42 protein-coding genes (1 of these 42 running past the window's edge) are annotated in these 57671 nt (G+C 45.0%); 20 read left to right on the top strand and 22 right to left on the bottom strand.

From position 1 onward, the window contains the following. Positions 1 to 482, top strand: the 3' portion of a protein-coding gene (locus tag GJS45_RS21330) for an alpha/beta hydrolase (RefSeq protein WP_202928151.1). The gene continues 391 nt to the left of window position 1, outside the view; the window shows 482 of its 873 coding nt (coding positions 392-873); its start codon lies beyond the left edge, outside the window; it ends in the stop codon at positions 480 to 482. Positions 483 to 494: 12 nt separating this feature from the next. Then, the gene (locus GJS45_RS21325) at positions 495 to 1373 is read left to right on the top strand and encodes a mechanosensitive ion channel family protein (RefSeq protein WP_162343911.1); all 879 of its coding nucleotides are present in this window, start codon (positions 495 to 497) and stop codon (positions 1371 to 1373) included. Between the two features lie 200 nt (positions 1374 to 1573). Here the strand turns inward: GJS45_RS21325 and GJS45_RS21320 are convergent, their stop codons facing one another. The 6 genes from GJS45_RS21320 to GJS45_RS21295 form a co-directional block, all read right to left on the bottom strand. Beyond that, positions 1574 to 2215: a hypothetical protein gene (locus GJS45_RS21320; protein ID WP_162343910.1), complete on the bottom strand. Its 642-nt coding sequence runs from the start codon at positions 2213 to 2215 to the stop codon at positions 1574 to 1576. After that, positions 2199 to 2693 carry an RNA polymerase sigma factor gene (locus tag GJS45_RS21315; RefSeq protein ID WP_162343909.1) on the bottom strand — a complete coding sequence of 165 codons (495 nt, stop codon included), beginning with the start codon at positions 2691 to 2693 and terminating at the stop codon, positions 2199 to 2201. The genes GJS45_RS21320 and GJS45_RS21315 overlap by 17 nt, the downstream gene beginning before the upstream one ends. 497 nt (positions 2694 to 3190) lie before the next feature. Further along, entirely contained in the window at positions 3191 to 3613 is a 423-nt protein-coding gene (locus GJS45_RS21310; RefSeq protein ID WP_162343908.1) for a DUF1330 domain-containing protein, read from the bottom strand. A gap of 216 nt (positions 3614 to 3829) precedes the next feature. After that, positions 3830 to 4531, bottom strand: coding sequence for a cyclase family protein (locus tag GJS45_RS21305; protein ID WP_162343907.1), 702 nt, complete (start codon positions 4529 to 4531; stop codon positions 3830 to 3832). 292 nt (positions 4532 to 4823) lie between these two features. Next, complete coding sequence (locus tag GJS45_RS21300) at positions 4824 to 5255, bottom strand: hypothetical protein (protein ID WP_162343906.1); 432 nt, start codon at positions 5253 to 5255, stop codon at positions 4824 to 4826. Between the two features lie 1907 nt (positions 5256 to 7162). Then, positions 7163 to 8173, bottom strand: a complete 1011-nt coding sequence (locus tag GJS45_RS21295; RefSeq protein ID WP_162343905.1) for a cation diffusion facilitator family transporter — start codon at positions 8171 to 8173, stop codon at positions 7163 to 7165. Between the two features lie 162 nt (positions 8174 to 8335). Between GJS45_RS21295 and GJS45_RS21290 the strand changes: the two genes are divergently transcribed. The 4 genes from GJS45_RS21290 (at position 8336) to GJS45_RS21275 (ending at position 13399) form a co-directional block, all read left to right on the top strand. Next, positions 8336 to 9634 carry a serine hydrolase domain-containing protein gene (locus GJS45_RS21290; RefSeq protein WP_162343904.1) on the top strand — a complete coding sequence of 433 codons (1299 nt, stop codon included), beginning with the start codon at positions 8336 to 8338 and terminating at the stop codon, positions 9632 to 9634. A gap of 172 nt (positions 9635 to 9806) precedes the next feature. Further along, positions 9807 to 10709, top strand: a complete 903-nt coding sequence (locus GJS45_RS21285) for a hypothetical protein (protein ID WP_162343903.1) — start codon at positions 9807 to 9809, stop codon at positions 10707 to 10709. Between the two features lie 96 nt (positions 10710 to 10805). Continuing rightward, entirely contained in the window at positions 10806 to 12866 is a 2061-nt protein-coding gene (gene metG, locus GJS45_RS21280) for a methionine--tRNA ligase (protein ID WP_162343902.1), read from the top strand. Between the two features lie 101 nt (positions 12867 to 12967). Next, positions 12968 to 13399, top strand: coding sequence for a DUF4174 domain-containing protein (locus tag GJS45_RS21275; RefSeq protein ID WP_162343901.1), 432 nt, complete (start codon positions 12968 to 12970; stop codon positions 13397 to 13399). Between the two features lie 13 nt (positions 13400 to 13412). Here GJS45_RS21275 and GJS45_RS21270 read toward each other — a convergent pair whose 3' ends face one another. Further along, the gene (locus tag GJS45_RS21270; RefSeq protein WP_162343900.1) at positions 13413 to 14045 is read right to left on the bottom strand and encodes a 2OG-Fe(II) oxygenase; all 633 of its coding nucleotides are present in this window, start codon (positions 14043 to 14045) and stop codon (positions 13413 to 13415) included. A 151-nt stretch (positions 14046 to 14196) separates the two neighbouring features. On the opposite strand from GJS45_RS21270, the gene GJS45_RS21265 reads away from it, so the two are divergent. Then, positions 14197 to 14964, top strand: a complete 768-nt coding sequence (locus GJS45_RS21265) for a hypothetical protein (protein ID WP_162343899.1) — start codon at positions 14197 to 14199, stop codon at positions 14962 to 14964. Positions 14965 to 14980: 16 nt separating this feature from the next. Here GJS45_RS21265 and GJS45_RS21260 read toward each other — a convergent pair whose 3' ends face one another. Then, positions 14981 to 15751 carry a LexA family transcriptional regulator gene (locus GJS45_RS21260; protein WP_162343898.1) on the bottom strand — a complete coding sequence of 257 codons (771 nt, stop codon included), beginning with the start codon at positions 15749 to 15751 and terminating at the stop codon, positions 14981 to 14983. Next, the gene (locus GJS45_RS21255) at positions 15748 to 16005 is read right to left on the bottom strand and encodes a hypothetical protein (protein WP_162343897.1); all 258 of its coding nucleotides are present in this window, start codon (positions 16003 to 16005) and stop codon (positions 15748 to 15750) included. The genes GJS45_RS21260 and GJS45_RS21255 overlap by 4 nt, the downstream gene beginning before the upstream one ends. Positions 16006 to 16389: 384 nt before the next feature. On the opposite strand from GJS45_RS21255, the gene GJS45_RS21250 reads away from it, so the two are divergent. Together GJS45_RS21250 and GJS45_RS21245 are read left to right on the top strand one after the other, a co-directional pair. Further along, the gene (locus tag GJS45_RS21250; protein ID WP_162343896.1) at positions 16390 to 17556 is read left to right on the top strand and encodes a pyridoxal phosphate-dependent aminotransferase; all 1167 of its coding nucleotides are present in this window, start codon (positions 16390 to 16392) and stop codon (positions 17554 to 17556) included. A 71-nt stretch (positions 17557 to 17627) separates the two neighbouring features. Then, entirely contained in the window at positions 17628 to 18746 is a 1119-nt protein-coding gene (locus tag GJS45_RS21245) for an AEC family transporter (RefSeq protein ID WP_162343895.1), read from the top strand. A gap of 186 nt (positions 18747 to 18932) precedes the next feature. Here the strand turns inward: GJS45_RS21245 and GJS45_RS21240 are convergent, their stop codons facing one another. From GJS45_RS21240 to GJS45_RS21220, 5 genes are all read right to left on the bottom strand, one after another. Further along, on the bottom strand, positions 18933 to 20075 hold the full coding sequence (locus tag GJS45_RS21240; RefSeq protein ID WP_162343894.1) for a pyridoxal phosphate-dependent aminotransferase: 1143 nt from the start codon (positions 20073 to 20075) through the stop codon (positions 18933 to 18935). Positions 20076 to 20254: 179 nt separating this feature from the next. Beyond that, positions 20255 to 20689 carry a hypothetical protein gene (locus tag GJS45_RS21235; RefSeq protein WP_162343893.1) on the bottom strand — a complete coding sequence of 145 codons (435 nt, stop codon included), beginning with the start codon at positions 20687 to 20689 and terminating at the stop codon, positions 20255 to 20257. Positions 20690 to 20757: 68 nt separating this feature from the next. After that, positions 20758 to 22218 carry a SusD/RagB family nutrient-binding outer membrane lipoprotein gene (locus GJS45_RS21230; RefSeq protein ID WP_162343892.1) on the bottom strand — a complete coding sequence of 487 codons (1461 nt, stop codon included), beginning with the start codon at positions 22216 to 22218 and terminating at the stop codon, positions 20758 to 20760. Between the two features lie 30 nt (positions 22219 to 22248). Continuing rightward, positions 22249 to 25416: a SusC/RagA family TonB-linked outer membrane protein gene (locus GJS45_RS21225; protein WP_202928150.1), complete on the bottom strand. Its 3168-nt coding sequence runs from the start codon at positions 25414 to 25416 to the stop codon at positions 22249 to 22251. An 833-nt stretch (positions 25417 to 26249) separates the two neighbouring features. Continuing rightward, on the bottom strand, positions 26250 to 28511 hold the full coding sequence (locus tag GJS45_RS21220) for a Tex family protein (RefSeq protein ID WP_162343891.1): 2262 nt from the start codon (positions 28509 to 28511) through the stop codon (positions 26250 to 26252). 146 nt (positions 28512 to 28657) lie between these two features. On the opposite strand from GJS45_RS21220, the gene GJS45_RS21215 reads away from it, so the two are divergent. Continuing rightward, positions 28658 to 29023: an Hpt domain-containing protein gene (locus GJS45_RS21215; RefSeq protein ID WP_162343890.1), complete on the top strand. Its 366-nt coding sequence runs from the start codon at positions 28658 to 28660 to the stop codon at positions 29021 to 29023. Here the strand turns inward: GJS45_RS21215 and GJS45_RS21210 are convergent. Together GJS45_RS21210 and GJS45_RS21205 are read right to left on the bottom strand one after the other, a co-directional pair. Then, positions 29020 to 30045, bottom strand: a complete 1026-nt coding sequence (locus GJS45_RS21210) for an N-acetylmuramoyl-L-alanine amidase (protein ID WP_162343889.1) — start codon at positions 30043 to 30045, stop codon at positions 29020 to 29022. The two genes, GJS45_RS21215 and GJS45_RS21210, sit on opposite strands and share 4 nt — an antisense overlap. A gap of 227 nt (positions 30046 to 30272) precedes the next feature. Further along, on the bottom strand, positions 30273 to 32498 hold the full coding sequence (locus GJS45_RS21205; protein WP_162343888.1) for a sodium-translocating pyrophosphatase: 2226 nt from the start codon (positions 32496 to 32498) through the stop codon (positions 30273 to 30275). A gap of 305 nt (positions 32499 to 32803) precedes the next feature. Between GJS45_RS21205 and GJS45_RS21200 the strand changes: the two genes are divergently transcribed. The 6 genes from GJS45_RS21200 to GJS45_RS21175 all read left to right on the top strand — a co-directional run bounded on the left by GJS45_RS21200 (position 32804) and on the right by GJS45_RS21175 (position 41390). Then, complete coding sequence (locus tag GJS45_RS21200) at positions 32804 to 35173, top strand: alpha/beta hydrolase (RefSeq protein ID WP_162343887.1); 2370 nt, start codon at positions 32804 to 32806, stop codon at positions 35171 to 35173. Further along, a complete protein-coding gene (locus tag GJS45_RS21195; protein WP_235954911.1) occupies positions 35166 to 37598 on the top strand; it encodes an alpha/beta hydrolase family protein in 2433 nt (810 codons plus the stop codon). The genes GJS45_RS21200 and GJS45_RS21195 overlap by 8 nt, the downstream gene beginning before the upstream one ends. A gap of 126 nt (positions 37599 to 37724) precedes the next feature. Continuing rightward, positions 37725 to 39794: a PVC-type heme-binding CxxCH protein gene (locus tag GJS45_RS21190; protein ID WP_162343886.1), complete on the top strand. Its 2070-nt coding sequence runs from the start codon at positions 37725 to 37727 to the stop codon at positions 39792 to 39794. Between the two features lie 61 nt (positions 39795 to 39855). Further along, positions 39856 to 40185, top strand: a complete 330-nt coding sequence (locus GJS45_RS21185; protein ID WP_162343885.1) for a high-potential iron-sulfur protein — start codon at positions 39856 to 39858, stop codon at positions 40183 to 40185. Between the two features lie 80 nt (positions 40186 to 40265). Then, a complete protein-coding gene (locus GJS45_RS21180) occupies positions 40266 to 40472 on the top strand; it encodes a hypothetical protein (protein WP_162343884.1) in 207 nt (68 codons plus the stop codon). A gap of 96 nt (positions 40473 to 40568) precedes the next feature. Beyond that, positions 40569 to 41390 carry a universal stress protein gene (locus tag GJS45_RS21175; RefSeq protein WP_162343883.1) on the top strand — a complete coding sequence of 274 codons (822 nt, stop codon included), beginning with the start codon at positions 40569 to 40571 and terminating at the stop codon, positions 41388 to 41390. A gap of 63 nt (positions 41391 to 41453) precedes the next feature. On the opposite strand, the gene araA is transcribed toward GJS45_RS21175, so the two are convergent. Continuing rightward, on the bottom strand, positions 41454 to 42935 hold the full coding sequence (gene araA, locus GJS45_RS21170) for an L-arabinose isomerase (RefSeq protein WP_162343882.1): 1482 nt from the start codon (positions 42933 to 42935) through the stop codon (positions 41454 to 41456). Positions 42936 to 43172: 237 nt separating this feature from the next. Here araA and GJS45_RS21165 point away from each other — a divergent pair, with 237 nt between their 5' ends. The 3 genes from GJS45_RS21165 to GJS45_RS21155 all read left to right on the top strand — a co-directional run bounded on the left by GJS45_RS21165 (position 43173) and on the right by GJS45_RS21155 (position 45533). After that, entirely contained in the window at positions 43173 to 43754 is a 582-nt protein-coding gene (locus tag GJS45_RS21165) for a peptidylprolyl isomerase (RefSeq protein ID WP_162343881.1), read from the top strand. A gap of 4 nt (positions 43755 to 43758) precedes the next feature. Next, on the top strand, positions 43759 to 44760 hold the full coding sequence (locus GJS45_RS21160) for an arabinan endo-1,5-alpha-L-arabinosidase (RefSeq protein ID WP_235954910.1): 1002 nt from the start codon (positions 43759 to 43761) through the stop codon (positions 44758 to 44760). Positions 44761 to 44822: 62 nt separating this feature from the next. Then, a complete protein-coding gene (locus GJS45_RS21155) occupies positions 44823 to 45533 on the top strand; it encodes an L-ribulose-5-phosphate 4-epimerase (RefSeq protein ID WP_162343880.1) in 711 nt (236 codons plus the stop codon). Between the two features lie 81 nt (positions 45534 to 45614). Here the strand turns inward: GJS45_RS21155 and GJS45_RS21150 are convergent, their stop codons facing one another. The 4 genes from GJS45_RS21150 to GJS45_RS21135 are packed head-to-tail and all read right to left on the bottom strand — an operon-like array spanning position 45615 to position 52136. After that, on the bottom strand, positions 45615 to 49022 hold the full coding sequence (locus tag GJS45_RS21150; RefSeq protein ID WP_162343879.1) for an efflux RND transporter permease subunit: 3408 nt from the start codon (positions 49020 to 49022) through the stop codon (positions 45615 to 45617). Positions 49023 to 49029: 7 nt separating this feature from the next. Beyond that, a complete protein-coding gene (locus GJS45_RS21145; RefSeq protein WP_162343878.1) occupies positions 49030 to 50160 on the bottom strand; it encodes an efflux RND transporter periplasmic adaptor subunit in 1131 nt (376 codons plus the stop codon). A 19-nt stretch (positions 50161 to 50179) separates the two neighbouring features. Next, the gene (locus GJS45_RS21140) at positions 50180 to 51523 is read right to left on the bottom strand and encodes a TolC family protein (RefSeq protein ID WP_162343877.1); all 1344 of its coding nucleotides are present in this window, start codon (positions 51521 to 51523) and stop codon (positions 50180 to 50182) included. A 4-nt stretch (positions 51524 to 51527) separates the two neighbouring features. Continuing rightward, positions 51528 to 52136, bottom strand: a complete 609-nt coding sequence (locus GJS45_RS21135; RefSeq protein ID WP_262887955.1) for a TetR/AcrR family transcriptional regulator — start codon at positions 52134 to 52136, stop codon at positions 51528 to 51530. 364 nt (positions 52137 to 52500) lie between these two features. On the opposite strand from GJS45_RS21135, the gene purL reads away from it, so the two are divergent. Next, positions 52501 to 56193, top strand: coding sequence for a phosphoribosylformylglycinamidine synthase (gene purL, locus GJS45_RS21130; protein WP_162343876.1), 3693 nt, complete (start codon positions 52501 to 52503; stop codon positions 56191 to 56193). A 32-nt stretch (positions 56194 to 56225) separates the two neighbouring features. Here purL and GJS45_RS21125 read toward each other — a convergent pair whose 3' ends face one another. Next, on the bottom strand, positions 56226 to 57356 hold the full coding sequence (locus tag GJS45_RS21125; protein ID WP_235954908.1) for a DUF4185 domain-containing protein: 1131 nt from the start codon (positions 57354 to 57356) through the stop codon (positions 56226 to 56228). Positions 57357 to 57671 lie beyond the last annotated feature (315 nt).

Raw genomic sequence — 57671 nt, 5'->3', positions numbered from 1 at the left:
GACTGGTACGTAGTAGGGCCGGCGATTGGAAGCTGGACCCCGAACGATTGGGGGTGATTGGCTTTTCGGCTGGCGGCAGCCTGGCAGCCCGGGCCAGTACGCGTTTTGGAGAAAGGACCTATAGACCCGTCGATGCCCTGGACAGCCTTTCGGCCCGTCCGGATTTTGCCCTGCTGATTTATCCGGCCTACCTGGACGAAGGAAAAGATCGCAGCCTCAGCCCAGAACTAAGCTTAAGTGAGAATACCCCTCCCCAGTTTCTTTTCGGTACAGCGGATGACCGCTATGGCAACAGCGCTCTGGTGATGGCAGGAGCCCTTCGGGACAAGAACCTTCCCGTTACCTTACATTTACTTTCGGAAGGCGGTCACGGCTACGGCATGCGGAAAGGAAACAATGCCGCAGAAACCTGGCCTGGTCTCGCCGAAAAATGGCTTCGCCAACTCGTTTTGGACAATAGCCAGCCGCTGATGCCACGATAACAATCGAGCTCCATGAACTTTAACGAATCGCTGGAAAAACTAACTACTCTCCTGACGGGCGACCTGGCGGATCTGCGGCAATTGCTTGTAGCACTGCTGATCGGTTTGGTGATTTTTGTGTTTTTTATTTACCTGTCCCGATGGATAAAAAGACTTGTGCTTAGCCGGCTGAATAAAAGGACGGAGGACAGCCTATTGACAAGTTTTATCGCCGGAAGCATCCGACTGCTAATCATGCTTTTCGGCATTACCCTGGTATTGCGATTTCTGGGCCTTACGGGTGTTGTCAGCGGAATACTAGCGGGAGCGGGTATCACTGCCTTTATCATAGGCTTCGCACTGAAGGATATTGGGGAAAACTTTCTGGCAGGCATCCTGCTGGCCTTCAAAAGGCCCTTTAAGATTGGAGATCTGGTCGAGATTCAGGGACTGAGTGGCAAGGTCCGCGCCCTGAACCTCCGAGACACACAGATCAAAACCCTGGACGGTAAGGATGTCTTTCTCCCCAATGCTTCTATTATTAAAAGCCCCTTAATCAATTACACCATTGACGGATATTTGAGTTATGGTTTTAAATTGGGATTGGGCTACGGCTCTGATTACCGGAAGGCCTTGGCCCTTATCCTCACTACCCTAAAAGCGGTGCCAGGGGTGTTGGCAGGTAAAAAGGGACCTGCCGTATTTGTAACCGATATGGGGGATAGCAATTTGCAAGTGCAGGTCAGTTATTGGGTAAACACCTATAATAAAAAACATTCCGACGTTCAGGTGCGCTCACAGGCCATTCTGTCCGTGCTGGAGGCCCTGGAAGGGGCGGGTTACCCCTTGCCAGGGACGATTATCGAACTGAAGGGCCCTTTTCCCCCGGGAGAAGGCAACCTTGGGGGATAGAACAGAGGAGATGTATGGGTAGCTAAAATACGGCTACCGGTTTTATAGCTACCCAAAAAATTCTTCATCCACTCTGAATTCTTATGTCATCCCCCGGCAGGCTGCACTTTTGGGGATGAACCAACCTTAAAGCAAAGTGTGCTCAGCAATTTCGATTATCCTGTTTGGATAAGGTCTTTGTTTAATAACTCCTGATACGGTTATCTCAACTGTTCCATCTCCGCGATGGTTTCTTCCAGCTTTTTAAAAACACGCCCATATACCAACCGAACGTCCCACTGGTAGATTTTGTCCGAAAAATATACCATCAATAGCGTTAACAGTCCCATCAGGACCAAACCGATCAAGGGAAAACTTCCAACAAAGGTCAAGCCCGGAAACTGTTGCTGTACTTTTAGGGCAAGTTCGGGTTCCCGGGTCCAGGCGGATGCGATGGTACTGCAGGCGATAAGAAAATATACCGGATAGGTATAGCGTACTACTTTCTGATTTCTAGCCAGGGAATTTTTTAGCCATTGATCAAAGGACTTGAGGTAATCAAAGCTAGTTTCCCCCTGATTCAGGCCTTTGATTCCCTGCATTTGACGTTTACTGTACCATGCCGTCAGCAAAAGCAGCATGGATACAGCCAATCCCAACCAAAGGACATCCAGAAAATAATATACCAGTGGGATCAGTAGTGCCATGATGACAATAGCCATTACGTTTGCCCTGAACAATCGTTTCATTCGGTCAATCAAATGAATCGACTTTTGATTGTACAAATCATTTATCTTGGGAGCGACCAGGCTTTTCTCATGTAGAAAACCCTCTTTCCATACTGCTTCAATTGAATTTTTCATTGTATATTCTTTTTAATCTTTCTTTAATTCGGTTTATTCTTACGCCAATACTGTTGGGATTAGTCCCTAATATTTCCGAAATCTCCTGGTAGGTCTTTTCTTCCAGGTACAGGAGGATCACCGCCCGGTCTACTTCTGACAGGTGTTTGATCGCTGCATACAATTGATTTAGGGATTCGTTTTCGAAGGCCCTGCTTTCAATCATAACGGTATCAGGCAATGCCTCTGACGCAAAGAAGGTTTTCCCCGCTTTCTTCCTTTTTTTGAGAAGGGTCAAACAAACGTTCAAGGCTATCCGATACACCCAGGTAGACCATTCGCATTGGCCCTTGAAATTACCCCTGCTCCTCCAAAGTTGGAGGCATACTTCCTGGTAGTAGTCTTCATAATCCTCCTGGGAATTGGTATACGCCCTGCAAAGCTTAATGATGATGGCGGTAAAGGGCAGTATGGATGCCTGGTAGAAGTCCTTACTCATCTGGATAATTTTAGCATCCTATCCATTCCTTCTTCCATCCCGAATGGCCCCATGGTGGGCACAATGGTTGGACATAGCCAGAAATTGACTGAAAATTTGCCAGCAGAAACGCATGTTTTTTACCTTTTAAAGGGCGTTTCACCTTGTAATCTGACCTGAAAGCCAGAAAGGAAATCAAATAATTCTCTGAGGGTGTTTTCTTCATGATTTGGATCTTTTCTTTAGTTAGTGGCCAAAGTCAAAAAAAATTACACCCTGCCGGATTCTTTTTTAAAAAATAGTATGATCTTTATCTTTTTGTTTATTCCGGGTGATTTGAAGACCGTATACCATAAATTAACAAATATCCTATCATCCAGAATTCATCAACAGTAGCCGGATCGGTTAAATTGGCAAGTGACTATTGACGAAAATGCCATTTGCAAGCGTCTTGGAGTCTTTTTTTCACCTTAACTGCTTCAGTTTTTGTTCTTTATCTGCCAATTCCACCATTTCTACTATTCGTTTATTTCAGCGGTAGGCAATAACCTGGAATCTTCCAATGCTGCGGTCCTATGCCCTGCGTTCTCCAAAAACGCCTTGCTTTGGGCAAATTCCATAAACTTATCTACCGACAGGTATTCTACTAAGACGACCGCATCCCACTTTTCCGCTTCCGGTCCAATCAGGAAATCGTTACCTTTTCCGTAGTACTGGATGCGGCTTCCCGCTTTTTCTAATTCCGGGAGGATGCATTTTATATACCGTTGGAAAGCTTCCTCTCCACTGATTTCCGTTTCGGGTTTCAAGGGATCCAGACCGGAATAGTCCGCTACCGGGCGAAACCGTAACAGGTTCAGCATTACTACCTTACCTTTGCCGTGAAAGTTCTGATAAAACCTCTTTGCCGCTTCAGGCATGGCATCCAAGTAATTCTCCATTTTGTCTAAATTTACGAATGTTTATACGTATAGAGATGGGTGTATGGTGCAACAGGTGATCCATCATTCACAAGCTGAATCAGGCGCATAAACCCCTCACAATTGCTCCTATTTCGTTTATCCGATTTCAGGGATCATAAGACATATCATGTATTCCAAATAAGTACCCTTCTCAAAAACGACTTGCCTATCCGCCTGCCCGGAACGGTTTTTCCATTAGCCATTACCTTCAAATACAGCAACTGCTCTAACCGGCGAGCCGGTCCCTCCTCTGATTTTGAGGGGTAGTGCAATAAAACGAAAACGTCCTCTATCAACCAATTGGTAAAGATTAACCATGTTTTCGTAATGGGTAAATCCCAACTCCCCACAGATATGATGGACTTCTTTGTTGGAAACGTTGGGAACTCCAGGCGACATGGTCTCTACGCCAAATGCAGCAATTTCCGTTTCTCCCAACAAACGCGCTGTCGCTGTAGAAATGCCGGGACCATTCTTCCAATTCGCTGTGCCATAGTGCTTCCTATGATGGTCTGTGTACAACAAAACGGTATCTCCTTTTCTAATTTCAATATTTGCTTTCTCACAAGCCTCTTCTATTTCGGCAGGTTCAATGAGCGCTTTCAGGTTTTTATGTGAAAAGTCCAAGCAAATACCCTCTGTATAAAACATGGATAGCGGCATGGTATCAATGGATTGCCCCACAAACGGTCTTCCCATATGGTTTAACGCATCTACGTGCGTCCCGGTATGCTCGCCCAATTCCAACTTGTAAACACTTGGTGTAGTCGTTGTCGGATAGGGAATTTTGTCCCACTGCTCATGTGTCGCATGGATGCTAATCTGAACTTCCGGTAATCCATTAAACACCGGCATTCCGGAATATATTTCTTGACTCAGGTCAATTATTTCTGTCATTTGGTCATTTTCTTCTATTAACGAAAATTATTTTAGGCAAGGGTTTCACGCCAAGACCGCCACGAAGTGCGGCGAACGCAGCGGGATGCAAACCCGTAGTTTAGGTCATCGAAATGTATCATTTCATTTTTGGTCGTGCCTTCATAGGCTGAGGCATAACGGTTAAGTGCACGTTTGCGGCCCGGATACGTACTTTGATTTTTCATTTAAACACAAAATACCTAGCGTTATGAAATACACGAATTTAACGCCATAACCGGGCTAAAACTCGCACAATGTTAGCGGTTCGTTTTTATTGTTTTATTAGTCGATATTCATAAAATCCAATTCCTTTATTTGCTGAAATTGTGATAGCTGATTTTCTTTCTTGAATTTCATAATCTCCATCGAGAATTAAGTTTCCGTCGAAATCACCATACCATCCCTTCTCATCATTAAAGTTAATTTTATTACCGTCTATTTGAAATTTTCCACTACCTCCTGCCGGAATATGGTTTTCTCCACTTGAACACGTAAAATCTCCATTTTCAAATTCGATGGTTACTTCATTCGAAAGCTCCATTTGGTCATAGAAAATGGGGTCTTCGGAGTATTCGACCGTAAAAGTTCCAGTATAAACACCTTTTAATTCAGATAAAGGAAGTTCTTCATCCTTGTCACAACTCATAAAACTCAGAATTATTAGTGCGAAGATGAAATTCTTTATTTTTAAACTATGTCTCATTTTTATTTGATTAGTAATTTGTTGCTATCTATAAAAACACTTTTGTCAAAGTAGATAAATGCTCTGATCTATGGTTGTTTCGTACAGTTTTTGTTAACTCTGTCAAAAACTAATATCATCAAGATGCAAAAATTAATCATATGGTTACTTAAAATTTGTGATTACTTAATAATTTAGGTTTTTAAAACTGACCGCTAGCGGTTTGCCAATATCGGTAGGCATGGTTTTCGAAGCTCATCCCTATCCGCCGAGGAAAACGCTGAAACGAAGGACGGGATGCTCAATGCAACCACTATTCCCCACGCTTACCTATATTGGCTATTATGGGTTGGTTCTGAATCATTTTTTAATTCTCTTTTTAATGTGTCGGTTAATTTTGATGGACTTACTTGTGTCAGTTTCAAAGATTCACAACCGTTAAAAGTTGCGAACTGTCTTAATAATTCTGCAAAAGATTTTGCCCATATTTCAACGTCTATATTTTGATTTTCAATGTGCAGATGTATTATCTCAAATTGTTTTTCTTTTCGATGAGCTTTGCAGTCCATTCTGCCTATAAATGTATCGTCAAATAAGATGGGTAAACAAAAATAGCCATTCCGAATGGCGATGTTTGAAGTATTCCCTGACTTTCTAATGTAACGCGTTGTAATTGTTGTAATGTCAATTTCTCTCTGTGTTTGTTATTATTCAGAAATAGAAATATAGGTTTCTACTTCTGCATTGTCTCCGTCAAAGTATTTTTTTTGTGAACAGTTACATCTGCACGGTAAGCTCTTATAAGTTCAGTATCTTGCCATATTTCTGTCCACGTTTTTATTATTGCTTGGGGCATTTTTCCTTGTGAGATATATTTTTTCGCTTTCCCAACGGAAATTTCCTATCCTACAAAACCATCAAGAATATTGTCCAATGTCGTTACAGAAAACCCAATGATTAAGGAATATTTCCCTGTATAATCACTTTCATAGGTACTATATGCAATATCCCTCCTCCTGCTTTCAGTGATCAAATTAAGGATTTCGGATAAGGAATCTAGGGTGAACGGGTATTTTTTTTTGATATCAGACTGCCCCTATTGCTATTTGGTAACGATACCTATTGGTTATTTTGGTAGTGAAAATCGATTCCCTGGATTTGGTTTATTTAAGGAAAAGTATTTTAGGCAAGGGTTTCACACCAAGACCGCAGCGAAGGCGCAGCGAACGCAGCGGGATGCGATACGTGATTACACAGCATCGTGATATTTTGACTCCGGAGGGGAAAGGTATTTGGAGGAAAGGGTTTCACGCCAAGAGCTCAGCGAGCGCACCGGGAGGCGATAGTAGCCTAATTGGCATCTTGAATTTTCCTTTTCGTTGGGATTATTTTTAGAGCATATTGAGCACATATTGCAGCCACTGCAAATCCTTGGCGGCTGCGAGAAAAAGTAGTCTCATCCGGTTAATTCTCTAAAAGCACCGCTCCTTCCGGCCACCCACGCAAAAAAGGGACTCGACAGGAGCCCCTTTTGAAAACGCACATCAGGGATTTCTGATGTAGGTTGTAAGATGAAATAAAAATAGGTAGGAAAAAAGACAGGTATTTTTGTTAAATGATGATAAATCCGATTATCAACAACCATATTATAGCGGACACCATTATAAGTACGGTAAATTGTTTATCTTTCATAGCTCTGATCTTTAAATAAAACAACGAAATTAAGTTACAAATTTAGGCCTACAAAACAAAATTTTATATGTACAAATTTATTTTTTCCTTAACAATCACCAGGAAATAACTTGTGAAAATAACAAGTGATTCACACAAAAGGTCGTACAAACGACAATTATTGTTATTTATTTTGAAAAACCCCTAATTTTTCTGCCTTTTTTTGCTATTTAAATTTTTTTAAAATTTATGGCCAACTAATTCTTGATAGGAGAAAGGTGACTCAATTCGTGATAGTGTTTTTGATTTTTTGACATGTTCTCTGCGGTCCATTTAATCTTTTTGCTATTGGGATATTTCCTTACCGCACAGTTTTTTACCTGGCAATAATGGCAACAAGACGCTGGTAAACAGGGGTCTGCGTGGACAAATACCTCAATGTAGCCCGGAAGGCTGTTTTCCAAAACTTCTTCTACTTCATGGACCTCATCGTGAACCCGGACCAAATCAAAATAATAAGGCAGGGTCAGGTGCAGATCGATATGGCTGTCCCCGCCATACTGCTGCACCCGCATGTTGTGAATATCGATCCAATTGGCTTTTCGGTGTCGGTTGAGCACCTGAACGGTCTTGCTAATGGCTTGGGGGTTGGATTCATCCATCAGCCCTGCCACTGAACGGCGGACTAGGAAATAGCCGTTGTAAATAATGTAGAAGGCAAAAGCCAGGGAAAGCAAACTATCCAATACGGTCCAACCGGTAAAGAAAATCAAGCCAATGCCAAAAATCAATACAAAACTGGATATCGCATCGGTGGAAAGGTGTTTTCCATCTGCCTCCAGCGTGATGCTATTCAATGCCTTTCCTTTTTTCTGCAAGAGGTACCCCAGGATGCCATTTACAAGTCCTGAGAACCCCACCAAAGCCATTCCCAAAGGCAAATCCAGTAGTTGCTGCGGGAAGATCAATGCCCATACCGACTGGTACACGATAAAAATACCCGCCAGAATTATTAAGGTCCCTTCAATCCCCGCACTAAAAAACTCGATTTTCCCATGTCCGTAAGGATGGTTACTGTCCTTTGGCAAGGCACTGAGGTAGATGCTATATAGTGCAAAACAGGAGGCGACCACATTGACGATACTCTCCATCGCATCCGTCAGGATGGCGTTAGAGCCAGTCTGGAAGTATGCATAAAATTTAATGATCATCAATACCAGGCTGATGACCACCGACCAGATAATGAGATGCTTTTTTTCCTTTTCCACTTTTTGATTCCCTGATGCGTTTCAAAAATAAGGTTATTTAGGGGGCTGGAAAAATAAACCTTGAAATATATAGCCGGAAATGATATTCGAAAACACGGATTTTTTACCAGAATTGGTTACTTTCAATTAAATTTAATTGTATCCCATTTCAACCCTTACCCCATGTCAAAAATAATTCTTCCGTTTTTTCTGTTTTTTCTTTGCCTGACGGTGGTAGAGAGCCCTTGCCAAACCACTTCGCTACAGCAATCGTCCCCCCTCACGCCGGGTTCACCCTCAAGCCAGGGAATATCTCCAGAACGATTGGCTAGAATAGACGAGATGTTTAACCAAGCCCTGGAAGAAAACACCATCCCGGGGGCGGTGGCATTGATTGCCCGGAATGGAAAAATAGTCTTCCACGAAGCCTATGGCCAAGCCAATGAATCCGGAAAACCCCTTGAAAAAGATGCCATTTTTAGAATAGCATCGCAAACCAAAGCCATTACCTCTACGGCGGTCATGATGTTGTGGGAAGAGGGGAAATTCCAACTGGACGATCCCATTTCCAAATACATTCCGGAGTTTAAAGACCCGCAGGTTTTAGTCAACTTCAGGTATGCCGACACCAGTCATACTTCTCGCCCTGCAGACAAAGAGATAACCATCCGCCACCTGCTTACCCATACCTCCGGCTTGGGCTATGGGGTCATTGATGGAGATGAGCGGATGAAAATGCTGTATCAAAAGGCCGGTACTACGGATCTTTTTACCACCGAGAACGTAACCATTAAAGACGTAGTGATGAAATTGGCCGAATTACCCTTGCACCATGATCCGGGGACCAAATACACCTATAGTATGGGATTAGACGTATTGGGCTATTTCATAGAAATCATGTCCGGAATGAGCTTCGAGGCATTTTTGGAGCAGCGCCTGTTCAAGCCGCTGGGGATGGAGGATACCGGGTTTTACCTTCCCTCGTCCAAATCTGACCGGCTGGTAGCCATACAGCGTAAAGTAAACGGAGAATGGGAAGACTACCCCAATACTTTTTATGAGGTAGATTACCCCATAAAAGGAGCCAGAAGCTTTTTTTCAGGAGGAGCCGGCTTATCGAGTACGGCCACAGATTATGCTACTTTTCTACAGATGTATTTGAACGGAGGAGAATTGAATGGAAAACGATTTCTTAGCAGGACCACCATTGCCAGCATGATGGCAGACCAAACCCTGGATTTATATGGGGGTGCAGATCAGCATTATGGACTGGCTTTCGGTGTATTGACCGAACGAGGTCAGGCCAAAGGCGGCCTGGGAAGCCCTGGCACCTTTGTATGGGGGGGATATTTCAACACCCAATATTTTGCTGATCCTCAAGAAAACATCATCGGGATCGTTATGAAACAGACCCAGGGACCCACCGGCGACCAGACGGCCTGGAAATTCAAACAAATGGTTGGGGCAGCCGTGGATGATTGAATGACCCGAATAAACCCTTGCCGCCGTTCAGCCATAGGGAATGCTTTTCGCTGCTTCTTAATTTGGAAGATGACGGATGCAATTTGATCGGAAAAATCCGTATATTAATCAAGAAAAGTTACTTTGTGATTCCCTGCACGCTATCCTGAATAGGGATACTTTATGACAGATTATGAAAATGGAGCAAGGTCTATTGAAATTCGGGTTGATTGTATTTCTAACCCTGGTGTTTTCTCACCCGCCGGTTATTGCCCAGGAGGAGCAAGCCGAACAGGTAAAAGAATTTGTTCTGATTCAAACAAGGGATGGAAACGAATATTCAGGTAGCATACAGTCCGAAGATGCGTTCCGCATAGTCCTGGAAACCGAACAGCTCGGAACCATCACCTTACAACGATCTGATATTCTTCAGATACGCCGATTGGATAGGCTTAGTCAGGTAAAGGGTCAATTCTGGTTTGCTAATCCCCAGGCTACGCGATACTATTGGATTCCCAATGGATATGGACTAAAAAAGGGGGAATCCTACTATCAAAATGTGTGGATCTTTTTCAATCAGGTAGCCACCGGCATTACGGATAATTTTTCGATAGGAGGTGGCGTGGTGCCACTTTTCCTATTTGCCGGAGCACAGACCCCGGTATGGATTACTCCTAAAGTTTCTTTTCCCGTTGTAAAAGATAAAATCAATCTGGGAGCAGGAGCTCTGGCAGGAACGGTTATCGGCCTGGATGATGGAGGTTTTGGCATGCTCTATGGCCTTTCCACATTCGGGTCCAGAGACAAGAACCTTACGGTGGGACTGGGTTGGGCCTTTGCAGGAGGCTCCATAGCCAATGCCCCTACCCTGTCGGTAGCAGGAATGATCCGCACCGGTCCACGCGGCTACTTTTTGACCGAAAACTACTTTATAGCAGCAGGAGGCGAAACGATAGGAATAATATCGGCAGGAGGAAGAAGAATCATCAAACGAATCGGGCTGGATTACGGATTATTTTTACCCCTTGCTCCGGGTTTGGATACCATCATCGCTGTTCCCTGGCTGGGACTCACCGTACCCTTTGGTAAAAACTAAGGAACCCGATTGCCGTAACCTTAGTCCGGATTTGCGGACCGGATTATTGTGCCGGCATGTTTCACTCAAAACCTAATTTCCCTATCTTTGTGCGCTATGAGCGAGAAAAACTTTAAGAGATATACCATTACATCTGCCCTACCCTACGCCAATGGCCCCTTGCACATCGGTCATTTAGCTGGCTGCTACATTCCTTCCGACATCTACGTTCGCTACCTCCGATTACAAAACAAAGACGTAGCCTACGTCTGCGGTTCTGATGAACATGGAGTAGCCATCACCATTAAGGCTAAAAATGAAGGAATCAGTCCTCAGGAAGTGGTAGACCGCTACCATGGTATTATGAAGGAAAGTTTTAAAAAATTTGGAATCAGCTTCGACCATTATGCCAGAACCTCGTCTCCTGTTCACCACGAAACGGCCGGGCAACTTTTTAAAGACCTGTATGACAAAGGAGAATTTGTAGTACAGGAAACCGAGCAATATTACGATGAAGAAGCCGGGCAGTTTCTGGCCGATCGCTACATAGAGGGCACCTGTCCGCAATGCGGGTACAGCGAAGCTTATGGAGACCAGTGCGAGAAATGCGGGTCTTCTCTAAGCCCTACCGAACTGATTCAGCCTAAATCCAAACTTAGCGGCAATACTCCTGTACTAAGAATGACCAAACATTGGTTTTTGGATTTGGGTAAGTATACTCCCTTCTTAAAGAAATGGATACTGGAGGATCATGCCAAGGATTGGAAAAACAATGTTTTGGGCCAATGTAGAAGTTGGCTGGAAGCAGGGGAAGGACTGCAGGCCCGGTCCATGACCCGGGACATGGATTGGGGTATTCCGGTACCTTTACCGGAAGCGGAGGGCAAGGTGTTGTATGTTTGGTTTGATGCTCCCATTGGATACATTTCATCCACCAAGGAATGGGCTAAGGAAAAAGGGGTGGACTGGGAACCCTACTGGAAAGATGCGGATACCAAATTGGTACATTTTATCGGTAAAGATAATATCGTATTCCATTGCATAACGTTTCCTGCCATTCTTAAGACCCACGGGGATTTCATTCTGCCGGATAATGTCCCTGCCAATGAATTTTTGAATCTGGAAGGGCAAAAAATTTCCACCTCCAGAAATTGGGCGGTGTGGCTGCATGAGTACCTGGAAGGATTTCCTGGACAAGAGGACGTACTTCGCTATGTCCTGACAGCCAATGCCCCGGAAACCAAGGACAATGACTTTACCTGGAAGGATTTTCAGGCGAGGAATAATAATGAACTGGTAGCCATTTATGGTAATTTTATAAATCGGGCAGTGGTGCTCACCCACAAATATTTTGACGGCAACGTACCTGCTCTCCATGATTTACAACCAATAGATCAGGAGGTGTTAGTTGCATTGAAGGAATATCCGGATAAAATTTCGAATTCACTGGAAAAATACCGGTTTAGGGAAGCGCTCGCCTATATGATGGATTTTGCGCGAACCGGGAACAAGTACCTGGCTGACACCGAACCCTGGAAAACCATTAAAGTGGATGCCGATCGGACCGGTACCATCCTATCGGTTGCATTAAATATAGCCGCCAATTTATCGATTATTTCGGCACCTTTTTTACCTTTTACGGCCGAAAAAATCAAAAAAATGCTGGGGCTGAAGGCCTTGAATTGGTCTGATGCAGGACACATGGATCTTTTGAAAGCGGGCGATCCCATTCAAAAGCCGGAGTTACTCTTTCAGAAAATCGAAGACCACACGGTGGCAGCCCAGATCAAAAAACTGGAAGATAGCAAGAAGCAAAACGAAGCAACTCCCTATCAGGCAGATCCCGTAAAGCCAATCATTCCTTTCGAGGATTTTGCAAAGTTGGATTTACGAGTGGTTACCATTTTGGAAGCTCAGAAAGTGAAAAAATCTAAAAAACTACTGCAGTTATCGGTTGATACCGGTTTGGGTAAGAAGACGGTATTGAGTGGAGTGGCAGAACAATTTACACCGGAAGAGTTGGTCGGAAAACAGGTGACGATGTTACTTAATCTCGCCCCTAAAAAAATGGCCGGAATTGATTCCGAAGGCATGATCCTGATGGCCGCCGACGATAAAGGTAATTACAGGCTTTTACGTCCCGATGAGCCGACCCCTCCCGGAGCCGCTATCAGTTAATTCCGAGAGTTCAAGGACCTTTTTTTTTCTTCTAATCGAAACAGGGTCAAACCATTATCCGGCTGTAGGTGTTGTATCAAGAGATTCTATAAAAATTGTTCATGAAAACATCCCTTATCCCAATCCTTCTTCTGGCGTTTATGAGTACGATTGATCAGATTACCTTAGAGGATTTGCGTTGGAAAAACCGCGTTTTATTGGTATTTCCCGTTGGGGCCAATTCCGAAAACCAATTCATACCTGAGAGCGACACCTTGCAAGGCGAAATGGAGGAAAGGGATATGGTTTATTTTGTCTTTGGAGATTCGCTAAAAACCAACAGTGAATTCTCCTTTGCCACTGAATACATCAAACAATTGAGAGCAAAACATACCTTGGGCAGCAAAAAGGACTGCTATGTTCTCATCGGAAAAGACGGAGGAACCAAACTCCGAAGAGAACAGTCCAAAATCGATTGGGAGGAGCTTTTTGGCACCATCGATGCGATGCCCATGCGTATGCGGGAAATTAACGAAAAGGATAATTCCCGTTAGTTCACAGGTACTTTTAACTGTCCTTGAACCAACCCGTAATACTGATCCGCTCCTTCTTAGTAGGCAACACTTCATGAGGTATTTCCCCGCTTAGGAAAGTAACCAGCCTTCCCCCCACAGGTAAAACATCCCGATACGTTTCCACCCCATTTTCTGCTGTAAAATACATTCGAAGGGCCCCTTCATCCGATGCCTCCCACCGTTCATTCAAGTATAGAATCACGGTAACCTTCCGGTAGCTTACCGATTGGAATCGATCGAGGTGCCTGAGGTAAAAGGAACCGGGAGGATACATGGCAAAATGAGCTTCAAAGGATCGAAGCCCGAGATAACAGCGCTGGTTAATGGCAAGTCGCAAATTTTCCAAGCTATTCCAGAAAGTTTGCTGTAGGGGGGTCAATTGCAATTCATCCATCCACATCACTTTATCACTTCTGATTTCAGGTTGAATGGAAAATGATTCACCCTTCCCCACACCGGCGTGCCGAAATTGTCCATGGTACATCAAATCCTGCTGCTCCTCCAGTAATTCTTTTCTGAATTTTTCTGAAATGTATTGATCCGTTATGGACCAGCCATTTTGATACAGTTCCTGGGCGATCTGCTCATTAGAACGGGTATCGGAAAGCGGGTTGTGCTGCGTCATACCTGCGAAATTCGAAAATATTCCTGACATTTCAGGGAAAAAAAGGCTCGGTGCCAAACTATTTCAGGTTTTCCAGATTGAAATTGCTATTTTAAACCTTGCAAATAATGAATAAGCATTAATTTTGTGGCTTGTTTTTAAAAAAACCACCATGCATTTAAAATCCGACGACATCACCCGGCTGGAAGTTGATTACCAAACCGGTGAAGTTCCTCCGCCATTCAGTCATGTATTCAAGTTAAAGCTATCCTTCGGTAAGAATTTCGTCAATACCCAATTTGATATTCAATATACGGGCAGAGAGGATATGACTCCGGAAGAAATTACCGATGAGGGATTTACCCTTGAGGACGATTACCGGTTTACGGGTGAGATTCCCAATTTGTGGGAGCAAGTATTCAAAAAATTATATGCCTCCTCCAAGTGGTCTAACCAAAAATCCCTGGGTGAAAAAGGCGGTATCAAATTACTCGCCAAGGACATCCATGGCAAAATCACCCGCGACATTCCGCTTAATCAGGAAGAATGGTACCTCTGCTGCCAGGATTACATACAGGCCATTTATGAGGTTAGCAAAAAAGAGGCTCCCCTATGCCTGCGGTTTAAAGAAATTGGCCCGGAAAAGGGGGTATTCGTAGAATTATTATTCAAATTTTCGATCAGAAAGGTGGAGGCTAACATAAACCAGCAAACCGGAACACTGGACTGGGAAGAAGGAAGAAAGCTAGCCTCTTTGATTTTTATACCGGACTACGATTACGATACTGCTAGAGAAGAGGAACCCAAAAATGAAGGAACCTACCTTGACTGTGGAGATGGTTACTGGCACAATTTTGATAGCGGCATCATCAATATTGATCCTGAATTTGATGCAAAAGCCCAAATCCGCGAAGAATTCAGGTCACTAGTAAAGGATTAATCGATGAGCCACCGAATCACTTCCCTGAAATTTTCCGAATATCTTCCTGTACCTCCCGGATCATTTTACCAAGATCTTCGATCGTAAGTGGTCCGGAAGAAGGATCTGGAAAATCGGCACTTACAAAGGCTTTGGCTTCCCATATTTCAAGCACCTCCTCGATGGGGATGTTGTAGGGTTTATACCGATCATTATCCGATACTGCGAATAGTTTGCCTTGTTCGGTGATGTAATTAAATACCCGCTTATAGACTATTCCTTCATTTTTGGTAACCAACACATAGGTCTTCCCATTTTTTACTTCCATCCCATGCTCCAGGTAGGATCCGATGATTAGGGTTCCTGGTGTCAAAGGAAGCATGCTGTCCCCACTTATTTCAAACGCGCGGTAGGTTTTATCTTTGGAGAGGTTTGGTAGTCTGAAATTTGGAAGGTTTTCCATGTATTCGGGATCGGCATAACCGTTTAAATACCCGGCAGAGGCTTTCGCTCCGACCATGCTGATCCATTCTTCTTCCTGTTCGTCCAGGGTCACGGTCAGGATTTTAAGTTGTTGCTGTTGTAAATACTTTCTGCCCTTGCTTTCGATATCCCAAAAAAGAAGTTCGTCGATGACAATATCAAAAATGGTAGCCATTACTTCTAGTGCCGCCAGTTTGGGATCGGATCGTCCATCTTCATAAGCTGAAATCATGCTCCGTTGTACGCCGATTTTCTCCGCCAGCTGCCCTTGCGTCATGCCTGCTTTCTTTCGTAAAAACCGTAAATTTCGAGGTAAACAATTCATGCAGAATAGAGGTAAAATTGGTGGTCATCTTTCCACTGATTTTTAAAGGTAAATCGCAGCAGGTCCATTCTTGAATCCTCCCGGCGAGCCAGACGAGCCTTTATTTCCCTGCGGATCTCTTCCTCGGAGCAACCTTCCTCAATTAATAAATACCCGTAACTGGGCTTATTAGCATGTCGAATGTAAAATTTTACCTGAAGATTCCCAGAGGTTAACTTTTTAGCTGTAAACTGAATGTTTTCTGATTCTCTCATTATATTGTTTATTAAATCACCCTTTGTAAAAGTAAAAATGTTATTTTTATAAACCAATAAAAATTTCTTTTTTATCATTTCTGCTCTTTTTGGATGGGGTGGAAGAATAGCCAAGCCATTCACACTTGCTTTCAGACAGGGGAGAAAAACAGCCAGGTAATAAACAAAGGAAGTCAAAAAAGCTGGTGGCATCGGCTTCTCGCTTGACTAAACTACTTATATTTTATTCATAGGGTATTTTTTTGACCTATTTGATTTTTTTTCGTACACATAATATTAACTGTGGCTATTTTTTACACCTATTTTTATCGATTATATTTTTTTTCATTCATTTTTGGGTTAAATTTATACCAAAATAATTAACCACTTTACAAGAGAGAACTTATGAAAAATTTTAACAGAAGGGACTGGCTTAAGACCAGCGTATTAGGTTTAGGATCCCTGCCATTGATTACCGGAAACTTACATGCTAAGACAAATGCAGTATCCGGGAAAAACTGGAGCAGCGAAAGCATGTTATGGGAAATGAACCCCATTTACAAAGACGTAAAGATGAAGGCCAGGCTTTTGGCCAATGAAAATCCTTTTGGCCCTTCACCAAGTGTACAGAAAGCCATCGCTGAATCCATCAGTCTCGGAAATAGATACGGTCATTCCGATGCAGCCTATCTAATAGATATGTTGGCGGAAAAAGAGGGTGTCAAACCTGAAAACATCATGCTTGGTCCCGGATCCACTGATATGTTGGAAAAAACGGCCATTGTTTTATGTAAAGATGGTGGAAATGTCGTTTCAGCTGATCCTTCTTACATGTCCCTCGTCAATACCGCAAAGGCCATGGGAGGTGAATGGAAAGCCGTTCCGCTGAAAATGGATTATTCACATGACCTGGACGGCATGGAAGCAGCCATCGATTCCGAAACCAAGCTTTTGTATGTATGTAATCCCAATAATCCAATGGGTGCCATCACCGACCCGGAAGATTTAAAAGCATTTTGCAAAAGTGCCGCTAAAAAGCGTCCCATATTTGTGGATGAAGCGTATTTGGAATTTATGGACAAGCCTGAGGATCACACCATGGTGAACCTGGTTTCTCAGGGACATGATGTCATGGTAGCCAGAACCTTTTCCAAAATTCACGGAATGGCAGGTTTGCGGGTAGGATACCTGGTAGCTACCGAAGAGCGTATTAAATCCATCACCAGCATGGTAAGAGGTACAATGGGGCTATGTGTAACTTCCCTGAAAGGTGCCATCGCCAGCATCAAAGATGAGAAATTTCTCGCATCCTGCAGACAATGGAATGCAGAATCGAAAGCTTTTACCTTAGAGCAGGTCAAATCTATGGGATTCGATCCGATTCCTTCTCACACCAGCTTTATGATTTTCCCTATCCAGCAGGAAGGCAAAGCATTTGCCGGAAAAATGATGGATCAAGGTGTCGGAATCCGTGTATACTCCATCGCCGACCAGCCCTGGTGTAGGGTAAGTATGGGTACCATGGATGAGATGAAGCTGTTTAGCAATGCGCTGAAAACGGTGACAACCTAATCCCGCGATTAGCAATAAGCCCCAAATAACCACCCACTTTACCTTCACTAACAAACTGATTATTTATTCATATGAACTTAGCTGTCCAAAAGACGCTTTCTCTGCTATTGCTATTGGTTATCGGGTTTTTACTGAGAAAAAAGCTGAAAGATCCTGCCCAGCAGAAAGGGCTTAAAACGTTAATCCTAACAGTGGCTTTACCGGCAATTATATTTGTAGCATTGCTCAAAGCCGAGGTACAATGGGATTTATTGGCCCTTCCAATATTGGCCATTTCATTTAACTTCCTATTATACTTCATCCTTAAATATACCCTGCCTCTTTTTGGCATCGAAAAGGATTCGTCTCCGTATCGAACCTATTTATTACTCTTTCCATCGCTCGCGCCCGGGCTTTCCTGCTTTCCATTCCTTATCGAATACCTGGGAGACGATGCACTCGCCTGGGGAGCACTAGCTGACATCGGAAACAAAGTGTTTGTCCTGGTGATTGCCTATATGATCGCAATGAGTTGGTATTTTAAAATCAATAAGGATATAAAAACCGGAAATAAGGATAAAATCAAGTCGCTGTTATTGAGTCTGGTGAATGAACCCATTAATTTGGTTATTATTCTTGCGCTCATTTTGATTAGTGTGGGAATTCATCTTGAAAACCTCCCCGTATTCATCGCTACTGCCATCGGTACCCTGAGTAACCTGATGACTCCATTGGTGTTAATTTTCATCGGAATAGCAGTGGTATTCAATTGGAAGCAAATTAGGAAAATTGCCGGTTTACTAATGATCCGTTCCGGGCTTACCTTCTTGCTGAGCGGTATTGTTTTGATCTTTGCACCACAATTATCCTATGCTGCCATTTTGGTCCTGGTCGTATTCCCACAGAGTGCCATCAGCTTCTGGCCCTTTGCTCACATGGCCTCCGTTACGGCCCTGGAGCAGGAAAGTGAAAAGAAAAGGAATAAGACCTTCGATATGGAATTAGCAGTGAATATCCTGGCTTGCTCACTACCCTTCACTACCGTGATCATGCTGGCGGTATTTTCCTTCGGAGAAATATTCACTTCCCCTACGACGCTGTTTTCAGTAGGTTTCGTCTTATTGGGATTAGGGATTATCAAGCCACTTTTAAAGTGGTTCAAACTGATAGAATACGAGCCTGCATTGGAGAAGGAAACCCATTCCTCATAAAAATATAAACCACTAACAATTAATTTACTAATGTGATCAGATTAACCTCTGCTAACTACCGAAAGCAGCTTTTCAGGTGAAAAGCTGCTTTTTTTTGCTTTAGGACAAAACACAAAAAAAACCGGCCTGAAACAAGCCGGTTTTTATCATTGTAATAATCTGATTACAAATCTATTGCACGTTATACTAAGATTGATTTATTTTTGTCGAAGTGACCTGCTTAAATGCGTCGGCAAACATTTCCAGGTCATCCATTTTACCCATACTTACCCGGCAATAATTCTGTCCTGCTACATTCATACTTTTTATCCCAACTCCTTTAGCAAGCATCTTCTTTTTGAAGTCGTCGCTATCCATGGCAATAGGAAAAAGAATGAAATTGGTGTGAGAAGGAAAATAATCGTGTCCGGTCTTTTCCAGCACATCATACACGAATTTTTTTCCTTCATTATTCATTTTTACAGAATACTTAATAAACTCCTGATCTACCAGACTAGCGGTGGCCGCGCTCATGGAAGGGCCACTCAGGCTGTTTCTAGGTCCTTCTTTAGCTATTTCTTTGATTACTTCCGGCTGGGCGATACAATAGCCGACCCGTAGTCCCGCAAATGCATGCACTTTTGAAAATGTCCTGGCAACAATCACATTTTTACCATTCTTAATGCAAGCCGTAGTGGTGGACCCTTTCGGGTTTTCCATGTAATCCCAATAAGCCTCATCTACAAATACGGGGACCTTATCCGATACAGTATTACAAAAACCAATAATCTCTTCTCCAGTCATGATCTTTCCGGTAGGGTTGTTCGGGTTGACCAGATAGACCAGCGAGACATCCGGTTTTACCTTATATTCCATGGTAGACAGGTCGTGATCAAAGTTTTTGTCAAGGGGAACTTTGATCCACTCGGAGCCCATGTATTCGGCAGACCTAACCAGGGAAGTGTAGGTAGGGTTGGCGGATACCACTTTGCCATTGGCACCTCCGTACACTCTGGCGGTGGCGTGTAGCAGTTCACTTGAACCTGCTCCCAGTAAGATATGGTCTTCTGTTACACCCTCCTCCTGAGCTATCAGGCTTACCAATTTCTGCCTGTATTCTCTGGGATATAAAAAGGCATCATCTATAGCTTCTTTCAGTGCCTTTTTAGCAGAAGCGGATGGTCCAAAGGGATTTTCGTTGGAAGTCAATCTCGCATATCGCTCTTTTTTTGGAAGAAAGGAAGAAATGGCTTCCTCTTCCGTACCGGCACCTGCATAGCCCATGGTCATGAGTCCAGCTGTCATCGTAAGGCTGGATTTCAGCCAATTTCTTCTGTTTAAATTCGTCATCTTTTTTTGATTTGGTTGTTAGTGGTAATCGTTTTTTATAGAAATAAAAAGGGATGTTTTGTCATAGAACTAATCTTCTACTTCTACCCGGAGTTTAGCAGCAGAGAAAATTATTCCAAACAAAACATCCCTTACCCAAGGAATCTTGTCCCTTTCTGATTTCGCTTATCTTATTACTACTACCTTACACGTACATTGTGAAACTTCCGGAAGGCGATATCATTGTGAGTGCCCGCAAATTCGAGACGAATTTGTGATCCGGAACTTGGCTCAGATAAACCAAGCGAGGTCCAGGGATTCTCAAATAGTATTTTACCCTGGCTATCAGTGGTGAGCGTACCAATTTCATTGGTTTGGTCCATAAAAACTGTTACTTCAAGACCTGAGACAGGAATGGAATCAATACCTATATTCCGATCGAGAATACCGCTTTTGTCCAATTCGTAAAACGAACCGGCAACTGCCACGCCTGTGGCGGCATCAAATTCGTTCCCCTCCAACACCACCAAGACCGGTGCGGCGACGTTTGGAGTAGCCAAATCCTCTGCCTCTACGCAAGAGAAAACAGCGATCACTACCCCTAGTATAGCTAACTTATTAATTAATTTTTTCATGGTATAATTTCAATTGAATTTGAAAATGTCTGTTTGCAAAAATTGCTTCATTAAGAGAGCGGATTTCCTTATTCCTTCCACCATAATTCACTACGCATATTATCTTCTCCGCCCAGCATTTGGATACCGCCCTGTAGATTATCCATGTTCAGCGAATATTCAGATGGCGGGTACTCAATACGTGTAGGCAAAACACCTTCATTTACAAATATGGCATTTGGATCAGGTGTAGGCATCTGAGGAAGACCGGTTCTCCTGTATTCGGTCCAGGCTTCAATTCCCTGCCCAAAGAGCGCAATCCACTTTTGTGTCATGATGGTTTCTTTATCAACCGAACCCAATCTACCCACATAGTCGGCAGGCATTTCCAATCCATGTTGAGCAAACGAACCACTCACTCCTTTTTCGAAATATTCCATGTAATCACCAGTAATATCTCCATCTATAGCCGCCTCCGCAAGGATAAACATCAACTCTGAATAGGTCATCAAAATACTGGGAGCTTCCGGATCCAGGAATTTCTGTCCGATAGTAGATGCGGAAATAGTAGATGCTGCCGCATCTGTCAATCCATTGGGTAAGCCTTTGTACGATCCATCGCTCAAGGGCAAGGCATACACCGAAATACGATCATCATCCAGTTCCAATAACTTATCCACCAATGTGGTACTGATATTCCAATCTGAACGGGTGGAAAATACATCAAACATCTTATTTCTGCTCCCGATAACGTTTGCATGGATCAATTCTGCATAATCATCATTTCCTGTAAAAATAGGATAGGTTTCGGGAGAAGAAAGAATCTCCTGCATGATAGCCCTGGATTCAGCTGGCTTTTTAACAGCCTGACGGTTCGCCAGTTTAATTCGCAATGAATTGGCAAACTTTTTCCATCTCAGAATATCCCCGTCAAACATAATGTCTCCATTTACCAGCGGGCCATTGACCGACAGCTTTTCGTTGGCGAGCTGAAGGTCGGCCAATACACCTGCATACACCTCTTCCATCGAGTCGTATTTCGGAGAGTTAACTGGCTCCTCTGCGGCTCCTTTAAGTGCCTCTGAGTAAGGAATGGGACCAAATGCATCGGTCAGGTAAGAAAAGGTAAATGCCTTCATTACCATGGCAATCCCTTCGTAATTTCGATTCTCAAATTCTCCTCCTTCTCCAGAAAGTTCAATGACTTGCTCCAGATTTACAAGGGAACTGTTATAGAGATTATCCCATGTTCCGGAAGAAACCGTAATCGGAATTTCATAAGTATCTCCCTCGGCGTTAATGTAGATATTTCGAGCCAAATGCTGAATCCAGCACATGGCTGCATCGATGTTTAACCTTTGAAATCGGGTGCTGTGACCCCAATACCGATCCACCGATACCTGAATGGCATTGGGTAATAAAAGGGCCGGTGATATGGTCACCGGGTTGTTGGGATCGGTATTGATTTCTTCGAATTCCTCTGTACAAGAGCCCGCCATAAGGAAGAGCCCGAGTAATAAGGTATAGGGTAGTATTTTAAATTTTTTCATGTTTTTAATCTTTAGCAAGTTGGAATCTACTTAAAAGCTAACATTCAGGTTAAATCCGATATTTCGGGTGGAAGGCATCTCACCGTAACCAAATCCCTGGGCATTGCCGCCTTTACCGTCGAATTCAGGGTCCAGATGAGGATGGTTTCTAAATAGTATGGCCAAATTTCTGCCCACCACGGATAGTCTTACACTCTCCAGAAAAGTATTGGCAAGCAAGGTCTGCGGAAGGCTGTAGCCTAGGGACAATTCCCTCAACTTTACAAATGATCCATCAAAAATGCCTGCTTCGTGGTATGTTCGGGGGTTTTGGGCGTTCCAGAAAGGCTGCGCTCCAACGATAACGTCATTGGGCACGTAAGCAGGGCTTTCTTCTGTACCTACATTCATTACACCTTGTCCGATCACACCCTCTTCTCTTCCGATAGCCGTCTCTACGTATTGGCCTGTCTTTCTAGCCAGTCCGGTACCCACATCAAACAGGTCTCCACCCATGCGAACATCGATCAACGAACCGAAGGAGAAACCCCGGTAAGTAAATGTATTGGATAGCCCACCAATCCAGTCAGGCTGAATATTTCCCAATTGGAACGTTCCAGCTTCTAATTGAGGTAATCCGTTGCTATAGACAATTTCTCCCTCCGGTGACCGCTGGTATCTCCTACCGTACAATGTGCCATAGGGCTGACCAATTCTGGCCTCAGAGGTTAAGCTATTCTGACTTCCAAGCGTGTAATTTTCAAGGCCCTCAGCCAGTTCTACTACCAGGTTTCTGTTTCGGGCAAAATTCATCGACACATCCCAGTTAAGCCCCCCGGTATTTTGAAGAATTCCGGCTGTAAGCATTAATTCTACCCCTTGGTTGGTAATTTCTCCGGCATTAAGAATCTGACTTTCATAACCGGAAGCACGGGAAATGGCTACTGCCAAAATCTGATTGGTAGTGGACTGATGGTAATAGGTAAAGTCAAGCCCTATTCGTCCATTCAGAAAGCGTAAATCAAGTCCTACTTCCTGACCTGTCGTAATTTCAGGTTTCAAATTTCGGTTAGCGATTTCATCTGAAGCGGCATACATAGGCGTGGTCCCTGCCCATAAGCCCTGAGAAGCAAATACCTGATTCAAAAGGTAAGGATCGGCATCGTTACCTACTTGCGCCAAACTAGCTCTGACCTTGGCAAATGAAAGGACATTGCTCTGCACGTTAAACAGATCGGTCAAAACCGCACTCAGGGCCACTGAAGGGTAGAAGAAAGAATTACCGCCAGTAGGCAAGGTACTGGACCAGTCATTTCTTCCGGTCACGTCCAAAAAGATGGAATTGGCATAACCAAACTGCGCAGAACCAAACACGCTATTTACTACCTGCTTCCTGATTTCACTGGAAGGAACAACCGGGCTGGCATAGTTGCCCAGGTTGTACAACCCATCGATCGTAAGTTCCCGGACATTTACAGCAGTCGTTTGATAATTGTTGGTTCTGTTGATGGCCCCGCCTTGGAAATTCAAGGAAAAGCCGTTGTCCAACGTTTTGTTGTAGGTCAGGATGATATCACTGTTGGTTTCCTGACTGGTCATCTGGGTATCCGTATAGGCTCCCAGAATCCGGACAAAGTTTTTCGTTCTTTCTACACTAGTTACATTTGTCCGGCTATCGGACCAGAAATCGGTTCCGGAACGGAGCATGATGCTAAGCTCATCGGAAAATTTATAATTGGCCGCAATATTTCCCACGAGCCGGTCTTTTTCATTTGCATTCGTGTACCGGTCCTGTAGAAAATAAGGATTGGTAAAATATTCGTGCTGCCAGTTAGCATACGGATAGTCATCGCCAGGCCGGAAGGTCTCTCGCTGAATATCGTAGTACTGCTCCCAATTTTTCAGCTTGTCGAAATCAGTATGCCGATGCGACCAAATAAAATCTGAACTTGCTGTATACCGTCGGTTGTCGGATCCGGACTTTACATACTCCGCACTAACCGTAAAACTTAACTTATCTGTAAAATTATAACCAGCGTTAAGTTTGAAATTATTTCGGTAGTAATTGTTGTTGTACATGATACTGGTTTGATCCAGCCTTCCCATGGACAGCCTGAAATTACCGGATTCATTTGCACCGGATACCGCTACGTTATTTGTCATGCTTCTGCCGGTCTCCCAAAACTGCTGAAAATTATCGGGTTGGGGTAAAAGCGGCTCTCTGCCGGGAGCACTGTACCATAGCGGAACCAGTGATCCGTCCATCGGCTGACCCCAGCTTTCATCTACACCGGCAGTTCCCCGGATTCCATCGGCATCAAAACCGTTTCTTCCGTCCACGTACCAGGTTCTGTACCCGATACCTCCGCCGTAAATGTTTTGTAAACCAGGTTCTACCAAAGGCCTGTCAAAAGTCATGTTGGTGTTCAACTCCACACCAATTCCCTTACTACCAGACCCGTCCTTGGTGGTCACCATGATCACGCCATTCGCCGCTCTGGAACCATATAACGCCGCAGCGGTAGCACCTTTCAATACGTTTATTTCTTTAATGTTGTCCGGATTGATTTCAGACAAACCTCCCCCATATCTTCTACTGGCAGTCTGGTCTAAGGGTACTCCATCCAGCACTACCAGCGGCTGGTTGTTCCCAGCCACGGAAGAAGAACCCCGGATAACGATGTGAGAACCGCTACCAGGCATGGAATTACTATTGATCTGAACGCCGGCAATACGACCGGACAAGTTGTTGGCAATATTCGGCTGGCGGGCATCAGCTATCTGGCTACCCTCAACCGCCTGCGTAGTGTAGCCTAGCGCCTTCTTTTCGCGTTCCATTCCAAAGGCAGTAACTACCACCTCAGATAAAGCCGTTTCGTCTGGCGATAGGGAAATAGTCAATTCGCTCTGATTCCCTACCTTAATCTCCTTTTTATCGTAACCGATAAAGGAAACTTCCAGTACATCCTCCGAACCCGACAATGAAAGGGAAAACTCTCCATTGATATCCGTGGCTGCTCCTTTGGTGGTTCCTTTAACCAGCACACTAGCCCCTGGAATAGGCTGCTCATTTTCGTCAATTACCGTTCCAGATACCGACCGCTCCTGTGCAACGAGCGGATTAAATAGCACTGACCCCGTAAGGATCATCAATCCGAGGAAAAGACGGGTAAAAATACCGATACTCCTTTCCTTTGCGTGAGTAAATTTTTTAATCATGTTGTTAATGGTTATAAGTGAAGATTAAAACCGGTTTTTGGTCCGGTTGTCCCAAGTGGTTGATTTTTGGGTGTATCAGAAGGGCTATTTCGGGATTTTGAATAAAAAAATGAATTATATGGTTAATTTAAACCCTTCATTTTTAAATTCGTTGTCAATATAAAACAGGAATTCGAATAAGAAAAATTTACCGAATTAATTTTCAAAAATCCAGGTTAAACGAAATAATTAAAAATTATTTATTAATTATATTTTATTATTTGTTTTATTATATAAAACATACTATTGTTATTATTTTTTATAATTTATTTGTTTATTTTTTATTTTTACAGTGGATTTAAATTTACAAACTAAAATCACTTATTCTCATATTTTAGGATATTTTTAAATCCTATTATTTGCCATTATTTCATATAATCAAAATAATGGGTTTATTATAAACCCTATTTTTGTAATTTTTATGATTAAAAATAAATATGTTGTTATTTTTTAACTCAATCAATTTTTTGAGATACCTGTTAGATTTAAATTTTGAAATTATAAAATTTAACAAAATTAAGTTCCATAATTACGCTGAAAAAATACCCTGATTAACAGCAAAGCGAAAATCGGCCAATACTCAGATTAAAAGTTAGCTGGAAATAAAAATACCCATGATCCGATTATTCCGATCATGGGTACAAACTTCAAGTAAAATTAGCGCAGATATAAGCACTAATTTGGCTGGTTTTGTAACGGTACGTCCAATTCTTTGACTGATTTGATTGTTACCTGTTTAATTCATTGGTTTTCCCAAAAAGTCCGTTTATACGAGTGTTTGGACCCATAAAAAACTATTTACCAAATTTCTGTTTCAATAAGGCAAGTTTATCCTCCATACTTTCTTTCGCCTGGGGCTTGTTAGCCCGTTTTTTACCAGAAGGCTTATCTCGCTTTCCCTGCTGGGGTGATTTTCCAAACGGGTCTGCTTTCATACTAAGCCCAATTCGCTTGCGGGCTATATCCACCTCCATTACCGTTACCTTCACTTTTTGATTCACAGACACCACTTCATTGGGGTCCTTGATAAAGCGGTCCGCAAGTTGACTTAGATGTACCAATCCATCCTGATGCACGCCTACATCCACAAAGGCACCAAACTGAGTAATGTTGGTGACAATCCCCGGCAGTTCCATCCCTACCTTCAGATCCTTGATTTCATTAATGCCTTCCTCAAACCGAAAGACCTCAAACTTGCTTCTCGGGTCACGGCCGGGCTTTCCCAGTTCCTCCAAAATATCCTTTAGTGTAGGCAAACCTACTTCATCTCCCACGTATTTTTCCAGAGGTATTTTTTGGACAAGTTGATCGTCTTTTAGTAGCGTGCTGACAGAAACACCCATGTCATCTGCCATCAGCTTGATCAGTCCGTACCGTTCGGGATGGACGGCACTGCCATCGAGTGGATTCAGGCCATTCCGTATCCGCAGAAAACCGGCTGCCTGTTCAAACGCCTTTTCTCCCAATCGGGGTACTTTTTTAATTTCTTCCCTGCTTTTAAACGGACCGTTCTCATTGCGGTATGCTACGATATGCTGTGCCAAAGAGGGGCCCAGTCCGGACACATAGGTTAGCAATTGCTTTGAAGCCGTATTTACCTCCACTCCAACGCCATTCACACAGCTCATAACCGTATCATCCAGCGAATTTTTCAAGGCGTTTTGATCCACATCGTGCTGGTATTGACCTACTCCTATGGATTTGGCATCAATTTTCACCAACTCGGCCAGGGGATCCATCAATCTCCTTCCGATAGAGACCGCCCCGCGAACTGTAAGGTCAAAATCAGGAAACTCTTCCCGCGCTACCTCGGAGGCTGAGTAGATAGAAGCACCACTCTCATTGACCATTACCACGAGTACCTCTTTGGGCAAGCCCAGACGGTTGATAAAGGCTTCTGTTTCCCTGCTTGCCGTACCATTTCCAATGGCTATTGCCTCAATGTTATGCTTTTCTACCATGTATTTTACCAGGGCACCGGACTCCATGGTTTTCTTCTGGGGCTCATTGGGATAAATGGTTTCGTTCTGAAGGAATTGCCCCTGTCGTCCCAGGCAAACCACTTTACAACCGGTTCGAAAGCCCGGATCAATGGCCAGTACGGCCTTTTCCCCCAAAGGAGAGGCGAGCAACAGTTGTCTTAGGTTCTCTGCAAAAACCCTAATGGCCGCTTCATCCGCCTTCTTTTTGGAAAATACCCTGACTTCCGTTTCCATAGAAGGCTTCAGCAGCCGTTTGTATCCATCTTTCACAGCCATTTTTACCTGCTCAGTACTGGAATTGTTTCCCTTCAACACCTTTTTTTCAATCAAAAGCAAGGCTTGGTTTTCTTCAGGACCGGTATCCAGCATCAAAAACAACTCTTTCTCCCCACGGCGCATGGCCAATATCCTGTGGGATGGAGCCGTTTTAATGGGCTCTTCCCAATCGAAATAATCGGTATATTTGACCGCTTCCTGTTCCTTACCAGGTATAACTTTCGAGACAAATTTCCCTTCTTCGATAAACAAGTGGCGCAATTGCTTTCTTACCTCCGCATCCTCATTGATCCATTCAGCTATAATATCCCGGGCACCCTGTAGTGCCTCCTCAGTAGAATTAACTCCCTTTTCATCGTCCACATAGGGTTTGGCTGCCGCTTCCGGAGATGAATTTTCCTGCGAATAAATGAGTTGCGCCAAGGGTTCCAGACCTTTTTCCTTTGCTACCGTCCCTTTGGTTCTTCGTTTGGGTTTGTAGGGTAGGTAAATATCTTCCAGCAAAGACATGGTTTCCGCTGCGGCGATTTTTTTGGTCAGCTCCGCTGTCAATTTACCTTGTTCCTCAATGGACTTGATGATGGCTTCCTTTCTTTTTTCCAAATCCCTCAGTTGTTGCAATCTGTCCCGGACAGCCGCAACCTGTACTTCGTCCAGGGTTCCGGTAACTTCCTTCCGATACCTGGAAATAAAAGGCACCGTGGCACCCTCATCCAGCAAAGCTGCCGTACTGCTGACCTGTTTTTCCCGAATACCTAACTCACTGGCAATCTTTGAATAGTGATTCAAATCTGACATGAACAAAAATTATAGCGTGCACATTTTTTTTAACGCCCGCAATTTAAGCCAAAATTTCTTTCCTAACCTCGAAAAAGATGAAATTCCGACATTCGGTAAAACCAATACAAATGGTATATTTGTGGCAACATTCGACCTAACTGATAATGGAAAACAACCAGGGAAAACTCTACGATTTGATTAATTTGGAGGAGATTAGCGGAGGTAGTGACGATTTTATCGTCGAAATGATTAAACTTTTCATCGAACAAGCAAAACTCACCATATCCGGCCTGAATACGGCTTTTGATCAAAAAGACTTTGACGAAATCAAAAACCTGGCCCACCAGATTAAACCTAGTATCGACAATCTCAAAATTGAAATCCTCCGTCCCATTATTCGGGAAATAGAGGAGCTGGCTGAAAATCAGGCGCAGCCTGAAAAACTGTCTCCCTTAATCATGGAGACCAACACCGTCCTGGAGACAGTGCTGATTCAACTGGAGGAAGAACTAAAAAATAGAACTGCCTAATTCGTAGGGTAATAAGCCTGCACTCTTTTTAATTCCGTGGCAGCTTCACCCAGTTTGCCCTGCTCTTCCAGAATAATGGCGCGAAGTAAGTGGCAATCCCGTGCCAGGTAGGAATCGGGAAACGATTTTACACTGAGATCCAGTAAGCTTAGAGCATGCTCCTTATTTTCGGGACTACCTGTCTCGTACAGGCGTTTGGCCTCCTGAAAGTTTTCCTTCCATTGCAGGGCTTCCGGGCGCATTCTTTCTGCTTCCTGAAACACTTCAAAAGAAGGAATTTCTAAAGGCTGTTGTTTTTCCAAAATGGGGAAGGGGATTTCCGAGAAAAACGCCGAAATCGCTTCAAAATAGGCAAGGGCTTCCTTGCGGTTGTACGATTCCCGCTTTAACCTTCGCTCTTCCTTCGGGTGGGTGAAAAATGTAGCCTCGCCAATTACCGCCGGAATCTCGTAAGTGCCCCGTAAAACGCTGGCACCCGATTTGGAAAAAATGGTGTAGTCAGATACCAGGCTATAGGGACCTTTCCCTTTAAACAAATGCTTACGCAGTGAAATGGCTATTTTTTTTCCCAAATGTGTGCTGCCCATGTTTTCGGTAGCCGAGCCATGAAAGTAGACAATGGGGAAATTCACCGAAGGATCTGCGGTGGCATTGTGATGAATGGAAATAAAGAGGTCTGCTTCCTTTTTTCTGGCCAGTTGGCTTCGCTCCTCCAGCGGCACAAAAACATCTTCGGTCCGGGTAAGCAAAACCGCTGCTCCCGCTTCTTCCAGCATATCCTTAAGGTACAAAGCAACCCGCAAATTCACCCATTCTTCCCGCTCACCGGTAGGCCCCACGCGGTAAGAATCCGTAGCGGCCGTGCCGCCATGACCGGGATCCAGGATAATGACCTTGCCCCTAATCGAATCTGTATTTTGCCTTTCATCCGGTTGCCCTATCGGGGAAAATGCAAAAACACGGCCTGCAAACAATAGAAAGATTGCCAAGGCGATCAATGGGAAACAAGAGGGGTGCTTCATGGGAATGAGTTAGAATCGAAAATGGCCTGTGTGATTCAAGTACCAATCAAACAGGCAATTACCATTAAATAGAATACCATTTCAAAACCAAAGATAATTTTTTTTACCAAAATTATCCCGGAAAAAAGAAATATAGCCTGAATTTGGAAATTACTTTCCTAAAAAATAAAAACCGCCCCGGAATTTGAGGCGGCTTTATTGAAATGCTTAAAAAAATGCGTAAGGATTTAATTCACCTCCAAAGCTTCAACCGATGCGGGCGGTTCTTGCTGCTGCACCTGTACCACTTTTGGCAAGGCTTCCACGTCAGCATTATCCGAAATACCCAAGGGACTGTCCAGGGGGATATAGGGGGCAATCACGATGGAAACAATGGAGGTAAGTTTAATCAGGATATTCATGGAAGGACCAGAGGTATCTTTAAAGGGATCTCCTACCGTATCTCCGGTAACAGAAGCTTTGTGGGGTTCAGAACCCTTGTAATACATCTCACCATTAATTTCCACGCCTTTTTCAAATGACTTTTTGGCGTTATCCCAGGCCCCACCGGCATTGTTTTGGAATATCCCCATCAGCACCCCGGAAACGGTCACTCCTGCCAGCATCCCTCCCAATACTTCGTGGCCAAAAAGGAACCCCACGATAATCGGAGAAACCAACGCAATGGCTCCGGGAGCCACCATCTCCCGAATGGATGCTTTGGTGGAGATTTCCACACATTTCTCATAATCCGGCTTGGTTTTGAATTCCATGATTCCGGGCATTTCCTTGAACTGTCTCCTCACTTCATTAACCATGTCCATGGCTGCTCTTCCTACAGCCGCTATGGCCAGAGAAGAAAAAATGAATGGAATCATGGCTCCCACAAACAATCCGGACAACACGTCTGCCTTGTAAATATCAATGGTGGAAATACCTGAGATCCCTACATAAGCGGCAAACAACGCCAACGCCGTTAGCGCTGCTGAGGCGATGGCAAATCCCTTACCTGTGGCTGCAGTAGTATTGCCGACGGCATCCAGGATATCGGTTCTTTCTCGTACCTCTTTTGGCAATCCGGACATCTCGGCTATTCCACCAGCATTGTCGGCAATGGGGCCAAACGCATCAATTGCCAGTTGCATGGCCGTGGTGGCCATCATTCCGGCAGCTGCAATCGCCACTCCGTACAATCCTGCCGCCATATAAGAAGTAAAAATCCCCCCTGCCAATACCAAAATTGGTAAAACAGTGGATTGCATTCCCACGGCCAGACCGCCGATAATATTCGTGGCATGACCCGTGGAAGATTGTCGGATGATGGAATTCACCGGGCCTTTGCCCATTGCTGTGTAGTGTTCCGTAATAATACTCATCAGCGCCCCGACGATCAATCCGATAAAGACTGCCCCAAATACGCCCATTTTGGTAAAGGCGACAGAATTCAGCCGGGACATGACCAGATCACCCTCCGGCAGCATGTAATCGATCACAAAGAAAGAGGCCGCTACCGTCAATAGGATTGAAATCCAATTTCCCCGGTTCAGGGCTGCCTGCACGTTTCCTGTTTCGGACTTTATATTCACAAAAAACGTTCCCACAATGGAGAAAACCAAGCCCAAACCAGCTATTACCAGAGGCAATAATATAGGGGCAATCCCTCCAAAATTATCGTTACTTACAATCTCTCTTCCCAAGACCATGGAAGCCAGAATGGTGGCCACATAAGACCCGAAAAGGTCCGCCCCCATGCCAGCCACATCGCCCACATTGTCTCCCACATTATCGGCAATGGTAGCCGGATTTCGCACATCATCCTCCGGGATTCCGGCTTCCACCTTTCCTACCAAATCAGCACCCACATCGGCGGCCTTGGTATAAATCCCCCCTCCTACTCTGGCAAAAAGGGCGATCGACTCGGCTCCCAGTGAAAACCCTGCCAGCACCTCCAGTGCCGTTTCCATTTCATGTCCATTTACACCCCCTCCTGCAGAAAGTACAAACATATGGTAAAAGACGATAAACAAGCCTCCCATTCCCAGAACCGCCAATCCGGCCACTCCAAGCCCCATTACCGTGCCTCCCGTAAAAGACACATTCAAGGCCTTGGCAAGACTTGTTTTCGCTGCTTCTGTCGTCCTTACATTGGACTTGGTAGCTATCTTCATTCCCAGGTAGCCAGCGAAAGCAGATAGTACCGCTCCTATTACAAACGAGATGGCGATCACCGGACTGGAATTATCCAGCAAGGTTCCCGACCATCCCAAAATAATGGCAGCGATCACAACAAAGTAAATCATTACTTTCCATTCAGCCCTCAGAAATGACATGGCTCCTTTGGCAATGTAACCGGCCAATTCAACCATGTTCTTATCACCGGTAGGTTGCCTCGTCACCCAGGCAGATTTTACGGCCATCACCACTAGCCCAACAACACCCAAAAAAGGGACCAAATAGAGAAATAATTGTTCCATATCAGCTATTAAAGAAATATATGTATTTTAAATTTCGACAAAGATATTATTATTCCCATTCCTTTCAAGAAAGAAATGGTAAAAGATGGTTATAACCAGTTCTTACATGGGAAAGCTGCCGAAAATTCAGCATTATCTTAAATAATACCATTCACAATGCCATTTTTCTTAGATTTTAGGAATGGAATCGCCGAACGTTTTCGATTTTACCTGATCAGGAAGTATTTCTACCGCTGAATGAATTAAGATTTGGTATTTTCAACTAAATAATGACAAATTTGAAGGTATATCCGTACCTTATAGCTATGAAAAACTTCCGCCATTTCGTCTTCTTCCCATCGGTATTCCTGCTATTGCCAGCATTTTTGCTGCTTAATCCACCTGCCGCTCAGACTCAAACGGAGGACAGCTTACAACGAAAGGCCTATCTGGAAAACCTGCGGAAAAACAACCGCCCACATCCCCTACCGAACGAAAGGACACGAAACGTTTTTTCCTCCTTTGAGCGCCTCAGTTTCAAAGACAGCACCTGGGATGCCTGGCAAAAACGAACCGCTGAGCTTCCACCCAACTTTGCGCTGATGCCGGATATTCCCTTTCTTCCCGAACTACTGGTCATGAATGAAGGAAAGAACCCCACTCCCATAACGACGCTTGCTCAGTGGGAATCCAAAAGAGAGGTAATCAGCCAACAGGTCCAACACCTGCTATCGGGCACCTTTCCCGACCCGCCGGAAAATCTCAGTTGGGAAATCACCGAAGAACGAATGGAGGGCAAAATCAAGGTTCAAACGGTGGTCCTCCAATTTGGCGAACACCCCAAAGCCCGGCTGACCCTGGAAGTATTCCTTCCTCCCGGACCCGGACCCCACCCCGTCTTTATGAGTCAATGGAACCATCGGGGTTGGGTTCAAATAGCCGTAAGAAGGGGTTATTTGGGAGTGATTTATGCCGGGGCAGATGTTTTCGACGAAACCATCCATTACCAGGAAGTGTATCCCGAATACGATTGGTCCGCCTTGATGACCCGTGCCTGGGGAGCACATCGGGCCGTGGATTACCTGTATTCCCTTCCCCAGGTAGATAAAGAAAAAATTGCCCTGACGGGTCATTCGCGAAATGCCAAATTATCCTTGTTTGCGGCGGCTTTTGATCCCCGGATTACGGCAGTGATCAGCAGCAGTGGCGGAACAGGTGGGGAAATCCCATACCGCTACACCGATGAAAGACATGCCAACGAATCCATCGATTACCTCAATTCCATCCGGCCTCAGTGGTTTCACCCAAGGTTACGTTTTTATAATGGACGGGAACATAAATTGCCCATTGATCAAAACTCCCTCATGGCGTTGATTGCCCCAAATGCCTTATTATTAAGTTCCTCCATTCGGGAAGCAGGGGGTGGCGACCCCTGGGCGATTGAGCAAAATTACAAGTCCCTCGAGGAAATATATACTTTTCTCGGCGTTCCCGAAAAGGTAAGCCTGCGCTTTCGGGATGGCAAACATGCCCTTGCCGCCCGGGATATCGAATCCTACGTTGACTGGCTGGACATTCAATTTGGCAGATCGCAGGATACCTGGGAAAATAAGCGATACTATGCCTATGATTTTGATACCTGGAAACAGAACAAAAATCCAACAGATACCCTCAAAACGAAACCGCTAAGCCTGGAGGCATACCTAAATGATGTCCACACCGGAGAGGTACCTGAGGTAAATGACTGGCAGGAGGATATCCGAAAATGGACTCAATGGACGCTGGGTGAACAGCCCGAAGGAATTGCCGCTTCTCCCATCACTTCGCTCAGTTCCAAAACCGACTACATGGACCTGTTATTAAACCGTCCGGCCGTTTCCAATGGCCGGAGGCAAAACATTGCTCCCTACAATGCGCTGGGAGATTACCAGCACGGAGCTTTATACCTCCCCCTGGATAAACCATTGACCAACGAAAGTAAAATTCCGGTCGTCGTGTACCTGCACAAATACATCAACACCGGATTCGATGCCGAAATGAATCCCTTCATACGGGAATGCCTGGATAAGGGGATGGCCGTGTTCACCATGGATCTGCTGGGATATGGCAGCCGAATTGAGGAAGGGGCATCCTTTTACGAAAGGTATCCCCATTGGTCCAAAATGGGCAAAATGGTCAAAGATACGAGGGATGCTATTCGAGCCCTAAGTCAGGTTGAAGGCTTGGATTCCAACCGGATTTTTCTGGCAGGATATGCACTTGGCGGGACCGTAGGGTTATTTACCGCCGCTCTGGACGATCAAGTGGCCGGACTGGCAATCGCGTCGGCCTTTACGCCATTACGCAGCGCCGATGCATCCATGGAAGGGATCAAAGCCTATTCGCATCTGTATGGGTTGGTACCCAATTGGGGATTTTACTCCGAGCGTCCGTCGGATATACCGGTGGATTTTCCGGAAATGCTGGCGGCCATTCTTCCCAGGCCCCTGCTGGTAATCAGCCCGGAACAGGATCGACACGCCGACTTAAAAAACATTAGCAGCAGCCTGAAGCAACTGGAAAAAATTTCCGGTCAAATGGGGACCAAACACAAGCCTGATCAGTATATACCAAAAGGTTTCAACCGTTTTGGATGGGCATCCCAACAAGAAATGATTTCCTGGATTTACCAGCAAACCCAACTAACCGATGAATAACAGAAAGTTATCTTTTTTATTTACTGCTTCCCACCTGATCCCAGGCCTGCTGCTGTTGCTGTTTTCTACCCTTCCTGGAATGGGCAGGCAAATAGAGGACAGTAGCGAAAGCGGCTTGTCCCTGGCCGTTTTTGATGTAGATGCCACACCCCCTGTTGGAAGCCTGCTGGCTTATGATCCCATGGAAAAAAAGGACGACCTGGGGCTTCGTGCCCGGGGAATCGTCATCATAGGCAGTGGATTGCCCATCGTCCTTTGCGCAGTAGACTGGATTGGTATTGCTAATGAAAGTCAGGATGCCTTTAAATCCAGGCTGGCCAAAGCAGCCTCCACCCTCCCCTCTCGGGTAGCCGTACATACGGTGCATCAGCACGATGCGCCGATTAGTGATTGGGGGGCGGAAAAACTTCTGAAGGATGCCGGCTTGGATCCAAAAGCTTTTGACAGTTCCTTTGACAGGGTGCTATTGGATAGACTGGACCATGCTATTCAACAGGCCATGCAGTCTCCCCAGCCCCTCACCCATATTGGTACAGGGAATGCCAACGTAGAAAAGGTGGCTTCCAACCGACGCATCAAAGGACCCGATGGGAAAATCCGCTATTCCCGGACGTCTTCTACCAAAGACCCAAAAATCAGGGATTACCCGGAGGGATTGATCGATCCGGAAGTTTTGTTAATCAGCTTTTGGAACGAAGATGAGCCGCTGGCCGTGCTGAGCTATTATGCCGTGCACCCCCAAAGTTACTACCTAACCAAGATCGCCAACCCGGATTTTCCCGGAATCGCCCGCTACCTAAGGCAACTTGCCGTACCGGAGGCTTTGCATGTACATTTTAATGGAGCCGGGGCAAATGTGACCGCTGGCAAGTACAATGACGGAGCAAAAATCAACCGGAAAATCCTGGCCGAAAGGCTGGCTGCAGGCATGGAACAAGCCTGGCAAAATACCGTCAAATCGAAAATCAACCCCGCCGCTGTCTATTGGCAGCAAGAAGCGGTATTGCTACCTGCCAATGAAAACGTTCCTGACATTGCCCGGGAAATGCATCAGCAAAATGCCCGGTGGCTCACCAATAACCTGCAAAAACTGGCCTGGTACCGGCGACAGCAGCAAGGTAAAAAAATAGCCATCAGCTGCCTTTCCGTTGGAAATGCTCGCATCCTTCACCTGCCCGGTGAGCTTTTTGTAGAATACCAGTTGGCCGCTAAAGCAGAACGACCGGACCTTTTTGTGGCCATGGCCGCCTATGGGGATTACGGGCCGTTCTATATTGGCACGGCAGCTGCCTACGAAGAAGATGGTTACGAAATAAACGTCAGTCCGGTCACCCCGGAAGCCGAACCTATTCTGATGAAAGCCATAAAGAATTTGCTTGACGATTCGGTACAAATAGATGTCCAAAAGAGTCCCTATATCCTCCAAAATGAAAAGACCGTCCCTGTAAAAACACTGGATGAATGGAAGGATAAAAAGAGGTCCTGGGAAAATAACATGGCGGCAGTCATGGGCACCCTCCCTTCCCGGGAAAACCTTGCCATGCCCTCCCTTACCTACCTGGATACCGTTAAAGAAAAGGGGTTTAACCGGTATCGTATTCGTTTTGCTTCTGACGACACCAACGAGGTCACCGCCTATTTGTATATTCCGGAAAGAAGCACTAGCCGCCCGGCGATGTTGGTGCTACATAGTACCGGTGACCTGGGTAAAAAAATAGTGGATGGACAAGGCCCCCTGGAAAATCGGGGAATTGCCAGGGAGCTGGCAGAGAGGGGTTATGTGGTCATGGCACCTGATTATCCAAGCTTCGGAGAGCAAAAGGATCATGATTTTAGCAAGGATGGATTCCCCTCTGGCACGCTCCTGGGCGTTTGGAATCACCTGCGTTGTGTGGATGTATTGAGTCAGATGACGGAAGTGGACCCCGACCGGATCGGGGTGATCGGGCATTCGTTGGGTGGACACAATGCCCTTTTTGCTGCGGCCCATGACGAACGCATTCAGGTGGTGGTCAGCAGTTGTGGTTGGACTCCCTTTGCCTATTATGACATTGGGGAGGCAGGAACGGAACGATATGGTGGAAGGCTTGGTCCCTGGGCACAAGAACGGTACATGCCCGCAATAAAAAAGCTACTCCCGGATGCCCATCTTCCATTTGATTTTACAGATATTATTGCTTCCATTGCTCCAAGACCGGTTTTCACAAATGCCCCCCTTCAGGATAGCAATTTCGCCGTGGAAGGCGTAAAATCCGGCATAGCCGAAATCCAACCGGTGTATACCTGGCTGGGGTTTCCAGCGCATTTGATTGTGCGGTATCCGGATACGGGACATGACTTCCCTACTGCCGTCCGAAAAGAGGCGTATGCCTTTCTAGATGAATTTTTCGGATTCGAATCGGAAAATCGAAACTCATTGGAGTAGGCGATCCGGTATATGTTCCGCTTGCGTAAAAATTTATACTATCGTCTCATTTGATCTTATAATTATTTTATTTTTTTCGATTAATGTAAGATATTGGATTATTGTACGAATATACCCATAAATTAAATGACACGAATAGCCACCTCCCTTTTGGCGAGCACCCTTCTGACTTGGGGATTGAGCTCTTGCCAGAACGATAAATATGCGGACTCGCTGAACCCAGAAGCATCCATGGCGACCTTTTCCATACATGAAGGATTTGACATTCAATTGTTTGCCGCAGAGCCGCATATCAAAGACCCGGTAGATCTGGTATTTGATGAAACCGGCGCGGCTTATGCCGTGGAAATGCCGGATTACCCTTACAAACCGGAGCCGGGAGAAGGCCGTGGTGTCATAAAAAAACTAGTAGATACAGATGGGGACGGTACCATTGATTCCTCCATCGTGTTTGCGGAGGGTATCGCCGATGCCACCAGCCTGATGCCCTGGAAAGGAGGGCTACTGGTCACTGCAGCTCCTTATATTTATTACATGAAAGACCTCGATGGAGACGGCAAGGCAGATAGTAAAGAACAACTTTTTTCCGGTTTCTTTGAAAACAACTCCGAGGCTCAGATTACCAATCTCCGCCTTGGCATAGACAATTGGATATATGCTGCCAATAACGGCCAACGAGGCGAAGTAACCTATAGCGAAAAACCGGAAGCAGCAGCCCTAAACCTACAGGGCGCGGATTTTAGATTTCGCCTGGACAAGGAAAAATTTGAAAAAGAAAGCGGCACCGCTCAGTTTGGTATGACCTTCGACAACTGGGGCAATAAGTTTTTTACTCAAAACACCTTGCATATACAGCAGGCGGTTATCCCCAGAAGGTATCTGGAGCGACACGGTCACTTATCCAGCATGTCCGTAAACCACAATATTTCCGATCATGATTTTGAAATGTTCCAAATGACTCCTCCCCCTTATTGGAGAGCCGAAAGAACCATGCGGCGCAATAAGCAATACCAAGAGCAGGAATTGGACCGGGTAGAACATGCGGAAGACTATTTTACGGGTGCTTCCGGGGGAATCGTTTATAACGGAGGAGCTTTTCCAGAAGAATTCAGTGGAAATGTATTTACCGGTGATGTAGCTGGAAATCTGGTGCACCGGGACCTGTTGATCCCCGATAGCCAAGGTCCCACCCAAATTGCCCGAAGGCCAACTGAAGAAAAGGATCGGGAATTTATTGCCGCGACTGACCCCTGGTTCCGGCCTGTAGGCTTTACCGTTGGTCCGGACGGTTACCTTTACCTGGTAGATTTTTACCGGCAACATATTGAGACTCCCGTTTCTATACCGGATGATTTAAAGGAGGAAATGGATTTTATGAACGGCGAGGATAAAGGGAGAATTTACCGCATTCTTCCCAAGGGTAAATCGGCACAATTGAATACCCTTCCTGATTTTTCATCCATGGATGCGGCTACACTGGTGCGCCAATTAGAACACGAAAACGGATGGCGAAGAACAACCGCCCAACGTCTGATACTGGAGGATCCAAAGCAGGAATACATTCCTTTCCTAAAAAGTTTGGCCGGGCAAGAGTTGCCCGAAGCCCGGGTTTTGGCTTTGTACCTGTTAGCATCCATGGACGCACTGACCCAGGAACTCGTTTCCGATGCCTTACAAAGCGAGCACGCAGGCGTCCGGAAGAATGCGCTGGTTTTGGCAGAATCCTATCCTGAAATGGAAGCGGCAATAGCCGCTAGAACTACGGATCCCTCCACGATGGTTTCCTTGCAGGCCATTTTGAGCCTGGGCAATTTCGAGAGCTCCTTTGCCAGGGAAAAAATGGCGGAATCCCTGATGGATAAAGGCGACAATAAATGGTTTCGAATGGCGATTCTTAGTTCAAACCCAGGATCGGATCCAGAAACATTAGAGATTTTGGATAAAAACCATGCCTTTTTTGATGATCCCGAAAGTTGGAAAATGGATTACATCAAAGAGGTCGCTCATATACAGGGAGCAAAAGGAAACGAAGAAGCCATCCAATCCTACGTGGAATTGCTTTCCTCCCTTCCCGGCAAAACACTGGAAAATTGGAAGCCGGTTGGGCTGGACGGATTAAAAGCTGGGCTGGAAAGATCTTCCGATCAACCTGGCGAAAACGTATCATCCTTGCTTTCCCTACTCGAATCAAAATAAAATCAAACCGAAACCCACACCTGAAGGACCTCGCCGGTCTTTCCTAAAATTTACTTCCTGCATGACGCGTAGAAATCTCCTAAAGTATTTACTCGGATCCACCGGTCTGGTTTATTTCTTATCCCGATGTGCACCACCAAAGAAAGAATACGAGCTGGAGGGAGTAACGGACTGTGCCGACCTTACCGGTCTTAGTGAGGAAGAATTAGAAAAAAGGAAAAAGTTGGGCTATGAGGCCAGTACACCTGTTTCTGACAACCGTTGTGACAATTGCCAGCTTTACCTGCCCCCTACAGCAGAACGAAAATGTGGCGGCTGTCAGTTGTTCAAGGGGCCGGTAGAAGCTGCTGCCTATTGCACCTATTGGGCTCCCAGAGTTGCAAATGGTTAATTTATCCTTTTTTTCAGAAAGTAACCGATTGGTAAACAAATCGTTCCATTATCGTGTTTTAAGAGTAAAAGGAAGAGAAAATGGACAATTCCCTAACTCCCGTAGCAATCGTAACCGGATTTTTGCTGGTATATGTAGTGGCAGTTGCCGTAAATATTAACACAGCGATTATCCTCATGATGTTTTCCCTTTCTCCAATTTTAATGATCTGGATGGTCATTAGGGTGTTGAAGGCAGCATTTGAATCTACACATACCTTTGACGAAAAATGGTATGAGGATCAATAGGTTCGATTAAGCCAGATTTACCAGGCGTTGGTGGAAAATCGTCGGATAATCACTAACTTTAGTCTCTTGATTTAACGTTTATTATTTCGCCTGTCCATGAAGAGATTAATCGTACTTATTGATTTTTCAGCCTATACGGAAACCATATTAAAATTAGCGTTCGAATGGCGAAAATCGTATGATATCTCCCTTAAATTCATTTTTAAAATCCCCGGTTTGGCACCTACCCTTGCCAATTCCCCTAGTAAAAATCAAATAATTGATTTCGAGAAAAAAGAAGCTGAGAAAGCCTTTTCTGACGCATTGAAAAAGTTAGGTGTACCCCGTGGGGAAGCTGATTTTTTGGCCATTGACAGGCAGCTTACCCATTTTCTGTCTGAAGAAACAAGCTCCGAAGACATGCTGCTATTAGGCCTGAAGGGAACGGGCTTCCTGAAAAAGCTATTGGTCGGAAGTACTGCCACCGATATAATCAACCATCTAAACCGGCTGATCATTGCCTTGCCCAAGTCCATTGAGCAGGCCATACCCACCAAATTAGCATTAGCCTGTCAGGTAAAGTACCCGTTAAACGAGCGAGCCCTTTCCAATTTGCTGGATACAATTGGTAACTCCATCGAAGAAATTGAACTGCTTACCATCCTGACAGAAAAGGAGGAACGAACTGAAAGCGAAGCCTACCTGGATAAATTAAAAGCCAAATTCTCTACTCACTACAAGTGTACCGTCAAGCTATATGAAAGTTCGGATGCCTTTGGAATCATCAAAGAAAGGTACCGGCAATTTCCCGACGATTACCTGGTTTTGCAAAAAGGATCCCGAACGCTAAACGACCAACTTTTCCGGAAATTCTTTATCAATGATTTGGTACACGATGGCCAAACCCCTCTAATAGTGCTTCCGTTTGAGGAAGCGTAATAGGTATATAGTCGTTCTTGGGCTCGCCAAGCCTAACACAAAAACCTTCCAGAGGAAATTCTATCAGGCATTAAGTTGGTTCAGCAGTAACTTGAATCCCCTCAAGTTGGTTTCCTCATCAATTATCAGCGGCTCCAATCCTGCCATTTCGGCAAAATCTTCCAGGATCGCTACGGGAAGGTTTTGACTAAAACAGGTATGATGAGCCCCTCCTGCCAGGATCCAGGCTGCGCAAGCTGTTTTAAAATCCGGTAAGGGTTGCCACATGGTTCGGGCTACGGGGAGATTAGGGAGATCACGTGGTGGCTTGATAGCCTGAACTTTGTTAATTACCAATCGGTATTTATCGCCCATCGCTACCAGCGATGCGTTTAAGGCGCTGCCTTCACCCGCTGTAAAGACCAATCTGACGGGATCTGCTTTTCCCCCAATTCCCAGGGGATGGACTTCACATCGGATTTCCCCTTCTGCCAGACTTTCGTCTACTTCCAGCATGTGTGCTCCCAGAACTACTCCTCCTTGTTCCAGAAAGTCGTAGGTGTAATCTTCCATAAAGGCATTCCCACCAGGCAAGCCTGTTCCCATGACCTTCATGGCACGGACCAGCGCCATGGTTTTCCAGTCGCCTTCCCCGGCATATCCGTAACCCTGACAGGTCAACCGCTGAACGGCAATGCCCGGAAGCTGGTGCAGGCCGTAAAGGTCTTCAAAGGTATTGGTAAATCCTTTAAAGTTTCCTGCTTCAAGGAACTGCTTCAAGCCTAATTCGATTCGCGCAGCTTCCTTCAGGAAATCCCGGTGACTGCCTGCTACCTTCAATTTCTCATCCATCGTGTAGCTTGATTCGTACAAGCTCACCAATCGTTCGACTAAAACCGGATCAATACCATTCATTTGCTCGACGAGGTCACCGACCGCATGTGTATTTACCGAAAAGCCGAATTGCATCTCGGCGCCCACTTTATCCCCTTCGGTGACGGCCACCTGCCGCATGTTGTCCCCAAACCGTACAAATTGAGCCCCCTGCCAATCGTGCCAGCCAGCAGCTGCCCGACTCCAGTAATCGATTTCCTGGTGAACCGATGCCTCTTTCCAATGACCTACCACGACCTTTCTTCGCAGCTTCATCCGGGTACAGATATACCCAAATTCCCTATCCCCATGAGCACTTTGGTTCAAATTCATATAATTCATGTCGATGGTTTCCCAGGGAATGGTACGCTGGAATTGGGTATGCAAGTGAAGCAGTGGCTTGTTCAAAATTTTCAGCCCGTTAATCCACATCTTAGCCGGAGAAAAGGTGTGCATCCAGGTGATGAGGCCTATGCAGCTTTTTTGTGTGTTGGCATGGGCAATCACTTCATAAATTTCAGCCGCCGTGGTGACTATGGGCTTGAAAACAATAGGAACCGCTATTTTCTCGGATGCGTCCAAAGCCGAAGCTATTTCTCGGGCGTGCAGGGTTACCTCAGACAAGGTGGCTTCGCCATACAGGTGCTGGCTGCCTGTGATAAACCATACTTCGTATTGGGAAAAACTTTTCATAGAACCTGTTTGTATTTTAAATGTTATATTTACACCTTATTTTTGGAAATAAAAATAATCGGAAAAGAAATTTCCATAACCGGTGAAATGGGGGGGTATGCGAATTAAAATGTCTTTTTGACATGAAATTATTTTAAATGCCATCAGTCTGCTCCAAAATTAATTGCCGAAGCGATCCTTTTTTTGGATATTGAGAAAATAATAAGTAGCTATTGAAATGATCATTCCAGAAACCCAATGAATAAGTCCGTTTGCTTTATCTTTTTGCTCTATTTCAGCTATTTCCATGGCACTGCCCAATCGGATTTAACTTACAGGATATCAACGGATAAAGGCCCCATTGTCATAGAACTTTATCCGGATAAGGCTCCCGAAACGGTGGCCAATTTTCTCCAATACGTCGCAAACGATGCCTATGATGGCTCAACATTCTTTAGGGTTTGTACGCCCGGGAATGAAGCCGATAGGACGATTCAGATACAGGTGATACAAGGAGGAAACGTTCCTGAGGACCAACTATTGCCCCCCATACCCATAGAAACCACCCGGTCTACCGGAATACTGCATAAAAATGGTGTCCTTTCCATGGCAAGACTTGACCCAAACTCAGCACAAAGCAGTTTTTTTATTTGCATCGGCGACCAGCCGGAATTGGACTACGGCGGTAAGCGCCATCCGGATGGACAAGGGTTTGCAGCTTTTGGAAAGGTACTGGACGGCATGGATGTCGTAAGGCAAATACAGGGAATGGAAAACAAAGACCAATACCTTCTGGAGCCTGTACTTATCCAGCACATCACACGACTGAAAAACTCATAAACATATGAATGCGCTCCTTAAAAATTGCTTTTGCTTTTTTCTATTTGTTGGTTTCCACTTGTCAGGTATGTGCCAGCAGGTACCGACGGCGGAACTGAGAGCCCACGACCCGGTTATGGTTGAGGCGGAGGGGAGGTATTACCTGTTTACTACCGGAAGGGGAATTGCCGTCTGGTCCAGTAGTGATATGAAATGCTGGAAAAAAGAACCTCCGGTTTTTTCAAATGCCCCCGAATGGGTGGCCGAAGTCGTTCCCGGATTCAGAAACCACATCTGGGCTCCGGATATATTTGCCCATGAGGGTACCTATTACCTGTATTACTCCGTTTCGGCCTTTGGTAAAAACACATCAGCCATAGGGTTGGCCACCAGTACCAGCCTTGACCCCTCGGCCCCTGATTATGGATGGAAAGACCAGGGCCTGGTCATCCGAAGTGTTCCGGGAAGGGATCTGTGGAACGCAATCGATCCGAATTTGATCATGGACGAAGAAGGTTCGTTGTGGTTGAGTTTTGGCTCATTTTGGAGCGGTTTGAAAATAGTGGAACTGGAAAAAGACTTCAAAACCGTAAAAAAGGAGCCTGATAGCTGGTTTAGTATTGCCCGAAGGGCAAGATCTTTCACAACGGAGGATAGGACGGCCGGTGCAGCGGCTCTGGAAGCACCGTTCATTTTCAAAAAGAATGGGTTTTATTACCTTTTTGTCTCCTTTGATTATTGCTGCAGGGGAGAGAATAGCACCTATAAAGTGATGGTGGGAAGGTCTGAAGATGTCAGAGGTCCCTACCTGGACCAGAATGGAAAAAGGCTGCTGGAAGGCGGGGGAAGCCTGGTGGTTGAGGGAAATAAAAACTGGCATGGGGTAGGCCATAATGCCACCTATACCTTTGACGGAGAAGATTACCTTATTTTCCATGGATATGACGCATCAGATGAGGGAAAACCAAAACTTTTGATCAGAACATTGATATGGACGGAAGACGGGTGGCCCGAGGTATTCCTTTAAAGCTTATGGCAGATTAAACATTCATATACACTCCGGCTATTAAAGAAATAAATTCAAAACACATGAAGAGTGAATACTTAGAATTGAAAAGGGCCTGCTATGAGGCCAATATGGAACTCCCCAATCTTGATTTGGTGGTCTATACGTTCGGTAATGTAAGTGCAGTAAATAGGGAAAAAGCTGTTTTTGCTATCAAACCCAGTGGATTACCCTATAAGGACCTCAAACCGGAAGATATTGTCATTGTGGATTATGATAACCAGGTGGTAGAAGGCAAAATGAGGCCCTCCTCGGATACCAAAACCCATGCTTTTTTATATAAGCACTGGCAAAAGATCGGGGGCATTTGTCATACCCATTCTACCTATGCCGTATCCTGGGCGCAATCCCAAATGGACATTCCGATTTTTGGTACCACCCATGCAGATCACAATACCAAAGACATTCCCTGTGCCCCGCCTATGTCGGATGAGTTGATCGCCGGGGATTACGAACACATGACCGGGCAACAAATATTGGATTGTTTTTCAGAGAAGAACCTGTCTTATGAAGAGGTGGAAATGGTATTGATTGGCAATCATGGCCCCTTCACCTGGGGAAAGGATCCTGCCAAGGCCGTGTATAACAGCCGGGTTCTCGAAGAAATCGCTCGTATGGCGTACCTTACCCTTCAAATAAACCCCCATGCAAACCGATTGAAAGCCTCCTTGATTCGAAAACATTACGAGCGAAAACACGGCGCAGGTGCTTACTATGGGCAGGAAGGTAGCTAATACCCCAACTAAAAAACCTCCGGGACAATGTCCCGGAGGTTTGAACACTTAAAAAAACCACCAACCTTTAATTAAATTTAATTAGTTGCTCTTGCGAGCGACTGAATTTAATTTGTCTGCCAATAAATACATGACAGGTACTATTACTAACGTTAAAAAGGTCGCAAAGGTTAGGCCGAATATAACTGTCCAGGCCATGGGTCCCCAAAAATCTGCATTATCCCCGCCAATATAGAATTTTGGGTCAAATGAGGATAGCAACCCATAAAAATCGATGTTCATCCCCAATGCTAAAGGTATCAACCCCAGCACGGTAGTGACGGCCGTTAATAGCACCGGTCGTAACCTAATCTTCCCGCCCTGAATAATGCTGTCCAGTAACTCTTCTTTGGCCAAGAACTCACCTTCCGGAATATTTAGTTCTTCTCTTCTCCTTTCCCTCACCAGGTTCGTATAGTCAATCAAGACAATGGCATTGTTTACCACGACCCCTGCCAGGGAAATAATACCAATTCCGGTCATGATAATCACAAAATTCATATTGAAGGCAACCAATCCCAGAAAAACACCAATGGTACTGAATACCACAGAAGCCATGATGATAAATGGAGTAGTCACCGAATTAAACTGGGCTACAATGATCAGGAATATCAGGGATATGGAAATAAGCAAGGCTCTGGTAAGAAATTCAGCAGATTTAGCCTGCTCCTCCTGCTCACCTGTAAAGCTCACATCTATGCCTTCCGGTATCTCGAAATCCTGCACCAACTGTTTGATGGCATTATTGATTTCAGTGGCATTGAACCCATCATTGACATTGGAAGACAAGGTAATCACCCTTTCCAGGTCTTTTCTCTTTACCGAACCGTAGGTAGAACTGTATTCCAGACTGGCCACGGAGGATATGGGGATTTCTTTTTGATTGCCAAATTTATCCCTAAAACTGATCTTTTTATTCAATAGTGCTCCAATATCGTATCGGAACTCGTTCGCCAAACGTAACTGGATGGGGTAGTCGTCCTCACCTTCTTTATATTTGGAAACTTCTAATCCAAATAAAGCCGTCCTCAATTCATTGGCAATCGTGGAGGTCGATAAGCCAAACCTTCTCGCTTTTTCACGATCAATATCGATTATTAGTTCCGGATTACCTAGTTCCAAATCCGACTTCAACTCTTCGATTCCCTGGACGCCAGACTCGTTAATATGTTCCCGCAATTGATTGACAAAAGTGATAAGCTGATCAAAATTCTCACCGCTTATTTCAATATTGATCGGTTTCCCCACGGGAGGACCATTCCTTTGTTTATCAACCGTTACCAGCACACCGGGATAGCCTTCAGCAAGATTCCGGATTTTCTCCATGACCTCATTGGTATTCACTCCTTCGCGAAACTGGTATTCTTCAAATCCAATGGTGATTTTCGCCTTATGCGGAGTAGTGGCCTGGCTTGGTCCTTCCAATGGATCCCCCGTTCCTTCCCCTATTTGGGTAATGACGGATTCTATGATGCTTTCATAGGGCTCCAGAAGCTCAAAAAGATCATCTTCCAACTGATGGACAAAATCATTCGTCGCTTCGATATCCGTACCGATGGGCTTTTCCATGTAGATACTTACCAGCGCAGGCTGGTTATCCGGAAAAAAGAGAATCTTAGGAGCCCTGATTCCAAGTAGTACCAGCGAGACAACCAACAAGAGTGCCGTCCCTCCAAAAAAGAAATAGGGTTTAAATCCTCTTAACGCAAAGCGAAGCGTATTTTCGTACATGTTCTCCAGCTTTACTAAAAAGACATTTTGAAACCAGCGAATGGCTTTTCGGAGGGCAAAAACATTGAAAATAGTTAATAGCGCACCCAGAAATAATAGATTACCCAATGCTACCCAAGCTATAAAATAACATACAATGGCCAGGAACGTGAGCACCGCGGCTACAATCATTGGTTTTTTGACCGGCTTCTTTTCATCCACATCCTGAATTTTCATGAACAAGGCCGTCAGTACCGGATTAATGACCAATGCCACGAAAAGTGAAGAGGACAACACGATAATAAGGGTGATCGGAAGGTATTTCATAAACTCCCCGATAATATCGTCCCAAAATGCAAGTGGGAGAAAGGCGGCAAGCGTCGTAGCAGTAGAAGTGATAATCGGCCAGGCCACTTCTCCAACACCCTCCTTAGCTGCCCTGACGGGTGACATTCCTTCCTGCATTAAGCGATAGATATTTTCTACTACCACGATGCCGTTATCCACCAGCATTCCCAATGCCAGGATCAAGGAAAACAACACCATCAGATTCAGTGTCACTCCCAGCGAATTGAGCACTAAAAAGGATATGAACATGGATAATGGGATGGCGATTCCTACGAAGAGGGCATTCCGAAATCCCAGAAAAAACATCAATACCAATACCACCAGAATGACACCGGAAATGATGCTATTTTCCAAATTGTCTACCTGAGATCGAGTGGCCTTTGACTGATCATTGGTGATGGTTACTTCCAGATCCTCGGGAAACCGATTGATTTTTACTTCTTCTATCAGTTCTTTAATTTTATCCGAGGCATCCAGCAGGTTTTCGCCACTCCTTTTGACCACGTTGATGGTAACCACCGGGAGCTTATTACTTCTGGCATAACTTTCCCGCTCCTTATAAGTGTCGTTCACGGAAGCCACATCACGGAGGTACACGATATTATTATTTTCAGTCTTTACAATTACGTTTTCCAGTTGCATCGGGTCCGTGAATTCTCCTGCAATACGCATGGTTCTGCGGTAATCACCGCTCAGGATATTACCACCGGAAATCGTTACATTCTCATCCGATACTGCGCTGGAAATATCAGAAAAGGTTACCCCATTGGATTCCATTTTATACAAATCGGCGTTAATCTGAATCTCCCGCTCAACGGTTCCGCTCAAATCTGCACTGGATATTTCAGTGAGCTTTTCGATTTCATCTTCCAAATATTCACCGTATTGCTTCAGCTCCTGTTCCGTATAGTTACCGGAGATATTGACATTCATAATCGGGAATTCGGAAGTATTGATTTCCAACACATCTGGATCCCGATCCAAATCCGTTGGCAATTCACTCTTTGCCTTATCTACCGCATCCTTCACGTCTTGAAGGGCTTTCGATATATCCACGTTGGGGTTAAATTCTACCACAATGGAGGAAAAATCCTGAATCGAAGTCGAACTCACGTCTTTCAAATTATTGATCGACTTAAGTTCCTTTTCGATGGGTCTGGTAATCAGGTTCTCCATATCCACCGGAGAATTGCCCGGATAGGCCGTACCTACGTAGACCGTCGGAATAACGATTTCCGGAAAACTTTCTTTAGGCATCGTCCGGTACGCAAAAATGCCTAAAAATGTGATGATTAAAGTAAGGATTACCACGCTGGTTCGGTTATCCACCGAAAGCGAAGAAATGCCAAACTCCCTGATCACGCCTTTTTTTGAACTGTCTTCTGTAGCCATAAATGCGTTACGATGCGATGTTTACATTAAAATTATCTCCAACTTCCCGGAAACCTTTATCCACAAGGGTTTCAGTCCCTTCCAAACCTTCCAGTATTTCGGTTTTGCCTTCATAGGTCATCCCTCTTTCTACGTATTTCTTTCTGGCTAACCCTTCCTCTACCACAAACACATAACTTCCTTTGTTATCCTGTAAAATCAAGTAAGTAGGAACAATGACCGCTTCGGAATTTTCATAATCTTTAATATTCAACACCGAAAGCATATTTGGTTTAACCAGGTCCATTCTGGGTAAAAATACCTCTACCTTAAACGTGCGGTTGTCCGGATTAATGACACTTCCTATGGCTGTCACCTTGGTTTCCAACGTTTTATCGATGGACGGAAAACGGATGCTCACCGAGTCACCTTGTTCCAGTATCCCTATATACCGTTCGGAAATATCTCCCTCTATGAACAAGTCGTCCTCTCCTATCATGTTTACAATGGGGGTACCGGGTTGAACCAACTCGCCTACCCGGACCAGCAGTTCCTCCACCGTTCCATCAAAAGGAGCCCTGACGGTACTTTTATCCTTTTGCAACTGCAGGGAAGCCAGGTTTTTTTCCAGGGTTTCCATTCGGCTCTTAGCCTCCAAATACTGGATTTCCGTTCCTATTTGCTGGTTCCAAAGCCGCTCTTGCTTTTCAAAGATCGTTTTGGCCAAATCCAGCTGCGTCTGAATTTCAGCAAGGCTTCTTTCTACCGATTCGGAATCTATAATGGCAATTACCTGCCCTTTTCTAATGGACATTCCCTCCCGGGTGACGATTTCCTCGATTCTCCCGGAAAGCTCGGAACTAATATTAACGTTCTTTTTGGATAGAACGGAGCCGGTTACCTCCACGTAATGCTCAAAACTGCCTTGTTCCGGCTCGACGGTGGTAATAAGGACGGATTTACGCTGGTTTTTCCGAAATTCAGGATCCAGTTGAGCGATTTCATCCTCCAATTCCTGAATAGAAACTTTCAATGCTGCCGCTTCTGATTTGTAAGACGCCAGCTGGTCTTTTTTATCGGCAAGCTCGTCTTTTTGTGCCGAGCAGGAAACGACCCCAACCAGTAGGGCAAGGCTTAAAAACTTGATGGTATGTTTCATAAATGTGTTAAATCCTTTTTTATTTTAAAATTCCCAATGCTTTTTCTAAATCCACTTTTGCGATAAAGGCATCATACAAGGCAGAAAAATAATTTGTTTCAGCCTCTTTGAGGGCAGAATCTGCCTCTACAACCTCGAGATTGGAACCAACTCCCTCCTGGTATTTAATTTTGGACGTGTCATAAACCTCCAGGGCTAAATCCCGGTTTTCCCGCTGTACCTCCAGTGCTTTAAGGCTATTGATCAGGTTCTGCCGGGATTGAAATTTCTCTAACGCTATATTCTGAAGTAATGACTCCTTCTGCACTTCAAGTTGCCTGAGCTGTACCCTATTTTGCTGGATTTTATACCTTTTTGTAAATCCGTCGAAAATGGGAATTTGTAGTGTTACGCCCACAACGGACCCTGTAAACCATTCTCCAGACCACAAATTAGTCAGGTTGCCCCCAAAGGCATTTCGCTGAAAAGTATAGTTGGCATCCAGACGTGGCATGTATTGAATCTGATTATTTTTTAAGTCCAGCGTAGCAAGGTCATAATTGGTATTGATCTGATCGATTTCCACTCTAGGCTGTCCATCCTCCATCAGCAACCTCTCCGCTTCCAAAAGGGATTCCAAGCCTGTAATCGTATCCACAAGAGTAATGTCTTGATCCTGAGGCATACCCATTTGGAATTTCAACAGCCGCCGGCTTACCAGCGTCGCTGTTTTCGCTTTGTCTAATTCCGTTTGGATGTTGTTGTGCTGAACCTGAATCCGACTAACATCGATTTTTTCTGCAAAACCCTCTTCATATAGAATTTCAGTTTCTTTGAGGAGAGTGTCAATTCGGCTCAAATTGGCTCTCACCAATTCCTCTCTTTCCTCACTAACTAAAACTGAATAATACGCCTTTTTTACATTTTCAATTACCTCGAGTTCGGTAAACTTTCGGTCAACTTCTGCCAACTGCCGATAGGTTTTGGCTGCTTTTAATCCGATAAAATAAGAACCGTTGAAGATCATCTGGGAAACGGTCGCCGTCAAACCAGCCGTAAAATCCGGAGAAAATTTAACGCCAATAAACTCACCTTCCGCTGCCTCTGGGTCAAAAATTATCGCCGGAAAGGGAGAAATGGGTACGACCAGATTATTGGTCGCATTGAGGTTGGCATTAATTTGAGGCAGTCCCTCAGCAGTTCGCTCCCCTACCAAGCCCTTTGCAGCTTCTATTTCAAGTCTTGCATTCTTGGCCTCTGCATTATTTTCCAAGGCATAAGAGACACTTTCTTCCAAAGTAAGCGGTACACCTTGGGCGTTGGTTTCCATAAGATACGCGAACATCCAAACAAAAACGATTAAAACTACCTGTTTACTATTCATAAAATTAAGATTGCTGTGTTTGTAATTTTTTGTAATAGGTATTTCTTCCCTGATCGGTTAGTATTCCGTGAATAAAATGATCCAATGCCTGTAAATGAAAATCAAGCAAGCTGTATTTTTCCAAGGTCACGTTACCCGATATAAGGCTGGTAATTTGTTCCAAACGCATAAATGCCAAAATCTCCGAATTGATCTCCTTTCTGAAATCCCCTGATTGTTTTCCCTTTTCCAAAATCTGAACGATCCCTTTCCAAGCATGTTCCCGCTTAAAGCCCTCCAATTTTTCCCAGCACCCGGGATAAAACCGCTGAATGTCGTGCATCAGCAATGGGTTCATTCGGGAAAACCGTTCTCGTAAGTACCGCGTCATGTGTAGCAAATGGTCGATCACTTCTCCATCTCCTTGCATCATTTCGCAGAAATTGGACTCATCCTCTTTCAATGCTACGTCAAAAGAGGCGTTTACCAAATCTTCTTTATTGGCAAACTCCTCGTAAATGGTCTTTTTAGATACCCCTGCCTGTCGGGCGATTTCATCCATCGTGACGGCTCGAATTCCAAAAACCAGAAACTGTTCCAAGGCTATCTGAATTATTTTCTCTCTTGTTTCCAACTATTATTTCATAAACTTCCTGCCAAAAAACTCAGGAAACTATCAAAAGGTTCAAAGTTTCCGCAAACTTAAGGTGTTTTTTTGAAAAAAGGACGATCAGGCCGTCCATTTCGCTCATTTATTACGGGAGACATCAGAAGGATTGCTCTGAATCCTCGAATAGGGAATGAAAAAAACCAAATAATATTTTAAAGTTGGAAAGTCATTTTGGTGAACACTGTTCAATTTCGGTCACCTTGAAGGGAGAAGTGTCCGATTTCGAATACGAAGGCTCAAAATAGGCCCTCCTTTGTTGCGATTACAGTCGGTATATTATTCAAGCAATTTTGTACCTTTGCTGCTTCAAATTACCTATCGATTCCTTATGACGATTATCTTTTTTCAAACCTCTGAAAAAACAGTCTATGCCCTGGAATGCAGCCAGGCATTAGACGAAGCTACCCTGGAAAAATTAACCTGGCTCTTTGGTGGTGCGAAATATCTGGAACAGGACCGGATCTCCGAGCCATTTTTAGGTCCAAGAAAGGAAATGATTACCCCCTGGTCTACGAATGCCGTGGAAATTTGCCAAAACATGGGCATTCCGGTTGTTCATAGAATAGAGGCATTTTACCCTTATAAACAAGGGGATTTCATTGACCCCATGTTGCAAAGCCTCTATTCGCAGTTGGACCAGCAGCTTTTTTCTATTCAAAAACAGCCCCAGCCGATATTGTTAATTGAAGATATTGGAGGCTATAACGAAAAGGAAGGATTAGCCCTAAACCCGGAAGAAATAGCCTACCTGGAAGGGGTCAGTAAGTCATTAGGAAGACCACTGACCGATAGCGAGGTATTTGGATTTAGCCAGGTCAATTCAGAGCACTGTCGTCATAAAATTTTTAATGGAACCTTTGTGATTGACGGGGAAGAAAAACCCCTTTCGTTGTTCCAATTAATAAAGAAAACGGCTGCAACGAACCCTAATGGGGTCGTTTCTGCCTATAAAGACAACGTAGCCTTTGTAAAAGGCCCCAAAGCACTGCAATTTGCTCCTCTCAGCCAGGACAAATCGGATTTTTTTGCCATCCACGAAATCGATACCGTACTTTCTTTAAAAGCCGAAACCCATAATTTCCCCACCACGGTGGAGCCTTTCAATGGGGCAGCCACTGGTTCCGGTGGTGAAATAAGAGACCGGATGGCAGGGGGTACCGCCTCCATTCCATTGGCCGGCACAGCGGTATACATGACGGCCTATCCCCGAACGGCCAAAGATCGCTTCTGGGAAAAAGACCTGCCGGAAAAAAAATGGCTGTACCAGAGCCCCATGGATATTCTTATCAAAGCCTCCAATGGTGCCAGCGATTTTGGGAATAAATTTGGCCAACCGCTTATCTGTGGCAGCCTCATGACATTCGAGCACGAGGAACAGGGTAGCAAGTGGGGCTATGATAAAGTCATCATGTTGGCAGGAGGAGTGGGATTCACCAGGGCTCCCTATAGCCTAAAGCAAAAACCCGGTACTGGCAATAGCATCGTATTGATGGGAGGAGATAATTACCGGATCGGAATGGGGGGAAGTGCCGTGTCCTCCGTCAACACAGGTGTTCTCACCAATGCGCTGGAACTAAATGCCGTACAGCGATCCAATCCGGAAATGCAAAAAAGAGTGGCCAATGTGATTCGCGCCATGGCGGAAAGCGACGACAATCCCATTATTTCCATCCATGATCATGGTGCTGGCGGACACCTCAACTGCCTATCCGAGCTGGTCGAGGACACCGGCGGAACTATCCGGATGGAAAAACTACCCATTGGAGACCCTACCCTTTCTGCCAAAGAGATAATCGGCAACGAGTCACAGGAAAGAATGGGACTGGTGCTGGAAAAATCCAGACTGGAGACCATCAAAAAAATAGCAGCAAGAGAGCGCGCTCCGTTTTACGAAATCGGAGAAACCACCGGCGATTTTCATTTCCGGTTTGAGAATAGCCAAACCGGGGAGAAGCCCATCAACTGGAGCTTGCAGCACATGTTTGGATCATCTCCCAAAACAGTGCTTGAGGACCAGCACGCCATCCAATCCTATTCCGAGCCGGATTACTCAATAGACCAGATACCTGAGTACCTGAATCAGGTATTGCAATTAGAGGCAGTAGCTTGTAAAGACTGGCTTACCAATAAAGTGGACCGTTCCGTCACCGGACGCGTGGCCAGACAACAAACCATCGGTCCCATCCAACTGCCCCTAAATAATGTAGCGGTGATGGCCATGGATTACAGCGGAAAAAAGGGCATCGCCACCTCTATCGGCCATGCTCCCATAGCTGCATTAGCCAGTCCTGAAAAAGGATCCCGGCTGGCCATTGCAGAGGCCCTAACCAATTTGATTTGGGCTCCTCTGACAGCGGGAATGAAGGGGGTATCCCTTAGTGCCAACTGGATGTGGCCTACAAAAAATCAGGGTGAAAATGATCGGCTTTACCGGGCAGTGGAAGCAACCAGTCATTTTGCCATTGCACTGGGCATCAATATCCCTACCGGAAAGGATTCCCTGTCCATGACACAAAACTATCCCGACGGGCAAAAGGTGCTCGCTCCGGGCACGGTCATTATCTCCACCGTAGGTGAATGCGATGACATTAACCGCATCGTATCCCCGGCACTTAAAGAAATCCCCGATTCCACCCTACTTTATATTGATCTCTCTAATGATGAGGCACAATTAGGGGGAAGCTCGTTTGCGCAAATACTGAATAAGGTAGGTAGCCAAGTCCCGGACATAACGGATACAGGTTATTTTCTAACCGCATTTGCCGCCGTTCAGCAGTTGATCCGACAAGGCAATGTTATGGCCGGTCACGACATTTCTTCAGGAGGACTCATTACCGCCTTGCTGGAAATGTGTTTTCCCACTGAAGGTTCCGGTTTGCAAATACATTTGGAAAACCTGAACGAAAAGGATGCTGTCAAAGCCCTTTTTTCGGAAAATCCGGGATTGGTCATTCAGGTTCAAAACCCCGAGGAAGTATCGGACTACTTAAAAGAAGAAGGAATTGCCAGCGTAACCGTCGCTACGGTAAAAACCGATAGAAAAATCACTATCGAATCCCTTGACATAAGCTGGGAAATGCCCGAACTCCGGGATACCTGGTACCGGTCTTCCTACTTGTTGGACCGACAGCAATCGGGCTTAGTATTGGCGAAAGAACGATTTGAAAACTATACGAAGCAAGCCCTACGGTACCAATTCCCTGAAGGTTGGAAAGGCAGCTACCATGCCTTGGGCCTGAATCCGGAACGAAAAAAGGCTAGCGGAACCCAGGCAGCCATCATCCGCGAAAAAGGAGTCAATGGTGACCGGGAAATGGCTTATGCCTTGTGGCTGGCGGGATTTGATGTGAAGGATGTCCACATGACCGACCTCATTTCCGGAAGGGAAACCCTGGAGGACGTAAACATGATTGTTTTTGTAGGAGGATTTTCCAATTCGGATGTGTTAGGGTCTGCCAAAGGCTGGGCCGGTGCTTTTCTTTACAATGAAACCGCCAAAAAGGCGTTGGATCGATTTTATGCAAGGAAAGACACCTTAAGCTTGGGGGTTTGCAACGGTTGTCAGTTGATGATCGAACTGGGGTTGGTGAATCCCGAACATGCACAGAAAACCAAGATGCTACACAACGACAGCCATAAATTTGAATCTGCCTTTGTCAACGTGACCATACCTGAGAACAACTCCATCATGCTTCAGTCCCTTGCGGGAATGCGACTTGGTGTGTGGGTAGCGCACGGGGAAGGAAAGTTTCATTTGCCGATGGATAAAGCGGATTACCATACCTGTATGAGCTATTCTTACCGCTCCTATCCAGGAAACCCAAATGGCTCAGACCATGCGGTCGCCGGATTGGCCTCCGTTGACGGCAGGCATTTGGCCATTATGCCCCATATCGAGCGCTCCTTAGCACCCTGGAACTGGCCTCATATCACCGATGAAATGGCCCAACAAGAGGTTACCCCCTGGATTCAGGCATTTATAGATGCCAGGGACTGGGTGGAAGCCACTAAGGGTGGGTAAAACAAACAAATCGGGATTCGTACAATTCCGTATCAATCCCCAATTTTAATTCGGATAAACCTGGGTCTATAGAAGTTTGGTGAAATTTCGACATCTTCAAAAAAATCAAATGAATTAATATTATAGCTAATCAATAATTCCCCCGGTAAAGACAAGCTGGGATGCGCTTTCGCATTGTAACTGATCAGGTGTTTACCGTCTTTGAGATCAGTCGAGGCGTCCCAAACGGTAATTATGGGGCCAAATGGTCCTTCCGGAGATTGGGACAAACGCAGGCCTACCGTAGAAGCGATGCCGTCTGTCTGAAAAACCATGGCGTACCGCCCGTCTTCCAGTAAGGTTACGCTCAACTCATTGGAAGCTCTATCGGCAATGGATGCCGCGAGCATCATTTCTCCCTGCCAGCGCGTACCATCCCAAAACTTCCAACGGTTAAACTTTTCTATATCCCTGGGTTTTACCCTTGCTACCATCACTTCTTTTTTGACCCCCTTTACACCGTAAACATAGACATACCCGTCAGGTCTCAACGCTCCGGATTCCTTTGTGTTTACCAAAACACCAGCCCCAAAGGAACCGGTGCTTTCCGGTTTTCCATCCATATAAAATGGCGTATCTAGTTGACGCTGCCGCTCAAACGGAGGCTTACCTCCTGAGGGAAGGACGATCAATGTATTACCCACCTCCTTGAAATTGAACGTTTCTGCTCCGGTGGTGGTAATCCGGTAACCAAACAAGTAAATATCGTTGTTCCGAGCCTGATTTACAAAACCGTCGCCTAACCAAAAATATTCTCCTGGTTTAGAATTTGGGGTATTGGGTATAAAAAGAGACAGCGGTGCATTTTGCTCATCCAGGGCCCAATGGAAAGAAATGTTGGATGCTATCGGTTCTGCCCCGCGCATACATGCAACTGAATTATTGATCATCACAAAGGGGCTGTCCAGCTTTCCGTCAGTTATTTCTCCAATCAGACTGTCGCTAAATAACACCAATGTATTTCCTGTCGTATCAGCAGCAGTTGATTCCACGCCATCTAAAGGTATCGTAAATATCCCATCTCCACCAAACCAACCGGATGTTCTTTTAAATAGATTTGTCCAATTATCTGCTTCGCTGACAGTAAACTGTAGTTCGGTTATAGAGGAATTTGTCGGAATCAACCCTTTCCCATGTTTAGCTGAACATGAAATAAAAAATGCCCAAATCAATATAATTAAGGGTGCTTTCAAGTCCGATATTCTATTTGTTAAAATCCCCATCTCGGCTTTTTGATTCATTTTAGCTGTCACTGCTTTCACTCTAGTTCATTACAATTTCATCGACCATAAGCCAGGCTTTGCTTCCGGCGGCACCGTGCCAGGAAGGCAGGCGGTCCACGGGTTTGGCCAGTAGCTTGAGGTGGCGAACCCCCTCAGCCGAGAAGGGTATCTTAAGCTGCCTGAGCAGGGAGGGGTCCTCCTTGGAAAGCGGGTTGG

It is taken from the genome of Cyclobacterium salsum (genome assembly GCF_010119245.1).
In the GTDB taxonomy this organism is placed as follows: domain Bacteria; phylum Bacteroidota; class Bacteroidia; order Cytophagales; family Cyclobacteriaceae; genus Cyclobacterium; species Cyclobacterium salsum.
The sequence above is the reverse complement of the archived record's forward strand: the minus strand, read 5'-3'. Positions and strand labels throughout refer to the sequence as shown.

Coding starts and splice junctions, on each gene's coding strand:
- GJS45_RS21325 (WP_162343911.1), top strand. CDS start 495: ATGAACTTTAACGAATCGCTGGAAAAACTAACTACTCTCCTGACGGGC.
- GJS45_RS21320 (WP_162343910.1), bottom strand. CDS start 2,215: ATGAAAAATTCAATTGAAGCAGTATGGAAAGAGGGTTTTCTACATGAG.
- GJS45_RS21315 (WP_162343909.1), bottom strand. CDS start 2,693: ATGAGTAAGGACTTCTACCAGGCATCCATACTGCCCTTTACCGCCATC.
- GJS45_RS21310 (WP_162343908.1), bottom strand. CDS start 3,613: ATGGAGAATTACTTGGATGCCATGCCTGAAGCGGCAAAGAGGTTTTAT.
- GJS45_RS21305 (WP_162343907.1), bottom strand. CDS start 4,531: ATGACAGAAATAATTGACCTGAGTCAAGAAATATATTCCGGAATGCCG.
- GJS45_RS21300 (WP_162343906.1), bottom strand. CDS start 5,255: ATGAGACATAGTTTAAAAATAAAGAATTTCATCTTCGCACTAATAATT.
- GJS45_RS21290 (WP_162343904.1), top strand. CDS start 8,336: ATGTCAAAAATAATTCTTCCGTTTTTTCTGTTTTTTCTTTGCCTGACG.
- GJS45_RS21285 (WP_162343903.1), top strand. CDS start 9,807: ATGAAAATGGAGCAAGGTCTATTGAAATTCGGGTTGATTGTATTTCTA.
- metG (WP_162343902.1), top strand. CDS start 10,806: ATGAGCGAGAAAAACTTTAAGAGATATACCATTACATCTGCCCTACCC.
- GJS45_RS21275 (WP_162343901.1), top strand. CDS start 12,968: ATGAAAACATCCCTTATCCCAATCCTTCTTCTGGCGTTTATGAGTACG.
- GJS45_RS21270 (WP_162343900.1), bottom strand. CDS start 14,045: ATGACGCAGCACAACCCGCTTTCCGATACCCGTTCTAATGAGCAGATC.
- GJS45_RS21265 (WP_162343899.1), top strand. CDS start 14,197: ATGCATTTAAAATCCGACGACATCACCCGGCTGGAAGTTGATTACCAA.
- GJS45_RS21260 (WP_162343898.1), bottom strand. CDS start 15,751: ATGAATTGTTTACCTCGAAATTTACGGTTTTTACGAAAGAAAGCAGGC.
- GJS45_RS21255 (WP_162343897.1), bottom strand. CDS start 16,005: ATGAGAGAATCAGAAAACATTCAGTTTACAGCTAAAAAGTTAACCTCT.
- GJS45_RS21250 (WP_162343896.1), top strand. CDS start 16,390: ATGAAAAATTTTAACAGAAGGGACTGGCTTAAGACCAGCGTATTAGGT.
- GJS45_RS21245 (WP_162343895.1), top strand. CDS start 17,628: ATGAACTTAGCTGTCCAAAAGACGCTTTCTCTGCTATTGCTATTGGTT.
- GJS45_RS21240 (WP_162343894.1), bottom strand. CDS start 20,075: ATGACGAATTTAAACAGAAGAAATTGGCTGAAATCCAGCCTTACGATG.
- GJS45_RS21235 (WP_162343893.1), bottom strand. CDS start 20,689: ATGAAAAAATTAATTAATAAGTTAGCTATACTAGGGGTAGTGATCGCT.
- GJS45_RS21230 (WP_162343892.1), bottom strand. CDS start 22,218: ATGAAAAAATTTAAAATACTACCCTATACCTTATTACTCGGGCTCTTC.
- GJS45_RS21225 (WP_202928150.1), bottom strand. CDS start 25,416: ATGATTAAAAAATTTACTCACGCAAAGGAAAGGAGTATCGGTATTTTT.
- GJS45_RS21220 (WP_162343891.1), bottom strand. CDS start 28,511: ATGTCAGATTTGAATCACTATTCAAAGATTGCCAGTGAGTTAGGTATT.
- GJS45_RS21215 (WP_162343890.1), top strand. CDS start 28,658: ATGGAAAACAACCAGGGAAAACTCTACGATTTGATTAATTTGGAGGAG.
- GJS45_RS21210 (WP_162343889.1), bottom strand. CDS start 30,045: ATGAAGCACCCCTCTTGTTTCCCATTGATCGCCTTGGCAATCTTTCTA.
- GJS45_RS21205 (WP_162343888.1), bottom strand. CDS start 32,498: ATGGAACAATTATTTCTCTATTTGGTCCCTTTTTTGGGTGTTGTTGGG.
- GJS45_RS21200 (WP_162343887.1), top strand. CDS start 32,804: ATGAAAAACTTCCGCCATTTCGTCTTCTTCCCATCGGTATTCCTGCTA.
- GJS45_RS21195 (WP_235954911.1), top strand. CDS start 35,166: ATGAATAACAGAAAGTTATCTTTTTTATTTACTGCTTCCCACCTGATC.
- GJS45_RS21190 (WP_162343886.1), top strand. CDS start 37,725: ATGACACGAATAGCCACCTCCCTTTTGGCGAGCACCCTTCTGACTTGG.
- GJS45_RS21185 (WP_162343885.1), top strand. CDS start 39,856: ATGACGCGTAGAAATCTCCTAAAGTATTTACTCGGATCCACCGGTCTG.
- GJS45_RS21180 (WP_162343884.1), top strand. CDS start 40,266: ATGGACAATTCCCTAACTCCCGTAGCAATCGTAACCGGATTTTTGCTG.
- GJS45_RS21175 (WP_162343883.1), top strand. CDS start 40,569: ATGAAGAGATTAATCGTACTTATTGATTTTTCAGCCTATACGGAAACC.
- araA (WP_162343882.1), bottom strand. CDS start 42,935: ATGAAAAGTTTTTCCCAATACGAAGTATGGTTTATCACAGGCAGCCAG.
- GJS45_RS21165 (WP_162343881.1), top strand. CDS start 43,173: ATGAATAAGTCCGTTTGCTTTATCTTTTTGCTCTATTTCAGCTATTTC.
- GJS45_RS21160 (WP_235954910.1), top strand. CDS start 43,759: ATGAATGCGCTCCTTAAAAATTGCTTTTGCTTTTTTCTATTTGTTGGT.
- GJS45_RS21155 (WP_162343880.1), top strand. CDS start 44,823: ATGAAGAGTGAATACTTAGAATTGAAAAGGGCCTGCTATGAGGCCAAT.
- GJS45_RS21150 (WP_162343879.1), bottom strand. CDS start 49,022: ATGGCTACAGAAGACAGTTCAAAAAAAGGCGTGATCAGGGAGTTTGGC.
- GJS45_RS21145 (WP_162343878.1), bottom strand. CDS start 50,160: ATGAAACATACCATCAAGTTTTTAAGCCTTGCCCTACTGGTTGGGGTC.
- GJS45_RS21140 (WP_162343877.1), bottom strand. CDS start 51,523: ATGAATAGTAAACAGGTAGTTTTAATCGTTTTTGTTTGGATGTTCGCG.
- purL (WP_162343876.1), top strand. CDS start 52,501: ATGACGATTATCTTTTTTCAAACCTCTGAAAAAACAGTCTATGCCCTG.